Genomic DNA, 57671 nt, shown 5'->3' with positions numbered 1-57671 from the left:
CAACCTCTCGGCCTTCGGCCTGCTGACCGTGGACGTCAAGAACGACTACGTCCAGACGCAGGTCAGCCTGCACGACAAGCTCGACATCGAGGGCACCGGCCGTCTCTACGAGAAGCTCACCGAACAGGCCGCCGAGGCGCTCAGCGGTGAAGGCTTCCCCGTCGAGACCCATCAGTTCCAGCGCACGGCTGACCTGCGCTACTTCGGCCAGGCATTCGAGGTCCGCGTCGCGGTCGACGACGGTCCCTTCGATGCGGCGGCCGCGGCGGCCGTCGCGGAGCGCTTCCATGACGAGCACCGCGCGCTCTACGGTTACGACTTCCGGGGCAACGACGAGCAGCAGGTCGAGTGGGTCAACCTGCGCGTCTCGGGCATCGGCCCGATCGAGCGTCCGCAGGTCCGTGCCGAGGAGGTCGTCGAGAACCCGGCTATCGCCGAGGCCTCGCGCCGCCCGGTGTGCTTCGATCCCGAGGCCGGCTCGGTGGACACTCCTGTCTACTGGCGCCCCGATCTGACCCCGGGCACCGAGCTCGTCGGTCCGGCCATCATCGAGGAGTTCGGCTCCACGGTGCCCCTGCACCCGGGCTTCACCGCTCGCATCGACGCCTACCGCAACATCATCGTGACTCGTGAAGGAGCCGACTCGTGACGACGACCCCAGAGACCACCTCGCGCCGCGCGCCGACGCAGTTCCCCTTCGAGTCGCTGACCGCCGATGCCGGCGCGAGCGCCGACCCGGTGCTCGTCGAGATCGTCCAGGGCAGCCTCGCCTCGGTCGAGATGGAGGTCGAGACCGCCATCGGCCGCACCTCCCGCTCGCCGATGATCCGCGACGCGCACGACTTCCGCGCGGGCATCCACGACCGCAAGATGCGCAAGCTGACCGGCCGCTCGTACAGCGCCCTCGTGCACCCCGTCGCGCGGGACTTCCCGCTCGAGGAGATGGTGCCCGGGGACGTCTTCTTCCACAACGACGTCTACGAGTCCGAGGGGGGCATCGGCCACCTCCCGGACCTCTGCGTCACCGTCCCGGTCTTCCACGCCAACCCCGAGACCGGCAAGCCCGAGGTCGTCGCCTTCGTGCAGGCATTCGGCCACCACGACGACATCGGCGGTGCCGTGCCGGGCTCGATGCCCAGCAATGCCACCTCGGTGTACGAGGAGGGCCTGGCGGTCCCGCCGATCAAGCTCTGGGATGCCGGCGTGCCGGTGCGCTCGGCGCTGCGCATCATGACCCGCAACTCGCGGACCCCCGAGGCTCTCGCGGCCGACCTGGACGCCGAGTGCTCCGCCTGCCTGATGGGTGCCCAGCGCCTGGGCGAGCTCTTCGACCGCTACGGCCGTGACTCGGTCGAGGCCGCCTTCGATGCGATCATCGACAACTCCACGCGCACCTACCGCCGTGAGATCCTGTCGAAGATCCCCGTGGGCACCTGGGTCTGGGAGGACTACGCCGAGCACGACGGCGTCGAGGAGCCGAAGCTGCACACGCAGCGGATCACCCTCACCCGCACGCCAGCCGACGATCCCGAGGGCGAGCGACTGATCCTCGACTTCGCCGGCACGTCGCCGCAGGCCAAGGGGCCGATCAACCACTGTGGCGACTACTCCGACGGCGTCTTCCTCAAGAAGTGGCTCGCGCCGATCCTGCGCAACCTGGCGGACACGCCCGAGCGCATGGCCGAGCTGGACGTCAACGAGGGCATCGTGCCGCTCATCGAGATGCGGTTCCCGCCCAAGGGCACGCTGCTGACACCGGAGTTTCCGGCTCCCACGAATGCCCGCACCTTCGTCATCCTGCGTCTGCTGGGCGTGCTCGCCGGTGTCATCGCCAAGGCGGTCGACGGCCGTATGCCCGCCGACCAGGAGACGATCCGGTACACCGGGGTCTACGGCGAGGACATGGAGGGCCGCTCGTACCTCATGCGCGAGGTGCTCGGCGGCGGCGCGGGAGGCCGTTACTACGCCGATGGCGAGGACACGATCCACGTCGTGCCGGACTCGCGGAACCTCCCGACCGAGTTCACCGAGTCGCGTTTCCCGTTCATCGTGGAGAGCCTCGGCCTGGCCAAGGACTCGGGCGGTGCGGGCGAGTTCCGCGGCGGTCTCGGCTACGAGAAGCGCATCCGGATGCTCAAGGACGCCAACTTCATGTCGATCGCCGACCGCTCGATCCTCGCCTGCTGGGGCGTCAAGGGCGGCAAGGCCGGCGCGCCGTTCCGTGTCGTCGTCAACCCGGGCACGCCGGAGGAGCGCGAGATCGACGCGCTCGCGGATGCCGAGCCCATCAAGGCCGGTGAGACGATCTGCATCCAGACCACCGGTGGCGGCGGCTGGGGAGATCCTCTGGATCGCGACCCGGAACTGGTGGCTCGCGATGTCCGCTGGGACAAGGTCTCGGAGCGTTCGGCGTTCGAGGACTACGGCGTCGTGCTGACCGGCGCGGTGGAGAGCGATGACCTCGCGGTCGACGCCGAGGCCACCAAGGCGGAGCGGGAGAATCGTCGTGCGGCGCGCGGCGAGGAGCCCTTCTTCGACCGCGGACCGGGCTACGCCCGACTGAGCGGTGGCGCGACCGTCGCCGACGTCGACTGGGTCTGATCCCACCAACCCGTTGAGTGTGACGTTCGGACGCCGAATCCGCTGGATCGAACGTCCAAACGTCACACTCAACGGGTTTTGAGGTGAAGGGGAAATGACATGACAGAACGAGGCGAGCGGATCGCGATCGTGGGGGGCCGGGGCAAGACCGGCCGTGCGGTCGCGGCGGCACTCGGTGCCGAGGGTGTCGAGACCGTGCCGGTGGGTCGCGCCGAGTTGACGGATCCCGTGGCGGCTTTGCGGGGGAGCGATGCGGTCTATCTCATCGCGCCGAATCTCCACCCCGATGAGCCGTCCTTCGTCGCGGACATCCTGGAGGCGACGGCGACGGCGGGTGTGACGCGGCTGGGCTACCACTCGGTGTGCGCCCCCTATGTCCCCTCGATGCCGCATCACCTCGCGAAGGCGGCCAGCGAGGATCTGGTCCGGCGCAGCGGTCTGGAGTGGACGATCCTCGAGCCCTGCGCCTATGTCGACAACTTCCTGCCCGGTTTGCGCAACGCCTCGCCTCGTCTCGAGGTGCCCTATGACGTGGACCGGCCCTTCGGCCTCGTCGGGCTGGAGGACGTGGGTGCGGTCGCAGCGCATGTGCTGCTCGACCCCTCCCACATCGGGGCAACCTATGAGGTCGGCGGCCGGAGCCTGGTGACGGTCCGCGACGTGGCGGCTGCCGCCCGGCGGGTCCTCGGCACGGAGGTCGAACTGGCTGTCACCTCGCCGGACGAGTGGGCTGCCGGGCCCGGGGCGTCCCTCGACCCGCGTGAGCGCGACTGGCTGCATGCGATGTTCAGCTACTACGAGCACCATGGACTGCCGTGCGGGTCGGCGACCGTCCCGGCGGTCCTCGGCCGTCCCGCGCACGACCTTGACACGCTCCTGCGCCACGCCCTCCTCTGAGTCTCACCCCGGGAAAACCAGGGCTTCCCACACTCCTCAATTAATACTATTATAGTATTCAGGAGGAGATCATCATGCCAACCACCACCAACGGGACGCTCGGCGGGCTACGTGTGCTCGACGCCACGCAGATGCTCGCCGGCCCCATCGCCGCGATGCGGCTCGGAGACCTGGGCGCCGACGTCATCAAGATCGAGCCACCCGCCACCGGGGAGTTCAACCGCACCCATGGCTACGCCGGGGTCGAGATGGAGGGTCAGCGAACCACCTTCCTCGGCCTCAACCGGAACAAGCGCAGCCTCGCCATCGACCTGAAGTCCGACGAGGGACGCGAGCTCTTCTACGGTCTCGTCGCCACGGCCGATGTCTTCATCCAGAACTTCCGCGTCGGCGCGGTCGAGCGCCTCCGCATCGACTACGAGACGCTTCGGGCCATCAATCCCCGTCTCGTCTACGCCTCGATCAGCGGCTATGGCCCCGACGGCCCCGGTGCGGGCCGGCCGGGCCAGGACCTCGTATTGCAGGGCTATTCCGGCTCCATGTGGTTCGTCGGCGCGGACGACGACCCTCCCGTACCTGGCGGGATCCCCGCCATCGACGCGATGACCGGCTATCAGACGGCCATCGGTGTCCTCGCCGCCCTGCGCGGCAGGGACTTCAGCGGCGAGGGGCAGCACGTCGAGGTCGACATGCTGTCGGTGGTGATGGACGCGCAGGTCCAGGAGCTCGTCACCTATCTGAACACCGGGGCCGTGCCGCGTCGCGGTCGCGAGCCCTCGGCCCACGCATGGATCGGCGCGCCCTATGGCGTCTACCGCACGCGCGACGGCTGGCTCACGCTCGCCATGTGCCCGATCGACGTGCTCGGCACGGCGCTGGACTGCCCTGAGCTCCAGCGTTACACCCGCCACGAGGACGCCCAGGAGCACGCCGACGAGATCTTCGCGACCATCCGGCCGCTCTTCGCCGCCAAGACGACCGACGAGTGGATCACCCACCTCGACACCTTCAACATCTGGAGCGGCCCCGTCAATGACTACCCGGCCCTGGAGAAGGACCCCCAGGTGGTGGCGCGCGGCCTGATCACCGAGATGGACCATCCCACCCTCGGCCCGGTGCGCACGGTCGCGCCACCCATCAACCTGTCCAGGGACCCCGCGTCGATCCGCACCGCGCCGCCGCTGCTCGGTGCCGACACCCGCGAGATCCTCACCGAGATCGGCACATCCGATACCGACATCGATCGCCTGGCCGCCGCCGGCGTCGTCCGCATCGAGGAGACCAACGCATGAACACCGCATCCGGCGCCTTCATCGCCTACGAGGTCGCCGACCACATCGCCACCATCACCCTGAACCGTCCCGACAAGCTCAACGCGATGTCGGTCGCGATGGACCGGAGGCTCAACGAGCTCGTCTACGAGATCAACAACGACGACGAGGTCCGCGTCGTGATCCTCACCGGCGCCGGCGATCGGGCGTTCTGCGTCGGCAGCGACATCGGCGATCTCGAGGGGTACGGAACCAGCTGGCAGTACCGTAATCGCTTCGACCGCAACCTCGACTACGCCATCGGCGTGTGGAAGATCCGCAAGCCCGTCATCACCGCCGCGCACGGCTACTGCATCGGCGGTGGCCTGGAGATGTTCTGCGCTTCGGACATCCGTTACGCCACCCGTGACGCCAGCTTCGGGGCGGGGGAGATCCGGTGGGGCTGGCACGGCGGATCGGGCGCGACCCAGTTCCTGACCCGGGTCGTCGGGCCGGGCCACGCCAGCGAGATCCTCATGACCGGGCGGCGCTTCGCCGCCGACCGCGCCGAGCGGATGGGCCTCGCCAACGAGCTCTTCGACACCAGGGAGGAGGCGCTCGCCGCCGCCCGCGACACCGCCGTCGAGATCGCGGCCAAGTCGCCCATCCCGATCGAGGCGGTCAAGAAGCTCGTCCGCGTCGCGCAGAGCGCCAGCATCGAGGTCGGCCTGGCCTACGAGAACGACCTGTTCACGTACGAGATGCGCAGTGAGGATGCCGCCGAGGGTCGCGCCGCCTTCGCCGAGAAGCGGGATCCGGTGTTCCGTGGCCGATGACATCGAAGGGCTCGCCCGCGCGGCGAGCCGTACGCTTCCCGCCCTCGCCTACGAGGCATGGCACTTCGGTGACTCGATCGCCTTCGAGGCGATGCTGGCCGCGGCCGATCGCCTCGACGAGCCCCAACTGCGCGGATTCGTCCACGGCTTCGTCCGCGCCTGGGACGCTCGTCGCGAGGGTTACCGGGAGACCGATTGCACCGCTCCGGGACTGGCCATGTGCGAGTTGTCGATGCGCACCGGCGACGAGAGGCTCCTCGGTGCCGCGACCGGCCTGGCCGAGCGCCTGACGGCACGGGCGAGGGTCGACGGGGTCTTCGCCACCTGGGAGCAGTCGCCCCTGCGGCGGCCCTATGGTCCTTCGCCGCTGCCGGAGGAGCAGGAGGGGCTGCTCGAGGCGCCGGGTCGCGGCGTCTTCGTCGACTGCCTGCACTTCGATCCGCCGTTCTTCGCGGCGTTGTCGCGGGCCAGCGGCGATCGTGGCTGGGCCGATCTCGCGGTCGAGCAGGCCGAGGGCTATGTCCGGCTGCTCCAGAATCCCGCGACAGATCTGTTCGACCACTTCTTCCTCGAGCGGACGGGGCAGACCTATGCTCCCGGCTGGGGCCGTGGCCAGGGATGGGCCCTCCTCGGCCTGCTCGATGTGATCGAACAGCTCGGGGACTCCGCGACCGGCGTGCTGCGGGACGCCTCCCGGCGGCTCGTGCTTGCCATGGTGCGGCGGCAGCAGCCCGACGGCAGCTGGCATGCCGTGGCGGGCGACCCGCGTTCCGGCAGCGAGTCGTCGACGGCAGCCTTCATGGCGGTCGGATTCCGCCGTGCTCGCGACCTGGGTATCGTCACCGCCGACCAGGTCGATCCCGCCATCCGGAGCGCCCGCGAGGCGACGATCCGTGGCACCAGCGCTGAAGGCGTGCTGGACGATGTCACGGCGGCCGTGTGGGCCTGCACGCTGCTCGCCCACTATTACTCGGTGCCGAAGGCGCCCCTGACCCCCTGGGGCCAGGGATCGATGGTCCTGGCACTGCTCGACGCCCTCGCGGAGACGGACCGCTAAGGCCGACTTCTGGCCACTTGTGGCCCGTTTGCCATGTCGGAAACGGGCCACAAGTGGCCACATCTCGGCCGGAGGCCTGCTCGGTCAGGAGGTGGCGCTCGCCACGGCCGTCTCCCGGTCGATCCGGTCCCCGGTCCGCGGATCGAACCAGCTGGCCGTCGACAGATCGAACTCGACCCCGATCCGGTCGCCCACCGACACCGGCAGCTCCGCGGGCGCCTTGGCGAAGTGCGTGGTGCGCAGGGACTCGGCGCTCAGCAGGGCGTCCTGCGTGACGTCGTGGAAACGGAAGCCGACGACGGTCTCGCCACCGAGTCGTTCCACGGCCGAGACCTGGGCGGCGAGCCCTCTCTCCTGCGACGGATCCACCGTGATCTTCTCCGGGCGCACCCCGAGGTGGTACGTACCGTCGGTCAAGGTCGCACCCGTCGTGACGGTCGGCTGATCGTTCTCGTCGAGCCGCACGCGCCCGTCCTGCACCGTGACGGGAACGAGGTTCATGGCCGGCGAGCCGATGAACCTCGCCACGAACTCGTTGGCGGGACGCTCGTAGATCTCGGCCGGCGTCCCGATCTGCTGGACCTCTCCCCGATCGAGCACCACGATGCGCGTGGCCATCGTCATCGCCTCGACCTGATCGTGCGTGACGTAGACGAAGGTCTTGCCGACCCTCTGGTACAGCGCGGTGATCTCGCTGCGCATCTGGGTGCGCAGCTTGGCGTCGAGATTGGACAGCGGCTCGTCGAGCAGATAGACGGACGGCTCGCGGACCAGCGCGCGTGCGACCGCGACGCGCTGTCGCTGGCCGCCGGAGAGTGCCTTGGGCCGGCGCTCCAGATAGTCCGTGAGCTCCAGCATCTCGGCGACCTGCGCCACCTTCTCGGCCACCTCGGGCATCCCCGCGAGGCGCCGCCGCATCACCATGTTGACCAGTGGGATGTGATACCAGCCCTTGAACCGGTCCATGATCAACGGGAAGGCGATGTTCTCCCGCACCGTCATGTGCGGATACAGCGCATAGGACTGGAAAACGAAGGCGATATTGCGCTCGCGTGGCTCCAGATCGTTCACGCGCTCGTCGTCGAAGGTCAGCTCACCGGAGGTGATGTCGGTCAGGCCGGCGATCATGCGCAGCATGGTCGACTTGCCGCACCCGGACGGGCCGAGCAGCACCAGGAACTCGTTGTCGCCGATCTCGGCATCGAACTCGCCGATGACGGTGTTGGAGCCGAAGGCCTTGTGCACCTTGTCGAAACGGATACGAGGCATGGGTCAACCCTTCACTGCGCCGGCGGTGAGCCCGCTGACGATCTGACGTTGGACGATGAGGAAGAACACGATGGCGGGCAATGTGAACAGGAAGGCCGCGGTCATGACGCTCGACAGCGGCGTCGAATACTGTCCGACGAAGGACGCGAGCCCCACGGACGCCGGCCATTTCTCGGAGTCGGCGATGAATGTGTTCGCGAAGAGGAACTCATTCCAGCCGTCGAAGAAGTTGATGACGGCGGCCGCCGCGATGCTGGGCACGATGAGCGGCAGCACGATCATCGTGAGCTGTCCCCAGCGTGGACAGCCGTCGACACGCGCCGACTCCTCGATCTTGAAGGGGATCGCGTCGATCGCGTTCTTGAGGATGAAGACCGCGACGGGCATCGTGAACGCCACATTGGCCAGGACGAGTCCGTGCAGCTCGTTGAGCAGCCCCAGCGTGCTGAACAGCGCGAAGAGCGGCACGACGAGCAGGGCCTCGGGCAGCATCTGGGTCGCGAAGAGGAAGAAGGCCGAGACGCCCTTGCCATAGAACTTGAACCGGCTCAGCGCGTAGGCGGCGAGCACGGCGAGCGCCAGGCTCAGCAGAGTGGTGCCGAAGGCGATGACGGCCGAGTTGCCCAGCCAGCGAAGGATCGGCACGTCCGACAGCACCGAGGGGATGTCGGCGATCCGGCCCACCGTCGGCCACCAGGACTGTCCTGTGCGATACAGCTCGCTGTCGGTGGACAACGCCGTGTTGATCATCCAATAGATCGGGAAGGCCGCGAAGACGACCAGGACCGCGAGCGATGTGAAGGAGAACGCCCGCCCCACGATGCGTGCCATCATGCCGCCGCCTCCTTTCGTGATTCCCGCCGCTCGACGCCGAAGAACACCAGCGTCACCAGGATGGACAGGACGAGTCCCAGCACGCCGATGGTCGCCGCGACACCGAGGTCCTGGTCGCTGAACGCGCGGCGGTAGATATTGATGACCAGGGTGTTGGTGCGCTCGACTGGGCCGCCGCCGGTCAGCAGATAGATGATCTCGAACCGGCGGATCGACCAGATGGTCATCAGGAGAGCGACGATTCGCAGCGTGGGGGCCAGGTGCGGCAGGACGATCGCCCGGAAGGTGCTCATCGGTCCGGCGCCGTCGATCTTGGCGGCCTCGTAGAGCTCCTCGGGCACCGACTGGAGGGCGGCCAGCATGACGAGCATGACGAAGGGGAAGACCTTCCACACCGTTGCCAGCACGACCGAGAACATGCCCCACTGGGGATCGGTGAGCCATCCGGTCTGCCCGATGCCCAGCACTCCGAGGGAGTTGTTGAGGACGCCCCCGGACTGGTTGTAGATCCACACGTAGACGAGAGCGACGGCCACGGTGGGCATCGCATAAGGGAAGGTCATCACGGCCCGGATCCCGGCTCGGCCGCGGAACGGTCGGTTGATGAAGACGGCGGCGGCGGTGCCGAGGAGCACAGCGAAGACGACGGTCGCGGCGGTGTAGATCAGAGTCGCCAGGAGCGAGTTCCAGAATTGCCCGCTCGACATCAGGTTCGTGTAGTTCTCCGCACCGACGAAGTCACCTCCCGCGGGGTTCACCAGCTTGGTGTCGGTCAGGCTGAGCTGGATCCCTCGGAACAGGGGGAAGAGCAGCAGCACCACCAGATAGCCGACCGCCGGAGCGATCAACAGATAGGCCGTGAACGAGTTGCGCCACCGTCGTCGGCGGCGCGGCGCTGTATCCGGCGCCGTGGCGTGGGACCTGGAGACCGTCGTCACCATAGGTCGCTCCTTCGTGAGTGCCGGGGGTGCCTCCGGTGAGAGGCACCCCCGTGATGGTCGTGAGACGTCAGTTCGATGACGCGTCTTGCTGTGCCTGCTCGAGCGCATCAGCCGGGTCGGCGCCCTGCGTGATGACCTTCTCGACTGCCTGCATCACGGACTGCATGATCGTCTTCGTATCGGTCTCGAAGCCCTCGATGAGCGTGCTCTTGGTCTCCGGGTTGACGTCGATGAAGGTCTGGGCCCACGGATGCTCCTGCGAGAACTCGTCGGTCAGCGGCACATCGGTCGCCAGCGAGCTCGCACCCAGCGGGGGGCGGATGGCCTCCTGCCCCTCCTCGCTGACGAACCAGCGCACGAAGTCCTTCGCGAGCGCTTTGACATCGCTGTTGGCGTTCACCGCCAGGACGATCTTCTGGTGCTGGCCCGGTTCGTCGAACGGCAGCGGCCCCGAGACGATGTCGGTGCCCGTGATCGCGCCGTCGCTCGTGAACGACAGCGCGGCGCCGCTGTTGTCGATGATGAACCCGAGCTGGTTCTCCTTGAACTTCGTGCGGAATGTCGATGCGTCGTCGCCCACCGGCACGATGCCCGAGTCGATGACCTGCTGGTACTGCTCGACACCCGCGACGTTCTCCGGGGAGTCGATCGTCAGTTCCTCACCGTCCGACCAGGATCCGCCGTTGCCATAGGGCCAAGCGTTGAAATCGAGATACCACCCGTCGAACTCGCCCATCTGATGACGGATCCCCAGTCCGGCGGCCCCCGTCTGCTGCACGGCCTCGCCGGCGTCGATCAGCTCGTCCACCGTCGTCGGCAGCTCGTCGATGCCCGCCTGCTCCATGACGTTCTTGTTGCCCAGTAGGGCATACGCGACCTGTTCCCAGGTGACCCCGAGCTGCTCGCCGTCGACGACGAGGTCGTCATTGGTGCTGTTGAGGTCGGCGTCCTCGATGACGTCATCGAGTGGCTCGAGCAGTCCCGCCTCGGCCAGCGTCGCGAACTGCGCGTCCTGGATGACGAAGACGTCCGGTCCGCCACCGGCGCCCAGCTCGGTGTTGAGCTTGTCGGCGTACTGGGCGAACGGCGTCTCGGAGCGCTCCATGGTCACCGCGTCGTTCTCGGTGGCATAGCCGCTGACCGCCTCCCAGAGGTCGTCGCCGCGACCCGGCTCCAGGAACTGGTAGTTGGCGATGGTGAGCGTGCCGCCCTCGTCGACATCGGGACCCTCGTCCTCGGAGCCGCCTGAGGAGCAGGCGCTCAGCAGCAGAGCACCGATGGCGAGGGGGGTCGCGGTGACGGCGAGGCGCCGGCCGCGTCGCAGGTTGAACATGGCGGATCTCCTTGTTGCGTTATGTGCAATGCCAATCCATAAAGAACTGTGATGGCGCGCCGTGACCGAAGGTGTGGTGGCATCTCGCCGAGACATCCACCTACCCACGTGACGTACGCCACTGGTATCTTGGCAGCGTGATCTGAAAGATGCAAGAGTATTGCATCGTATGCAACGAGCGAGGGGACCTATGGCTGAGCGGATCGATGCGTTCTGCGTGGGCGAGACCATGGTGATGGTGACGCCCGCCGACGGTTCCGGGCTCCGTCCTGGTGCGGCGTGCCTCCTACACGGGGGCGGTGCCGAGTCCAATGTCGCGGCACACCTAGCGGTGCTCGGGCACCATGCCGCCTGGGCTGGGGCCCTGGGTGTCGATCCGCTCGGCGACCTCATCGTCGACGAGCTGGTCTCGGCCGGGGTGGACACCTCCGACGTGATCCGCGATCCGGCACACCGCACCGGTGTGTACTTCAAGGACCCCTCGCCGCAGGGCACGACGGTGTACTACTACCGAGACGCCAGCGCGGCCGCGGCGATGTCGGGTCAGACGGTCCTGGCGTGGTCGGAACGCCGGCCGCGGATCGTGCATGTCAGTGGCATCACCGCGGCGCTGTCGCCCGGTTGTCTGGAGTTGCTGCACCGCATCGTCGTCGACCGGATCTTCGGCACGGCGCTCGTCAGCTTCGATGTGAACTTCCGGCCCAGTCTCTGGCCCGACCGCCAGGAGGCCGCAGCTCGTCTCCACGAGCTCGCCCGTGCGAGCGATGTCGTGTTCGTCGGGCGAGACGAGGCCGAGGTGCTCTGGCGGACCGGGACCGCCGAGGAGGTCCGGGCGCTGCTGCCCGATGTACCCGATCTCGTCGTCAAGGACGGTGGGAGCACCGTCGTCGAGTTCTCCGGGGGGCAGGTGACCAGCAGCCGAGCGCCCCGCGTCGAGGTCGTCGAGCCGGTCGGTGCCGGGGATGCCTTCGCCGCTGGCTGGCTCGCGGGCGTCCTCCGGGGGCTCGACCCGGTCCGTCGCCTGCGACTCGGTCATCTCGTCGCCTCACGGGTGCTCAGCTCACCGAGCGATGCCGCCGTGCTGCCGGGGGAGTCCGAGATCGCCGACATGATCGAGGCCGATCCTGCACAATGGCCGATGCCGTCGCCAACTCCCACGAGGTAGACCCGTGTCTCAGACCGTCAGCCGTGCGATCACGATCATGAAGTTCATCGCCCCCGAGCCCCGGTCGCTGGGCGAGGTCGCCCAACGACTCGATGTGCACAAGAGCACGGCGTTGCGCCTCCTGCAGACCCTCGAGCACGGCGGATTCGCCCGGCAGCTCTCCGACGGCCGCTACACCGTCGGCTTCGCCATCATCCCCCTGGCTCAGCATGCCCTCGACCAGATCGACGTCCGGAGCATCGCCCATACGCATCTGCAGCGCCTGGCGGCACAGGAGGGGCACACGGTGCACCTCGCTCAGCTCATCGGCGACGAGATCATCTACGTCGACAAGGTCGAGGGCTCGGGAACCGTCGCGATGGGGTCGCGGATCGGCCTGCCCGCCGAGGGCCACACGGCGGGCGTCGCGAAGGTGATCCTGGCGCATCTGGACGACCTGACGCTCGAGAAGGTCATCGGTCAGCTGAGCTTTCGCCGCTACACCTCGTCCACCATCGTCACGCCCGGCGCCTTCCAGCACGAGCTCGAGAGGATACGGCGGCGGGGCTGGGCGGAGGACGACGGCGAGAAGGAGGACTACATCAACTGTGTGGCGCTCCCGGTGCCCGACGCCTCAGGGCAGGTCCGTCTCGGTATGTCGGTCACCGCATTGCGCGTCAAGGCCCCGCTGGCGGAGTTGAGGGAGCGTATCCCGGAGTTCCGCCGGGTCGCCGCGGCGATATCCCGCGATCTCGGATGGAAAGGAGACGACCATGTCGTCCGTCGATGAGTTCTTCAGCCATCACCTCGACCGTTATCCGGTGATGGCGATCTTCCGCGGGCGGCCACCCGCGGAGACGCTCGACCTCTGCCGCGCCGCGTGGTCGACGGGCGTCGACCTGATCGAGGTCCCGGTGCAGGGCCCCGAAGCGCGGGAGAGCTTCCGTGCCGCGGTGCGGCTGGGAGCATCCGAGGGCAAGCATGTCGGCGCTGGGACCGTGCTGAGCGTCGAACAGCTCGAGGCCGTGTCCGCCGACGGCGCCGCGTTCACGGTCGCGCCCGGGTTCGACGCCGAGGTCGTCTCCCGGGCGAGGGAGCTCGGCGTTCCCCATCTGCCCGGGGTCGCGACCGCGACGGAGATCGACCGGGCCCTGCGTGCCGGCTGCCGGTGGCTCAAGGCGTTTCCCGCGGCGCAGCTCGGAGTCGGCTGGGCCGGGGCGCAGGGCGGGCCGTTCCCCGATGCGGCCTTCGTCGCCACCGGCGGCATCGACGCCGAGAACGCCGCCGATTTCCTCACCGCCGGCTACCGCGCCGTGGCGGTCGGGTCGGCGTTCACCAGCACATCGGGCATCGAGCGGCTGTCGGCCGCCCTATCGAAATGGAGTCGTCTGTGAAGATCGAACGCATCGAGACCTTTCTCGTCCCGCCTCGCTGGCTCTTCGTCCGCGTCGAGACCGACACGGGGATCGTCGGATGGGGTGAGCCGGTCATCGAAGGGCAGGCGGAGATCGTCCGTACAGCCGTCGAGGTGCTCTCCGAGCGGCTCATCGGCGCGGATCCCCGACGGATCGAGGACCTCTGGCAGGTCATGATGAAGTCGGGCTTCTACCGGGGAGGACCGATCCTCTCCAGCGCGGTCGCGGGAATCGACCAGGCCCTGTGGGACATCGCGGGCAAATCCCTGGGCGTCCCCGTGCATCAGCTCCTCGGCGGTCATGTGCGAGACCGGATACGGGTCTACGGATGGGTCGGCGGCGACGAGCCCGACCAGGTGGCGGACAACATCCGCGAGCAGGTCGACGCGGGCCTCACCGCCGTGAAGATGAATGCCAGCGGGCGGATGCCGCGTGTGGCGACCGTGAAGGAGATCGACGGCGTCGTCGAGCGGGTCGCGGCGGCACGGGAGGTGTTGGGCGACGAACGCGATGTCGCCGTCGACTTCCACGGCCGGTTCACTCTCGCCAACAGCCGGCGGGTGGCGCCGCTGCTCGAACAGTTCCGGCCGTTCTTCCTCGAGGAGCCGGTGGTGCCGGAGAACTCGCATGTGATCGGATCCCTCACGGCAGCGACGTCCACGCCCGTCGCGACCGGCGAGCGGCTGTTCTCGCGACAGGAGTTCCTCCCGGTCTTCCAGGCCGGGATCGCGGTCGCCCAGCCGGACCTCTCACATGCGGGAGGCATCACCGAGGTGCGCAAGATCGCGTCCCTCGCGGAGGTCTTCGATGTCCAGCTCGCGCCCCACTGCCCGCTCGGTCCGCTCGCGCTGGCGTCATGCCTGCAGGTGGGCTTCGCGACGCCCAACTACCTGATCCAGGAGCAGAGCATCGGCATCCACTACAACCAGGGTGCGGAGGTATTGGACTATGTGCTCGACACCGCGCCGCTGCGATTCATCGACGGGCATATCGAACGCCTCACCGGGCCGGGGCTCGGCGTCGAGATCGACGAGGCGGCGGTACGGGCGGCCGATCGCACCGGACATGCGTGGCGTTCGCCCGCCTGGCGCTACCCCGACGGCGCCCTCGCCGAATGGTGAGGTGCGGGCCGATGCTCGGCCTAGACTGAGCAGATGGCCTCTCGTATCGCCCGTGGACTCCACGGCCAGGTCCTCAACGTCGTCGGCGAGCGCATCGTGGACGGGACATGGGCACCCGGCACGGTGATCGAGGTCGATGCGCTGGAGGCCGAGTTCGAGGTCTCCCGCACCACGGTCCGCGAGGTCCTGAAATCGTTGACGGACAAAGGGCTGGTCGATGCCAGGCCCCGGCTCGGCACCTATGTCCTGGATCACGCCCACTGGAACTACCTCGATCCCGATGTCATGGCCTGGCGTGCTCGCGAGCCGCTCGACGCGTCCTTCGTCAGGAGTCTCAACGAGGTCCGCGCGGTCCTCGAACCCGGGGCGGCGCGACTCGCGGCAGCGGCGCGCTCGGAGCAAGACGTCGTCACCCTGCGCGAGGCGTTCGCCGAGCTGGAACGGTCGGCCGAGGGCGACCCAGCGCATATCGCCGAGGTCGACGTGAGGCTTCACCGCGCGATCCTCGCGGCGACCCACAACGAGCTGCTGTTCCAGTTCGAGGTGGTGCTGGAGCCGGCGCTGCGCAGTCGCAACCGTGCGGCACTATGGCACGTGCACGACCTCACCTTCGTGAGCCTGCATCGCGCGGTCGTCGAGGCCATCGTGGCCGGGGACGGCGCCCGGGCCGAGCAGGCGATGAGCGCGCTGCTGACCGAAGCCGCGGAGGATATCGGCCAGGTCCTCGATCCCTTGAGCTGAGCGCGCCGGCGGGACCGGGCGCGGGAGGTCTGGCGCTGGCGTTGGGCGGCGGGGGCTCCCCGGGGTGAGACGCCGCTCACCCCCTCTTGTCACTCCTTGCCCGAATCTGGCGAAATGATCGGACTTTGTTGACCATGCATGCCAATGGGATGCTCCCCTAGCCTCATTGCATGCGCATCGTGATCGCCCTCGGGGGCAATGCCATGACGTCCAGCGACGGCAGTGCCCGTCCTGAGGATCAGCGTGACGCGATCCGTCTGGCCGCCCGTCCCATCGCCGATCTGGTGGCCGCCGGACACGAGGTCCTCCTCACCCACGGCAACGGACCCCAGGTCGGCAACCTGCTGACCAAGAACGAGCTCACCGCCTCGCAGGTGCCGCCGGTGCCGCTCGACTGGTGCGGTGCCCAGACCCAGGCGACCATCGGCATGCTCATGCTCAACGCACTCGATGCCGAGCTGGCCGAGCGCGGTGTGGACCGCCGCTGCGCCGCCGTCGTCTCGCGCACCCTCGTCGACATCGACGATCCGCGCTTCGCCCACCCCACCAAGCCGATCGGCCGCTACCTCACCGCCGAGGACGCCCAGCCCCTCATCGAGTCCGGCCAAGAGTTCGTCGAGGTGCCTGGACGAGGCTGGCGCCGGGTCGTCGCGTCCCCCGCGCCCGTGCGCTGCCTCGACGGGGCCACCGCCGAGACTCTGATGGAGGCCGGCTATGTCGTCGTGTGCTCCGGCGGCGGTGGCATCCCCACCGTCCAGGACCGCAACGGCAATTACCGCGGCGTCGACGCGGTCATCGACAAGGATCTCACCGCCTCGCTCATCGCCCAGGAGCTCAAGGCCGACCTGCTGATCATCGCCACCGATGTGGACGCGGTCGTCGCCGACTGGGGCACCGACTACGCCAAGCCGGTCGGAGAGGTCACCGCGGTCGAGATGCGCTCGATCGCCGCGGACCAGGATTTCGCCGCCGGGTCGATGGGCCCCAAGGTCGAGGCCGTCACGGCATTCGCCGAGAGCGGTACCGGAACCGGCGTCATCACATCGCTGGCGCGCATCGGCGCGGCGGCCGAAGGTCAGATCGGAACGCGGGTCGTCCCGGTCTGATGAACCACAACCCCCAGTAAGACCCACCCCTCAGGAAAGGAAGCGCCATATGCCCTCAGCAATCGAGGTTCGCAAGGTCCCGATCCACTCTGTCGCCGACGCCAGCGAGCTCGCCAAGCTCATCGACGACGGCATCATGGAGGCCGACCGCGTCATCGCCATCATCGGCAAGACCGAGGGCAATGGCGGGGTCAACGACTACACCCGCATCATCGCCGACCGGGCCTTCCGCGAGGTCATCGCGGAGAAGGGTTCGCGGCCGATGGAAGAGGTCCGCCAGATCCCCATCGTGTGGTCCGGCGGCACCGACGGTGTCATCAGCCCCCACGCCACGGTCTTCGCGACCCTCCCCGAGGACAAGGCTCCCAAGACCGATGAGCCGCGCCTCAGCGTCGGCTTCGCGATGAGTGAGCAGCTGCTGCCCGAGGAGATCGGCCGCACGCCGATGATCGAGAAGGTCGCCGACGCCGTCAAGGTCGCCATGGAGCGTGCCGGCATCACCGATCCGGCCGATGTCCACTACGTCCAGACCAAGACGCCGCTGCTCACCATCCACACCATCCGCGACGCCAAGAGCCGCGGCAAGACGGTCTGGACCGAGCACACGCACGAGTCGATGGACCTGTCGAATGGCGTCACCGCCCTCGGCATCGCCGTCGCACTCGGCGAGATCGACATGCCCACCGATGAGGATGTCATGCACAACCGCGAGCTGTACTCGGCCGTCGCCTCGTGCTCCTCGGGTGTCGAGCTCGACCAGGCGCAGGTCGTCGTGGTCGGCAACGCCCGCGGCGTCGGTGGCCGCTACCGCATCGGCCACTCGGTCATGGAGGATGCGCTCGATCAGGACGGCATCTGGAATGCCATCCGCGATGCCGGCCTCGAGCTTCCCGAGCGTCCGCACCACACCGACCTCGACGGTCGTCTGGTCAACGTGTTCCTCAAGTGCGAGGCGAGCCAGGACGGCGAGGTTCGGGGACGTCGCAACGCCATGCTCGACGACTCCGATGTGCACTGGCACCGTCAGATCAAGGCGGCCGTGGGTGGCGTGACCGCCGCGGTCACCGGTGATCCGGCGGTCTTCGTTTCCGTCTCGGCCGCGCATCAGGGCCCCGAGGGCGGCGGCCCCGTCGCCGCGATCGTCGACATGGGCGACCAGTGACGAACGAGCAGGACACCGCGGTCCAGGGCCCGCTGGCGGGGACTCTGGTCCTCGACATGACGCGGGCCCTGGCCGGGCCGCATGCGGCCATGATGCTGGGCGACCTCGGCGCACGCGTCATCAAGATCGAGACCCCCACCGGCGACGACAGTCGCGGGTGGGGGCCTCCCTTCCTCGGGGAGGGCGAGGAGCGCGAGTCGACGTATTTCATGTCGGCGAACCGCAACAAGGAGTCGATCACCCTCAATCTGAAGACCGATGAGGACAAGGAGATCCTTCGTCGGCTAGTCAAGCGCGCCGATGTGCTCATGGAGAACTTCCGGGTGGGCGTGCTCGATCGATTGGGTTTCAGCGTCGAGGAGCTGCACCGGCTCAACCCGGGTCTGGTGATCCTCTCGATCACCGGCTTCGGCCACGACGGTCCGGAGGCGAGCCGCGCGGGCTACGACCAGATCGCGCAGGGTGAGGCCGGTCTGATGAGCATCACGGGCAGTGAGGAGCCGACCAAGGTTGGTGTCCCGATCGCCGATCTGCTCGCGGGCATGAACGGTGCGTACGGCACGGTCGCGGCGCTCTACGAGCGTGAGCGCACCGGACGCGGCCGGGTCGTCCGCACCTCGCTCATCGCGAGTGTCGTGGGCGTGCACGCCTTCCAGGGCACGCGCTGGACGGTCGCGGGGGAGGTCCCGGGCCTCTCCGGCGCGCACCACCCGTCGATCGCCCCGTACGGCCTCTTCCACACGCAGACGGCACCCATCCAGCTGTCCTGCGGTTCGGAGTCGCTGTGGACGGCCTTCGCGGCAGCGCTCGACCTCGACGCGAACGATCCGCGGTTCGCCACCAACGGCGACCGCGTCGCTCATCGGGACGAGCTGATCGCGATCATCGAGGAGAAGTTCGCGACGGCGCCGGCCGAGCACTGGCTGGAGCTGCTGTCCGCGGCGGGTCTCCCGTCCGGCAAGGTGCGCACCATCGATGAGGTCTACGAGTGGGAGCAGGCCCGCTCGCAGGGCCTCGTCATCGAGGTCGACCACGCCACCAAGGGACGGCTGACACTACCCGGACCGGTCATCCGCCTGGACGACCAGCCGTACGCGGGTTCGCGTGAGACGAATATCGCGCCGCCCACGCTCGGGCAGCACAACGAGTCGGTCCGTCGCTGGCTGGACGAGACCGAGGAGTGACCCGAACTCCGGCGGTCGAGTCGTGCCCTCACCTACTCGACCGCCGGGGTGCCGACCCCGCACTGTCCGCTCGTGATGCTCCGGGCTGGCGCGTGGTGGGAGAATGGAGGGTGATGGGAGACGTCACCGGACTGCTGCTGGCCGCCGGCGCCGGGCGGCGCATGGGCGGTCCCAAGGCGCTGCTGCGCCGCGAGGACGGCACACCCTGGGTCGTGGCGGCGCGTCAGAGCCTCCTCGACGGCGGCCTCGATGATGTCGTCGTCGTGCTCGGCGCGGCGGCCGATGAAGCGCACGCCCTGCTGGGCGACGTACGCACGGTGGTAGCCGAAGACTGGGAGCGGGGCATGGGCGCCTCGCTCGAGGCCGGCCTCCGCGCACTCGCGACCGATTCCGCTCAGCTCGCCCTCGTCCACCTCGTCGATCTGCCCGATGTCGGCGCCGACGTGGTGCACCGCATCCTCTCGTACGCCGACGGCCCCGGCACGCTGGTCCGAGCCGTGTTCGCCGGGGCTCCCGGCCACCCCGTGCTGATCGGTCGCGACCACTGGCCGGCGATCGCCGCCGGCGCTGACGGAGAGGGCGCCCGGGCGTACCTGGCCGCCCACGACGCGGTAACGGTCGAATGCGGCGATCTCGCCAGCGGAACCGACCGCGACCGGCCCCAGGACCTCGATCCCAGGAGGGACATATGACCCACGTCGACAGCGCGCAGGCATTCGCGGACCGGCTCGGCTCGGTCGGCTACATCGCGGACGAGGGACTGGCCACCGTCGGCTATCTGGCCCTGAGGATGCAGCGGCCGTTGCTGCTGGAGGGCGAGCCTGGCACCGGGAAGACTGCGCTCGCGGGGGCGCTTGCCGAGTCATTCGGCCTCCCCCTCATCCGGCTGCAGTGCTATGAGGGCATCGACTCCCGACAGGCGCTGTACGACTGGGACTTCCCGCGGCAGATCCTGCACTTGCGGGCGCTCGAGGCGGCGGATGCCGCCGATGACGTCCGAGCCGTCGAGGACTCCCTCTACGAGGAGCGCTTCCTGCTGCCGCGACCGGTGGTGCGGGCCCTGCGCGAGGCCCCCGCGGTGCTGCTGATCGATGAGATCGACCGAGCCGATGATGAGTTCGAGGCCCTGCTGCTCGAGGTGCTGTCGACCTATCAGGTATCCATCCCCGAGCTCGGCACCATCTCCGCGAGCGAGCCTCCGATCGTGGTCCTGACCTCCAATCGCACCCGTGAACTACATGACGCGCTCAAGCGGCGCTGTCTCTATCACTGGCTCGACCATCCGGACCTCGAGCAGGAGATCGCCATCGTGCGGACCCGTCTGCCGGAGGCCGGTGAGGTGCTCGCCGAGCGGATGGTCGAGCTCGTGCAGAAGCTGCGCGCCGACGGCGGCCTGGTCCGTCCACCCGGTGTGGCCGAGACCCTCGACTGGGTCCGCGCGATCCAGGCCCTCGGTCTGCGGGAGCCGGAGCTCGGAGCGCTGGCGGCGACCGTGGGCGCCGTCTGCAAGCAGCGCGAGGATGCCGGGCGTGTCCAGTCCCTCGTCCGGGCGGCATTCGGCGATGACTAGCCTGCTGCACGATCCCGCCCCCGATGCGCCGGTCGCCGAGCTCATCGGGTTCGTGCATGCGCTGCGGTCGGCGGGGGTCGGCGCCTGGGCCGCGGAGGACTTCCTCGCCGCCACCGCGCTGCTCGATCTCGGCCGCTCGGATGATGTCTACTGGGCGGGACGGGCGACGCTGTGCGGATCGCCCGGGGACGTCCCCCTCTATGACGAGGTGTTCGGCTCCTGGTTCCGTGTCCCGGCACCGGGGGCGGGCCATGCCCCGCCCTTCGAGCTCACGGCCTCGCGTCCGCGCTCGCGCACCGGCGTGGATGCCGGGGATCGGAGCCAGGAGGATGAAGAGCTGGCTCCTGCGGCGGCCTCGGCGGCCGAGCGGCTGGCCCACCGCGACATCGCCGAGCTGGACGCGGCCGAGTCGCAAGAGGTCGCGGCGGCCTTCACCGCGTTACGGGCGCGGCCTCCGATGCGTACCACGCGGCGCCACCGGCCGTCGCGTCGCGGCGATATCGACATGGGTCGCAGCGCACGCGAGCAGCTGCGCCATGGTGGCGAGCCCGCGCTGCTGCGCTACCACGAGCGGGCCCCCAGGCCGCGCCGCGTGGTCTGGCTCATCGACGTCTCCGGCTCGATGAAGGTCTACGCCGACAGCTACCTGCGCCTCGCGCATCGTGGTTTCGCGGCCGCCCCTCGCACGACGGAGGTCTTCACCTTCGGCACGCGATTGACGCGGGTGACCCCCGCCTTCGCCCATCCGGATGCGGAGACCGCGTTGCGCACGGCCGGCGAGATCGTGCCGGATTGGTCGGGCGGTACCCGGCTGGGCGAGATGATGTACGCCTTCTGCGACCGCTGGGGCCAGCGGGGGCCGGCACGTGGAGCGGTCGTCGTGGTCTGCAGCGACGGCTGGGAGCGCGGGGATCCGGCGCTGCTCGGCGAGCAGATGGCTCGGCTCCGGCGGATCGCCCATCGCATCGTGTGGGTCAACCCGCACCGCGAGAAGCCGGACTACGCCCCGGTGCAGTCGGGCATCGTGAGTGTCCTGCCGTCGATCGACGAGCTCATCGGCGGGCATTCCTTCGCGACCTTGGCACACGTGCTCGACATGGTGGCGGAACAGTGAGCGGCAGACGGTGGGGGATGAAGGGAGGAACGGACGATGCGTGATGTGCTGGAGCCATTGATCGACGCTTGGGAGAGCGGCGACCGGATCGGGCTTGGGACGGTGATCGGAACGCAACGGTCCGCGCCCCGCCCCCCGGGTGCCGCGATGCTGGTGCTGGGAGACGGGTCGGTCGTCGGCTCGGTGTCGGGCGGCTGTGTCGAGGGTGACGTGTACGAGCTCGCTCAGCGGGTCGTCGCCGAGGACGCCCCGGAGCTGCGGCGCTACGGCTACTCCGATGACGAGGCCTTCGCCGTCGGATTGACCTGCGGCGGCATCGTCGATGTCTTCGTCGAGCCGGTCGACCGGGAGACCTTCCCCGAACTCGGCGTCGTCGCCGAGGACGTGCGGACCGGTCGCCCGGTCGCGGTGGCCACGGTCATCGAGCATCCCGATGCCTCCTGGGTCGGGCGGCACCTCGTGCTGCGCACCGATGAGGTGCTGGGCGGGCTGGGCTCGCAGCGCGCCGATCATGCGGTCGCGGACGATGCGCGTGGCCTGCTGGCGGTCGGACGCTCGCAAGTGCTGGAGTTCGGGCCCGATGGCGAACGGATGGACACGGGGATGAAGGTCTTCGTCAACGCCTTCCAGCCGCGGCCGCGGATGATCGTCTTCGGGGCGATCGACTATGCCGCGGCGGTGGCTCGGCAGGCCGATCTGCTCGGCTATCGGGTCACGGTCTGCGATGCACGGCCGGTGTTCGCCACACCCGAGAGGTTCCCGGCGGCCGACGAGGTCGTGGTGTCCTGGCCGCACCGGTATCTCGGGCAGGAGGTAGAGGCCGGACGCATCGACCAGCGCACGGTCATCTGCGTGCTGACCCACGATCCCAAGTTCGATGTCCCGGTACTGGACCTGGCACTGCGGCTGGAGGGAGATCAGCGGCCCTTCTACATCGGGGCGATGGGCTCACGGCGCACGCACGACGAACGGCTCGAGAGATTGCGGGAGGCGGGTCTCGATGAAGAGCGGCTGCGCCGCCTGCACAGTCCGATCGGCCTGGATCTGCGTGGTCGGACTCCCGAGGAGACCGCGGTGGCGGTCGCGGCGGAGCTGGTGGCCTTGCGGTGGGGCGGCACCGGTCGCCCCCTCCACGAGACCGACACCGCCATCCACGCGGACTGAGCCCGGCCCGAGGTGCGCTGACCCTCGTCTTCCCCGGTCGGATTGCACCACTCGGCGGACCGGGTAGGTGGACGAGGATGTGGCCGGGTTGGAAAGCGGTGTGTGGTAAACGATGAAGTGACGGATAGTTGTTGACAGCGCACCGCGATGCCTTCACGCCGGATCGCGGTGAGTGATCAACCAGCGAGCACGAGGACGAGTGGTTGACCACTCACCGCCCCAGGTCAGCGGGTGAGCTGACGCAGCTGAGCCGCGATCTCGGCGGCCATCGCGCGGGCGAAATCCTCGGCCGGCTCGCCGGGCACCTCGGCGACGAGCGCCTGCACCGTCCCCTCGGCGAGGAGATGGGCCGAGGACACCTTCTGCTGCTCGGCCATCTGCGGAGCATGGTCGATATCGCGGTGGACGATCGCGCTCGCACCCTCGGGCGGGAGCGGCGACAGCCAGGCGTTCTCGGCCGCGATGGTGATATCAGCCGGCAGCATCGCGAGAGCGCCACCCCCGCAGCCCTGACCGAGGATCACGCTCACGGTCGGCACCTTCAGCGAGGACTGCATCGCGATACAGCGGGCGATTTCGCCGGCGATCGCCCCCTCCTCGGCTTCTTTCGACAGCGCCGCGCCCGGCGTATCGATCACCGAGACCAACGGAAGACCGAGCTGTTCGGCCAGGGACATGCCGCGGCGCGCCTCGCGCAGCGCCGCCGGCCCCATCGGATGCTCCTTGGTCTGCCGCTTGCGGTCCTGCCCGATGACGACGCACGGCACCCCGTCGAGGCGCGTGAGCGCCAGCATCATCGCCGAGTCGCGCTGTCCGTCCTGCGTGCCGCGCAGGGGCACGATGATGTCGCTGCCGTAGCGGATCAGCTCGCGCACCCCGGCGCGATCCGGCTGGCGGGTGATCTGGATCGACTCCCAGGCCGATCGCTCGCCGACCACGGGGGCGGTTCGCCGCTCCTGCGTGGACTCGACGGGACCGTCGGTGAGCAGCGCGAGGGTCTGATCGAGGATCGCGCTGAGATCCTCGTGCGGCACGACCGCATCGATGATGCCGTGTTCGGCGAGGTTCTCACTGGTCTGCACGCCGGACGGGAAGGGCTCGCCGTAGAGCGCCTCGTAGACCTTCGGTCCGAGGAATCCGAGCAGCGCGCCGGGCTCGCCCACGGTCATGTGCGCGAGCGATCCCCATGAGGCGAACACGCCGCCCGTGGTCGGGTGACGCAGGTGGGCGAGGTAGGGGAGACCGGCGGCACGATGGTCGCCGATCGCGCGGGAGATCTCGATCATGTGCACGAAGGCCGTGGTGCCCTCCTGCATGCGGGTGCCGCCCGAACAGGTGGATGCGACGAGGGGGAGGCCCTCCGCGGTCGCCCGGCGGACAGCCGCCGTGATGCGTCGCGCGGCGGCGACGCCGATCGATCCGGCAAGGAAGCCGAACTCATTGGCGATGACGGCGATCGGGCGCCCGTGGACCGTGGCGCGGCCGGTGATCACCGACTCGTCGGTTCCCGCCCGTTCGGCGGCCCGCTCAAGGGTGGCGCGATACTCGGCGTCCACACCGGTCAGGTCGACGGGCTCGTCCCAGGAGGTGAAGGAACCCTCGTCCAGGACGAGGTCGAGCAGGTCGTACACCGGCATGATGGTGGGCTTGCGCTCGCTCATGACGGTACGTTACCGAGGATTTCAGGGTGATCTGGCCGAGAAGCGCGTCTGAGCACGATTTGGTCAGAAATCGCTTGGAAGTCAAGGGAGAAATGTCACGACTCGACCTGGACGCCAGCGGATATCGGCGATGGATTCCGGCCTGCGGATCCTGCTCCCACCTGGGGCGGTGAGTAGGCGTCCGTTCGTGGTCGCCGCCGGTGCGCTGGCGTCCGTTCGGGCCTGCGGAATGGACGCTACCTCACCGCCCCTCGCGACGTGGTTGATGGCTCACCGCCCCTCGGTGCGTGGCGAGCACACGGGTCCCGAGGGCGAAAGCACGACGCGGAGGGACGGTCGATACCGTCCCTCCGCGTCGTGGTGCGGGTAGTGCTCAGCGGCGCGAGCGGGTCCTCTCGGCGAGCGCCGACAGCGCTGCCGGGAAGATATTCGCCGGAGGCGTCACCAGGCCGGCGCCGACCTGACCGACCCCGGCCACGCGCCCGGCCATGCCGGTGTTGATCTGCGGAAGGATGCCGGTCCGGCAGACCCGCGAGACGTCGATGCCGGTCGGTGTGCCCATGAAGTCGAGCACCGGGATCGACCAGCGCGGGTTCTCGCCGATCGTGATCTCACGCATGCGGCGCGAGGTCGCCAGCGCATCGGGCACCGAGCCGCCCACGAAACGGACGATCGCCGGCGCCGTCGCCATCGCGAAGCCGCCGATGCCGGCCGTCTCCGTGATCGCCGAGTCGCCGATATCGGGGTTGGCATCGTCCGGCCCGTAGTCGCCCAGGTAGAGGCCCTCGGCGACCTGCGCCGGACCAGTGAACCACTGGTCACCGGTGCCGGCGGTCTGGATGCCGAACTCCGTGCCGTTGCGCGCCATCGCGACCACCATCGTCGAGCCGTCGATGCCCCGCGCCGCATCCAGGGCGAGCTTGCAGGCGGGCATCGCGATATTGAGGAAGAAGTGGTCGTTGCCGCCGACGAAGGAGAACACCTCGGCGATGTCCTTGGCATCGGCACCGGACTGCGCGAGCGCGGGGGCGATATCGCGCAGCAGCATCAGCGTCCCGGCGCGGTTGCGGTTGTGCGCCTCATCGCCCATCTGCAGCATCTGCGTGAGGATCCCGGTCGCGTCGATCGGACCGGTCGCCCGGACCGCCTGGCCGAGCAGCGGGCCGAGGACATCGGACATCCAGCGCAGCCGCTGCAGAACCTCGGGGGAGTAGGCGCCGTAGCGCAACACCTTGCCGAGGCCCTCATTGAGCGTGCAGTACGTGCGGCGACCGTCGGTCTGGTCCTCCAGCACCCACATCCACATCGACGGCGACACGACGCCGGCCATCGGCCCGACCGCGCTGCGGTGGTGGCAGGGCTCCAGGGAGACCGAGTCGCCGGACTCGAAGAGCGCGATCGCGTCCTCCGGATCGTCGACGAGGCCCTCGAGTGCCGCCGCGCCCTGCAGGGCACCGCGCATCGGGCCGGAGGCGTTCTCCCACTTCAGCGGCGGTCCCGCGTGCAGGAACTGGCCGCGTTCGAGGCCGAGCAGCTCGCTGGCCGGCGCCACGTCGACGACCATCGCCTGGGTCGAGGTCATCGCCTCGACCGCGCGGCGGTTGGCGTCGAGGCGCAGCGGATCGGTGGCGACCGCGGCCAGATCGTCCTCAGTGCCGTCCATCGGGGGGCGCCAGTCGACGCGGTTCACGGCGACGGCCTGGGCGTCGAGCGCGTCGGCGAAGAGGCCGACGCCGCTCGTGACGACTCCGTCGGAGGGTCGGTGGGTGCTCGTCATCGTGCGGCTCCGATCAGCGAAAGGGCCCGGCGGGTCGCCTGGGCATTGGACAAGAACACTTCGGCGCCGGCCGCGGCGAGGGCCTCGGCCTGGCGACCGGTCTGCTGGGGGTCGTCCTGGGTGCCGACACAGGCGACGACCACGGCCAGCTCGCGGCCGGCCGCCTTCGCGGTCTCGACCGCTGACGAGATCGCCGGCGCCAGTGAACCGGCCGGATCGTCCTCGGCGCCATGTCCGAGCACCACATCGAGCAACACGACGGAGGCATCGCCGTCACGAGCGGTGCGCGCCAGGTCCTCCAGACGGAGGGTCGGGTCGATCATCGGATGGGCGCGACCCGCCGTCATGCCGTCATCGCCGAAGTCGATCATGACGGTGCCGTCGGCGCGCCGATCGGCTCCGAGCTCCAGTCGCGGCTCCAGCGGGATATTGCTGTAGACGTCTCCGACAGCCTCAGCGGCGATGAGCATCGCCTCGTCGCAGAGCGTGCCGCCGACGAAGAGGCCGCGCAGGCGTCCTCCGTCGACCTGTGCCGTCTCACCGTGATGGGGCCATTCGGGCACGGGGCGGCCGAGGGTCTCCAGCACGGCCTCGGCTGCGCTGGTCAGGTCCGGCTGGCCGGAGCCGAGGAGCGCGAACTGGACGGGTGTCGTCAGCGTCGCGGCGTACTCGCGCAGTTCCTCGGCGACCTTCGCCGCCGGAGGCTTGGAGACGACGACGATCAGCTCGGTCGAGGCGTCCTCGTCGAGACGGCGCATGGCCTCGCGGGTGGACAGCGCGGAGACGGCCTCGCTGAGGTCGCGGCCCCCGACGCCGAGTGCCGCGCTGATGCCGACGCCTGCGTGGTCGAGCAGGCACAACAGCTGCTGGCAGCCGGTGCCCGAGGCAGCGACGATGCCGACGGGTCCGGGGCGCACGGCATTCGCGAAGCCGAGTCCGATACCGTCGATGACCGCCGTGCCGCAGTCCGGGCCCATGACGAGCAGGCCGCGTTCGGTGGCCAGCTGCTTGAGGGCGATCTCGTGCTCGATCGGGACATTGTCGCTGAAGATCATGACGTCGCGACCCGCGTCGAGGGCGTCGGCCGCCTCGACCGCGGCGGAGGCGCCGGGCACCGACACGAGGGCCAGGCCGGCGTCGGTCCGGTCGAAGGCCGACAAGGTGGTGCGCGGGGGCTCGATCTCGCTGGACGCGCCATCATCGCCTCGCCGCGAGGCGCGGGTGAGGGCCGCGTCGACTGCCTCCAAGGCGGCCGGCAGTGAGCTCTCGTCGTTGAGCCGCACCGCCACGATCATGTCGTTCGGTGTGGACTCGGGCAGCGTGAAGCCCATCTGAGCGATGACATCGCGGTTCAGGTCGGTAGCCATCGCGACCTGGGCCGCGGTGACACCCTCGACGGCGGCGACATCCTTGCTCACTTGCAGCAAGGCCACCGAGTCGGCATACGCGCCGCGGCGTAGCTCGACGTGCTCGAAGCCGGTCGTGGTCATGGGCAACTCCTCGTGACGTGTGGGGCAGAATCGTGTGATTCGGTGGCCGATTTCGACCATCGGTCGGAAGCAGCGGGCGTGGCGGTGGAGAGGTGCTCCAGGGCCAGGGTCAGGCCGAGGACGAGGCCGGCACCGGAGGTGTGACCGATGCGCAGCATGGTCGCGGCGGCGTCGGCGGGCTCGACCCGCGATGGTGCCGACCGCAGGGATGCGAGCAACCGCGCGAACTCGGGGATGACGAAGCCCTCGAGGGCGCAGCGGATGAGGGTCGCGGACAACGAGGTGGTGCGGGTGAGCAGCGGGGCGTCGATGGCCCTCCGCATCGGACTCTCCTCCAGGCGCCTGGCGGCGGCCATCGTGGCGACCCAGCCGCAGAGGACATCGTCACCGAGAGGGGTCAGGCCGCTGCCCAGCCCCACGAGGGCCAGGGGGGCCGCGGGGTCGGCGGCGCGCAAACCGGCGAGTGCATCGGAGGGCAGCTCGGCCGCGATGGGGATGGGCACCACGTCGCCGAGACGCTCGCGTGCCGATCCCGCCGAGGCGGGATCGAGGGCCGGCACGTGCTGGTCGACCGTACGGCTGATGCGGACCTCGCCGCCGGCGAAGACCAGCCGTCCGTCGCCCACCGTGACCGCCGATCCCTCGCCGGTGAGCGCCTGCAGCGAGGGGAGCGTGGTCTGGGCCGCACAGGGCACGCGTACTCCCGCGACACCGACGACCGCGAGGACATCTGTGCCGTCGTCGAGATAGACGGCGTGGCCCCCGCGGTGGACGATCTCGGCCGGACGACTCGGGCGGGCGATCCGCTCGCGGACCCACGTGGTGGCCGCGGCGGCCACCGAGCTCCGCTCGCTCATGCCGCCACCGCCTGGATGAGGAGCAGGGTAGGCGGGCGGCGGCATGAGGTGATCCTCATCGTTCGCTCGCTCCGCTCGCTCATGGATCTCCCAGGGTAGAAATGAGGCGTCTTTCGGACCCTAGTCGGTGCTGTTACGCTGAGCCGATGTCAGAAGTTGCCAAGGATCAGCCCAGAGCTACCCAGACTTTGATGAAACATGCCTATCGCGTCCCCCTGCGTGAGGTGCTCAAGGTGGATGCACTCGCTGGAACGACGGTCCTAGCGGGCAGCCGCGGGCTGGATCGCGTGGTCACGCGCCTCAACGTCATGGAGGTGCCCGACATCGTCGAATGGGTGCGACCGCACGCCCTCCTGGTCACGAGCGGCTACCCGCTGGTCGACCTCGACGCGCACGATGACGAACGGCACTCGCGCTTCGTCGACCTGGTACGCCGACTCGACGAGCTGGACGTCGCCGCTCTCGGCATCAAGGTCGGGCGTTTCCTGACCGATGTGCCCGACGAGGTCTTGGAGTTCGCTGACAAGCGGGGCTTCCCGATCCTGGGGTTGGCGCCGCACGCGGCCTTCGACGACCTGCTGGAGGAGGTGCACGTCCGCCTCACTGATGTCCAGGCGGATGTCCTGCACCGCACCGATGCCCTGCACGCCGCCCTGGAGGGCCTTGTGCTCGAAGGGGCGGGACTGCAGGATGTCGCGAGCAGGATCGCCGACGTGCTCGGCATCGGCGTCCTCATCACCTCGATCGACGGGCGCGAGAAGGTCGGGGCCATCGATGACCGGATGCGCCAGGCTCTGCACGATGCCGAGCTCTTCGATCCCACCGGGCGATTCCGGGTGGAGCGCCCGCGCCTCCAGCCGATGGATCTCGGCGACGGACAGGTGCTCGTGCAGCCGATCGTGGCGGGGAGCAGCGATCTGGCGCGTCTCGTGGCCTATCACCCCACCCGCAAGATCGCCCAGGACGATCTCAATGCCCTCCAGCGTGCCTCGACGGTCGCCGCGCTGCTGGTGACGCAGCAGCAGGCACTGAACGCGGTCGAGAGCAAGTACCGGGGTGACTTCCTGCGCGATGTGCTGGCCGGGCGCGCCGGGGATGTCGAGCATGTGCTCGACCATGCCTCGACCCTCGGCTGGCGGATCGACTTCCCGGCGATCGTGGTGACCGCCGAGCTCGACCCGCCGCTCGATGCGTCCGAGCGTCCGCCGGCCCGGGTGCGCCGATCCTGGCAGGAGCGGTTCTTCGCCGCCTGGGAGCAGGTGCTCGGCGGTTATGTGCCGATGGCGCCCACCGCGGACTTCTCCGAGGAGGTGGTGACCATCGTCCCGGCTCCGGAGAGCCTGCGCGACGACCCGGAGGCCGCGGTCGCGGCGCTGCGGGAGCTGGTCGCGCGGCTGGTGCGCGCGGTCGCGGGGGATCGCGGCGGTGGACGACGGCCCTTCTCGGTCGGCACGAGTCGTCTCGTGCACGGTGTCGAAGGGTTCCCCGATGCCTATCAGCAGGCGCGACGGGCGACGGAGGTCGGCCGACGCTTCACCGGAGGCAGCAGCACCTTCCACTTCGACGACCTCGGCGTGCACCGGCTGATCGGCCTGATCCCGGACCGCAGCGAGTTGACCGGTTTCGCGCAGGATGTGCTCGGCGAACTCAATGACGAGACCCCGGACGCCGAGGAGCTCCGCGAGACCTTGCGCGTGCTGTTGGAGAACAATCTCAACGTGGCCGAGGCCTCGCGCGTGCAGTTCGTGCACTACAACACGATGCGCTACCGGATCGGCAAGCTCGAGCAGATCCTCGGGCCCTTCACGGGGGACGCGAATCTACGGCTGAACCTGGCGGTCGCGCTGCAGGTACGTGAGATCAAGCGCTGAACACCCACGAGCAGGGACAGCCCGGTGATTCGGCCCGGTGTCGCAGGCGTTACCGCCAGATGACATCGCCGGTCGGTAACACGATGCGGCGCGAGAAGGGGACAATCAAGTGACAGTGATCGGGGCGATTGTTCGGCACATGTCGCTCATGAGGTCCTGTGATGCAGCGCACTAGGATCGCTCAATCGGGGCTTCACCGGGTGGTATCGACGGGTGTGAGGAGAACACATGTCGGGCATGTTCAGTTGGAAGGTCGTCTACGACGGCAAAACGCCGCCGCCGGGCAAGGCGGTCGGGCCACATGAGCGGATGAGCTGGGGCCGCACCGCGGGTATCGGCGTCCAGCACGTCGTCGCCATGTTCGGCGCGACCTTCGTCTTCCCGGTCGTCATGGGGCTCGACCCGAACCTCGCGATCCTCTTCTCGGGCATCTGCACGATGCTCTTCCTGGTCATCGTCAAGAACTGGGTGCCGAGCTATCTCGGAACCTCCGCGGCCTTCGTGGGCGCGGTCGCCGCGATCCGCGGCCAGGGCGGCGACTCGGCCGATGTCACCGGCGCGATCATGGTCGCCGGTCTGGTGCTGTTGGCCGTCGGCATCGGCGTGCACTTCGCCGGCCCGGGCATGCTCAAGAGGGTGCTGCCGCCCGCCGTCACCGGCGCGGTGGTCATGCTCATCGGCTTCAACCTCGCTCCCGTCGTGGCGGGCATCTACTGGCCCGAGGATCAGTGGGTCGCGCTCGCGACCGCTGCCTTCCTCATGCTGGGCGCGGTCCTGCTGCCCGGCTTCTGGGCGCGCATCGCCGTCTTCCTGAGCCTGGTCTTCGGCTTCCTGCTGTCGTGGGTCCTCGATATGACCGCGGGACCGGTCACGTCGGGTGTCAGCGGTGAGACCGCCGACCGCGTCGACTTCAGCGGCATCGGCGATGCCGCCTGGTTCGGCCTGCCGAGCGGCACCCTGGCCGACGGCGTCTCCGCAGTGCACGGGCCCAGCTTCTCGCTGACATTCACGCTGCTCGTCCTCCCGGGCGTCATCGCCCTCATCGCCGAGAACACCGGTCACGTCCGCGGCATCGCCGACATGACCGGACACGACCTGGACCCCTACATGGGCCGCGCCCTTGGTGCGGACGGCCTCGCCACCGCGCTGGCGAGCTCCTTCGGCGGGTCACCGACCACGACGTATGCCGAGAACATGGGCGTTATGTCCGCGACGCGGATCTACTCGACGGCGGCCTACTGGTTCGCCGCGGCCTTCGCGATCATCCTCGGCCTGTGCCCCAAGTTCGGTGTGATCATCAACGCCATCCCTGGCGGCGTGCTGGGCGGCGTGACGGTCGTCCTGTACGGCATGATCGGTCTCATCGGCGCCAAGATCTGGGTGGACAACGGAGTCAACTTCGGCAACCCGGTCAACATGGTGCCGTTGGCCGCCGGTCTGGTGGCCGGTATCGGTGACGTGACTTTGAATATCACCGACGATTTCCAGCTCAGCGGTATCGCCTTCGGCACCCTGCTGCTGGTGATCATGTACCACCTGGTCAAGGGCAAGGAAAAGGCCCTCGAGAACAGCGACGACGACAAGACGGATCCGACGTTCACGTGAAACCTGCCGCATTCACCTTCCAGCGACCCACCGAGCTCTCCGAGGCCCTCGCGGCGTATGCCGCGAACCCCGGGGCGAAGATCCTCGCGGGAGGACAGAGCCTCATCCCGTTGATGTCGATGCGGCTGACCACCGTGTCCGAGCTCATCGACATCAACGGCATCGGGGAACTCTCCTTCATCGAGGCGAGCGAGGCGGGGGTGCGCTTCGGCGCCCTCGCCCGCCACGCCGAGCTCCACGCGCACGAGGAGGCGCGCCGAGTCCAGCCCATGCTGCACGCGGCGCTCAGCCACGTCGCACACGCCACCATCCGCAATCGCGGAACCACCGTGGGCTCGATCGTCCATGCCGATGCCTCGGGTGAGATGCCGGTCGTCCTCACCCTGCTCGGTGGCACCCTCACGGTGGCGTCGACGGAGGGACGGCGCGAGATCGCCGCGGACGATCTCTTCATCGGTCCCCTCGAGACGGCGCTCGAGAGCGGCGAGATCGCGGTCGAGGCCTTCGTCCCCGCGCTCCCGGCGCGGCACGGCATCGCCTTCGACGAGATCGCCCGCCGCCACGGGGACTACGCCCTCTGCGGTCTCGGCGTGGTCCTCGGCCTCACCGAGGACGGGGGGATCGAGAGCGTCCGCGCCGGATACATCTCGGTCACCGAGACGCCGATCGTCGTCGACCTCACCGAGTGCTTCCCCGACGGCATCGATGCCTCATCGCTGGTCGCCGCCGGTGAGAAGGCGCTCGAACAGCTCGAGCCCGAGGGCGACATCCATGCCAGCGCGGAGTACCGGGCGCAACTCGCCCGGACGCTCACGGCACGCGTGATCACCGCGGCGCACGCCGATGCGAAGGCCCGACTCTTCCAGGAGGTGACCGCATGACCATGTCCCCCACCACCGCCGAACCCGTAGAGACGATCCGCCTGCGGGTGAACGGTGTCACGCACGAGGCCCAGGTGCCGCCGCGCCGGCTCCTCAGCGATGCCCTCCGCCACGACCTCGGCCTCACCGGCACACACGTCGGCTGCGAGCACGGGGTCTGCGGCGCCTGCACGATCCTCGTCGACGGTCAGCCGATGCGTTCGTGCCTGATGTTCGCCGTCTCCGCGCAGGACTACGAGCTCACCACCGTCGAGGGACTCACCCGCCCCGATGGCTCGCTCGGCCCGGTCCAGCAGGCCTTCAAGGACTGTCACGGCCTGCAGTGCGGATTCTGCACGCCCGGCTTCATCACCACGATCACCGCCGGCATCGCCGAGAACCCCGATCCGGACCGCGCCGAGGCCCGCGACATGATCTCGGGCAATCTGTGTCGCTGCACCGGTTACCAGAATATCGTCGCCTCGGTGCTCCGCGCCGCGGAGATCCAGCGCGAGGACGCCCAGAACGGGGACGGGGAGGAGCAGGGCCGATGACCACCAAGATGATGGGCGAGCCGGTCGCCCGCGTCGAGGACGATCGGCTCGTCACCGGCCGGGGCCGCTACGCCGATGACCTCGCCCCCGAGGCCCTGGAGATGGCGGTGCTGCGCAGCCCGCATGCCCACGCGCGCATCGTCTCCATCGATGTCGACGCGGTGCTCGATGTCGCCGGCGTGCACGCCGTCTACACCTACGAGGACCTCGAGGGTGCGCTGGCCGAGCCGCTGCCGCTGCTCATCCCGCACCCCAATCTGACCCACGGCCGTACGCAGTACGCGCTCGCCAAGGACGAGGTCAACTACGTCGGGGAGGCGATCGCGATCGTCATCGCCGACAACCGCTATCTCGCCGAGGACGCCGTCGGCCTGATCGAGGTGCAGTACGAGTTCCTGCCCCCGGTCGTCGGCATCGACGCCGCGCGTGCCGCTGAGAATCTCGTGCACGACGATGTGCCGGGCAATGTGGCCGCCACGATGGAGCAGTCCTTCGGCGACCCCGAGGCCGATATCGGCGGCGCCCCGCACCGGCTGACCTTCGACCTCGAGATCGAGCGCAGCGCCTGCATGCCGATGGAGGGACGCGGCACCGTCGCACGCTGGGATCCCGATCTGAAGCGCATGAGCGTCTGGTCGTCGACGCAGACGTCCACCGGCGTCCGTGCCGCGGTGGCCACCAAGCTCGGACTGGATCTGAGCCAGGTCGATGTCATCACGCCCGATGTGGGCGGTGGCTTCGGAGTCAAGATCGTGCATCCGTGGCCCGAAGAAGTCCTGGTGCCCATGGCCGCCAAGGTCCTCGGACGTCCGGTCAAGTTCACCGAGGACCGTCGGGAGCACTTCATCTCCTCGGCCCATGAGCGCGGTCAGCAGCAGCACATCGATGTCGGTTTCGATGACGATGGACGCATCCTCGGGCTGTCGGTGCAGTTCTGGCACGACAACGGCGCCTACACGCCCTACGGCCTGATCGTGCCGATCATCACCTCGACCCAGCTGATCGGCCCCTACAAGCTCCCCAGCTACCGCGTGGTGTTCCAGAGCCTGTACACCAATACGGTCATCGTGACGCCGTACCGCGGTGCCGGACGTCCGCAGGGCGTCTTCGCGATGGAGCGGACGATGGACGCCATCGCCGCCTACCTCGGCAAGGACCGCACCGAGGTGCGCGAGGTCAACTTCATTCAGCCCGATGAGTTCCCCTACGCCCACGGCGAGCTATCCTTCCAGGACGGTCGGCCGCTCATCTACGACTCGGGCAACTATCCCGAGATGATGCGCAAGGCCAAAGCCCTCGTCGACTGGGACGAGTTCGAGAAGGTGCGCGATGAAGCACGTGCCGAGGGCCGTAAGGTCGGCATCGGTATCGCCTGTTACGTCGAAGGCACCGGCGTCGGCCCCTATGAGGGCGGCCACGTGCAGATCGAGACGAGCGGCAAGGTCAAGGTCTCGACCGGCCTCACGACGCAGGGCCAGGGACATGAGACCGCGTTCGCGCAGATCGTGGCCGATGAGCTCGGCGTGCGCTTCGAGGACATCCAGGTCGTCACCGGGGACACGCGGCGCTCGCCGTACTCGGTGGGCACGTTCGCATCGCGCGCCGCCGTCATGAGCGGATCGGCTGTCGCCTTGGCGGCCCGTGCGGCGAAGGCCAAGGCCCTGCGCCTCGCGGCCGATGCCCTGGAGGTCGACGTCGACGACCTCGAGATCGTCGACGGCATCGTGCGGGTCAAGGGCGCGCCGGCGAGCCAGATCGCCCTCGGCACGCTCGCGGTGCTCTCGAATCCGTTGCGCTATGCCTTCGACGAGGCGTCCCGTGCGGCCACCCAGTTCGCGGTCGGCGATCCTACCAAGCCACCGGTCGCCGAGGACGACGAGCCGGGTCTGGAGGGCAAGGACTACTACTCGCCGATGCGCTCGACCTTCGCCAGCGGCATCCACATCGTGATCGTCGAGACCGACCCGGAGACCGCGGAGGTCTCGATCCTCAAGTACGCGGTCGTCCACGACTGTGGCACGCTCATCAACCCGCGGATCGTCGAGGGGCAGGTGCACGGTGGAGTGGCACAGGGTGTCGGCGGTGCGCTCTATGAGCGCATGGCTTATGACGAGACCGGCCAGCTGCAGAATGCCTCATTCATGGACTTCCTCATGCCCTATGTGACGGAGGTCCCCGAGAGCATCGAGATCGACCATCTCGAGACACCGTCGCCGCTGAATCCGCTGGGACTCAAAGGCGCGGGTGAGGCCGGGGTCATCCCGGGGGCAGCCGCGTTCGCGTCCGCCATCGAGGATGCAGAGAATTTCACGATCACCTCGATGCCGATCTCGCCTTCGGAGCTGTATGCCCTGCGGCTCTCGAAGGCCACTGACACAGCGACCGAAAGGACGAACACATGAAGGTAGCGGGAACCGCCACGCTGGACGCAGGAGTCGAGAAGGTGTGGGACGCCCTGCTCTCGCCCGAGGTGCTCGTCCGCACGATCCCCGGGTGCGAGCGTCTGGAGGAGACCGGTGAGAACAGTTACTCCGCGGTGATCACGGCGGGTGTGGCCTCCATCAAGGGCACGTACAAGGGAGCCGTCCAGCTCTCGGATCTCAAGCCGCACGAATCGCTGCGTATGCACGCCGAGGGCTCGGGCGCGCCCGGCACCATCTCGGTCGATGTCGACGTGCGCTTCGAGCCGGCCGAGGACGGCAAGACGCAGATCAGCTACGAGGCGGATGCGATCGTCGGCGGCATGATCGGCGGCGTGGGTCAGCGGATGCTCACCTCGGTCAGCAAGCGGATGGCCAAGGAGTTCTTCGGATCGGTCAACAAGGTGCTGGCCGGTGAGCCGGTCGGCGCTGCTGCTGCCGCTCCGGAGGCCGCCGCCACGGCCGAGAGCCAGCCTGCCGCCGCGACGACCACCGCCGCACAGCCGGTGGCCGCGGGACTTGTGACGGCGGCTCCGGCGGCGAGCCCGGATGCCTTCCTCAAGGGTGTCGTGACCGGTGCCGCGATCGCCCTCCTGGGCGTCGCGGTGGGCGCGATCGCTGCCCGCCGCCGCTGACGGATTCACCCGCCTCGGGAGTCCGGCTGCGGTCGGCACTCCCCTCATCCCGCGAGTGGTGCATATTCGCCCTCGGAACGCCGTTTCCGGGGCGGATGTGCACCACTCGCGGACGGATTTGCACCACTCGCGGAGAGCTGGGCTCCTGCGGGGAGGTGTCCCCACACTCGCGGGCCTCATCGAGGACGCGGATCGAAGGAGACGAGATGACGAGCGCTGAGATCGACCACTACTCGACCGCGCGGGAGATGCGCGATGCGGTACGCGCCAAGCGGATCTCCGCCCGTGAGCTGCTCGACCTGCACCTCGAGCGCATCGATGCCACGAATGACACGATCAATGCCATCGTGAGCCTCGACCCCGAGCGTGCCCGCGAGGAGGCCGCCCGCGCCGACGAGCAGCTCGCGCGCGGCGAGGACGTCGGTCCCCTGCACGGCCTGCCCTTCGCCTTCAAGGACACCCATGCGGTCGGTGGATGGCGGAGCACCTCAGGCTCGGTGCTGCGTGCCGATCACATCCCGGAGCACGACGAGCTCGTCGTCGAGCGCGTGCGGAAGGCTGGAGCCGTCACGGTCGGCAAGACCAATGTCCCCGAGTGGGCGGCCGGATCGCATACCTTCAACCCGATCTTCGGCACCACCGTGAATCCCTACGATCCGACCCGGTCGGCCGGCGGGTCGAGCGGAGGCTCGGCCGCGGCCCTCGCGAGCGGCATGGTGCCGCTGGCCGATGGCAGCGACATGGGCGGATCGTTGCGCAATCCCGCCTCCTTCTGCAATGTCGTCGGTCTGCGCCCGTCCTTCGCTCGCGTGCCGCAGTGGCCGACCGGCAATGCCTGGGAGACCACCTCGGTGCAGGGCCCGATGGCCCGCAATGTTGACGATCTCGCCCTGCTGCTCTCGGTGCAGGCCGGGCCCGATGGCCGCTCGCCGGTGGGCCAGGAGACTCCCGGGTCGGCCTTCGAGAAGGTCCAGCGGATCGGGCTCGCCGGTCTGAAGGTCGCCGTCTCGGTGGACCTCGACGGTGCCTTCGAGGTCGACCATCAGGTGCGCGAGGTCGTGGAGGCGCAGGCCCGTGCGCTCTCGGATGCCGGTGCCCAAGTCCTTGAGCGCGCTCCCTCGCTCAGCGAGGCCGAGGACACCTTCCGGACGCTGCGCGCCTGGCACTTCCAGGCCAGCTACGGGGCGATGCTCGCCGAGCATCCCGACAGCTTCAAGGCCTCGCTCGCCGATAACATCCGCCTCGGTGCCGACCTTACTGGTGCCGATGTCGCCCGGGCCTATCATCAGCGCACCGAGCTCTCCCTGCGGATGCGCGAGTTCTTCACGGAGGTCGACGTGCTCGTCATGCCGGTCAGCCAGGTGCCGCCGTTCAGCGCGGATCAGGAGTACCCCGCCGAGATCAACGGACAGGCGCAGCAGACCTATCTGGACTGGATGCGGTCGGCGTACTTCATCACGGTCACCGGGTGTCCGGGGTTATCGATCCCGGCAGGCTTCACCCGTGAGGGATGGCCGGTCGGCATCCAGCTGGTCACCGCCCCGAATACCGAGCGACGTCTGTTGGAGATCGGGCGCGCGGTGGAGGAGATGACCGGCGCCTCGGCACGCCGCCCTTCCCTCGGCTGACTCCACTCAGAGGGCGGTGAGTAGGCGTCCTCCTGCTTGTGCCAGCGGCGGCGGGCCAATCCCTTCGTCCTGCGTGGGGCATCTGGAATAGCTGGCCCGGGTGGCCACGGCTCGATCAGCGGTCGATCACTATGCCCCGCCTGTCCCCCGGGTCCTCCGGTCCTCCGGCGAGGTTAACGGTCAGGCGTCGGCCCAGCCACACCGGCGGTCAGGAGCGCGCCCGACCAGACGGAGTTTTCAGGTGCCCTCACAGCGCTTGGTCAGCTAAGGAACCATGGATGAAGATCTCATGTCCGCCGTCGCCGGGCAGGCGGACGTCGTGATGGACGTATCGGTTCACCGCCGCGGATAGTAGGGTGAACGGCAACTTCTACACGCCTCTTGTGAGAACCAATAGATTGCCGGGGGTCATCATTGGTATGAAAGCTTCTGCGATACTTCGGCTTGAGGGTGTTTCGTAATGAAGCGCCTCGCTGCCGGCATGATAGTCGGCCTAGTCTTGTGGCTGTCACCCGCGGCTCTAGCAGTTTCTTTAGCCACTCCCTCTAGCTTCTGCTTCGAGAATCACGCGTTCTCATCCCTGTTCATTCCTAACAGGGATGGATACACGCAAAATATGATCGGCGACTTTTCACTGCGGGCGAACTATCTGACTCAGAGGGTGACCTGTGAGTGGGTCGCCTACCCTGACTACGCCGAAAAATTCAATGCCCCGAGTGGATCTTTCGAGCTCTCGCCGGGACCAGTGCCCTATGTCGGGGCGGCTGTTACCTTCAGTTGCGTCCTTGCTGCTCTGGTGCGGTGGAAACGCCACACCAGAGCAGCAAGTCAGTAGCACCAGTCAGCCTGCTCCGCAAGCGTACTCCTCGGGCGCGGTCATGGATGCGCTGTAATAGTAGTGACACCCGGGTGCCGTAAATTCCCGCGACCTGTTCGCGATGAGCGAACCCTGAGTGAACCCGTTGGGAGGTTCACGCAGGACGTTGAGGCCGACGCAACCGGTGTGCACTGCACAGTATCTTCGCAATCGTTTGATACTAGCTGGTATCCCGACGCAACCTTATTTGACTATTGCAATCCACGAGGCATGTAGACGGTAGTAATGAAACCCCGAGACTCTGAATGTCCCGGCAACAATAGCGGAGCATCTTGCGGATAGGCGATACCAACGCCGGTTGATTTGCGATCGCAGGGATCAGAATGCAGATTATGGTCCAGGTAGGCACCATAGACATCGGGCACCAGTGTCTGGTCTAGCGTAGCTATCGACCAAGCAAGGAAGTTCCCGTTCAAATCTATCGAGAAATTGGGGTTCGATCCGCTCCAGAAAAAGTTCTCATTCGAATCATATAAACACAGTGGTCGTTGCCAGATGCCACCAGGGTTCAAATCCGGATCGTTATTCGAGTAAGTGTTGAGCTCCGCTTCCAAGACCCAATCGTCCGGGAAGTCTTCAGGCCGCCTCTCAGCGGTCGAATTCCACTGAAGCCACATGGTTACTGAGTGCGCAGTCTCAGGCTCTCCATTCTCATCTACAAAACCGTTTCTGGCGACCACCTCCGAGCTCGGAGGAGCCCAACCCTCTGGGTCACTCGCAAGCCGGGCGATGTTCCCCCGCCGGCGGGTTGGCGTTCGTCTCTCGAGCCAGAACGTCACGTGTACGCTCCCAGAGATCTCCGCGAGAGATAGTGGCCTTCGGTTCATACGGCTCGAAGTCAGCTGATTTTTTGACGACGGCTTGGTCCGCAGCGCTTCGTTTGGCCACACGGTCGTCATCGCGTACGAGAGCATGCGTGATTGCTGGAAGATAGCCGTGGTCCGCCAAGACCGACTCCCTGACGAGGCTCATTTCCTCCCCGGGGCCGAAGACCTCGCCGTATACGCCGGGCCCGGCATATCTGAAGCCAACCACGGTCCCCGCGGAACTTAGCGTCGAGGCGTCGTCCCAACTGATCTGGTGCGGCAACTCGATACTCTCGTAGCCGGGGCCAGCCGTGACCTCCGTTTGTTGTGGATTCGAGGTGGCGGTGGAGACTCCCTGAGAGGTGAGGAGTAAAGCCAGCGCGGCGCTGACGGCAATCAGTGGTTTTTCAAGATTCCCCCTTGGTTAAAGTTGATCATCGCATCCGGTAATACGGACGTCGATGCCCGCTTGATGTTGGGCTAGTCCCGCTGCGCCCTCATCTGAGCGAGATATCATCGTGCAAGCCGCTTCTGCGCGGTGAAGGTCAGCAGCTACTACGACGCCCAGCAGAACGTACGGACTCGCCTCCCGGTGTCACCGGGAAATCCAACACGGCGACCTCTCAGACCTCGATCGGCGGGCTTGACGTCTGAGCCTTCCGCGAATGGCCGGCAGCTCACCGCCGGGAACGGTAGAGGAGGCTACGTCACCGCTCCTTTCCGTGGGTGAGGGGTGCGGGTGGCAGGAATGCGATGCGAGTGCCCGGGGTTGATCATCGATATGAGCGCTGCCCTGTTCGAGCCCATCACCGTCCGATCTGTCACCGCCCGCAATCGCATCTGGCTGGCGCCGATGTGTCAGTACTCGTGCTTCGCGCGCGACGGCGTGCCGACCGACTGGCATCTGGTCCATCTCGGCTCGCACGCGATCGGGGGTTTCGGTCTCCTCATCAGCGAGGCCACCGCCGTGGTGCCGGAGGGCCGCATCAGCCCTGAGGACACCGGACTCTGGAACGGCGAGCAGACAGCCGCATGGAGCCGGATCGTCGACTTCGTTCACCAGCAGGGAGCAGCGATCGGCATTCAGCTCGCGCACGCTGGGCGGAAGGCCTCCACCTACGCCCCGTTCGCCGACGAGAGCGGTACGGTTCCACCTGAGTCCGGCGGCTGGCAGACGGTGGCTCCCTCGGCGAGCGCCTACCCGGGACTCGCGGCGCCCCGCGCGCTGACCCACGACGAGGTCGCCGCCCTTCCAGCATCGTTCGCCGCCGCTGCGACGCGCGCCGATGCGGCTGGTTTCGATCTGATCGAGATCCATGCCGCCCACGGCTATCTGCTGCACCAGTTCCTGTCGCCGCTGTCCAACCAGCGCGAGGACGAGTACGGCGGTGACTTCGGCGGGCGCACGCGTCTCGTGCGGGAGGTCGTGACGGCCGTGCGTGAGGTGTGGCCGGAGGACAAGCCGTTGGCGATCCGCTTCTCGGGAACGGACTGGCTCGAGGGCGGATGGACGATCGAGGAGACGGCGCGGTTGTCGGCCGAACTGCGCGAGCTGGGCGTCGACATCGTCGACGTGTCGTCCGGAGCGCTGCTCCCGGCGGACATCCCGGTCGGGCCGGGCTATCAGGTGCCTCTCGCTCAGGAGGTGCGCCGCGTCTCGGGGCTCGTGACCGGGGCCGTGGGCCTGATCACCGAACCGGGGCAGGCCGAGAAGATCATCGAGGGCGGCGAGGCGGATCTCGTGCTGCTGGCCCGAGCGGCGCTCCGCGATCCTGCGTGGCCGCTGCGCGCGGCGCACGAGCTCGGCGTCAGTCGCGAGGACGCGCCCTACGCCCCGCAGTACGAGCGCGGCGCCTGGCGCTGAAGAACCCGTTGAGTGTGACGTTTGGACGGCTGATTCGCTCGGATCGCCGTCCAAACGTCCCACTCAACGGGTTGGGGGTCTCAGCGCTGGAGATCACCGGCATCGGAGCCCAGCGTCACCTTGACATCCTCCTGCTCGCCGTCGCGCTGGATGGTCAGCGTGACCTCGTCGCCGGGCTGGTAACTGCGGACCGTGGCGATGAGGGCCTGGTTGGTCGCGACCGGATGACCGTTGACCGCGGTGACGATATCGCCCTCGCGCAGACCCGCCTCGTCACCGGGGCCACCGGACTCCACCTCGGCCACACGCGCGCCGATGCCGGTGATCTGGTCGTCACCCGTCGCGCTCTGCACCGTGATGCCGATCCGAGCGTGCTCGACCGTCTTGCCGTCGAGGATCTGCGCGCTGACATTGCGCGCGAGATCACTCGGGATCGCGAAGCCGAGTCCGATCGAGCCGCCTTCCACGCCGCCGGAGGAACGGATCGCCGAGTTGATGCCGATCACGCGGCCCTCGAGGTCGACCAGGGGACCACCGGAGTTGCCCGGGTTGATCGCGGCATCGGTCTGGATCGCGGGGAAGGTCGTGAGCGTGTCCGAGCTGCTGCTCTGGTCGCCGGGGGAGACGGGTCGGTTCAGCGCGGAGACGATGCCCTGCGTGACGGTGGACTCGAGGCCGAAGGGCGAGCCGATCGCGACGACCTCCTGGCCGACCCGCACCTCGGAGGAGTTCCCGAACTGGGCGGCCTCCAGGCCTGAGACGTCCTCGGCCTGAATGACCGCGATGTCGGTGGCCGGATCGGTGCCGATGATGGTCGCGCGCGCATTGGTGCCGTCATCGAAGCCCACCGTGAGCGTGCCCCCGTCCGCGGCTGCTTCGACGACGTGGTTGTTCGTCATGATCTTGCCATCGGAGCTGATGATGACCCCCGAGCCGGAGCCGCCTTCGCCGCCACCGGAGAAGTTGATCTGCACGACGGACGGCATGATCTTCTGGGCGACCTGCTCGACGGTGCCTGCCGGCAGGTCCGAGGAGGCCGGGGCGTCGATCGAGGTGCCGGTGCTCGTCGAGGTCGAGCTGCCGCCATCGGAGACCTGATTGCCGAGGACCCCGCCGGTGAAGCCGGCGATGAGCGCCAGTGCGACGACGCCGATCGCCGCCGCGATGGGCCGGCCCCGCCGCGGACGTCCCGCGGGCGGGACCTGACCGGAGTCCGGGGGAGTCGGGCCGTGGGGCGGAGGAGGCGTCGCCAGCACCGAGGTGTGCTCGGCGGACCCGTGGCCGGGGGCGGCGGAAGGGCCGGGCGCACCCGTGGCGCCAGCGCGTGAGGCGCTCGGATCGGAGCCGGAGGGTCCCGTATCGGCGGGCCCCGCGGCGGTCTGCTCCGAACCGGGGCGAGGGACCCCCGGCCCGGGTGCCGACGGGTGGGGTGCGTGTGCTTCGCGGGTCTCGTCGGGAGTCGGGGTGGGCGAGCCGGAGGCCGGACCCATCGGGATCGGGCCCCGCTCCTCGGTGAGGTCCTCACCGGCCCCGCCGGCCGGCGGATGCGGATGACGCTGCGCGGGCGGCGTGTACGGACGCTCGGCGAAGGGATCGTGCGAATCGGTCATGTCAAGACATTCTCTCGCATTGCTGAGACGGTGATGAAAGGTCGGTGTGAGCGGGCGAAGACCTCCACTGTGTCAGGACCGGCCGGACGGCGCGAGCGGGAGATGCAGCGTGAAGGTCGATCCGGCGCCGAGGGTCGAGGCCACTTCGACGCGCCCGCCGTGTCGCTCTGCCGCCCGCTGGACGATCGACAGCCCGAGTCCCGAGCCGGGCAGCGCGCGGGCTGCCTTCGACCGGTAGAAGCGCTGGAAGACGTGCGGCAGATCCTCCTCGGCGATCCCGGGACCTTCGTCGCGGATGGAGAGGACGCCGTCGGTCAGGCGGACCGTGATGGTGCCGTCACGGGGACTCCATTTCGCCGCATTGTCGAGGAGATTGGTGACGGCGCGTTCGAGGGACTGGCTCTCCCCGACCACCTGGGAGCCGTCGAGCGCGACATCCCAGGTGACGCTCGGAGCGCGCAGCCGGACACGGGCCAGAGACTGCTCCACGATGTCGTCGAGGGCGAGTGGCTCGGGGTCGCGGTGCAGGGGTTCGTCGCGGGCGAGCTCCACGAGATCGCCGATCAGCGAGGTGAGCTCGTCGAGCTGAGCACGCACATCATCCATCAGCTCGCGCTGCGCCTCGGCGTCGAGCCGGCGATCAGGGTCGCTGGTGACCTGGCGCAGCAGCTCGATATTGGTGCGCAGGCTGGTGAGCGGGGTGCGAAGCTCATGGCCGGCGTCGGCGATGAGCTGTCGTTCTCGGGTCTGCGATTCGCCGAGGGCCCGAAGCATCGTATTGAACGAACGGGTCAGCCGAGCGAGCTCGTCGTTGCGGGTGCCCCACACGTCGATGGGCTCCATCTCGCCGGTCGAGGCGATGCGCTCGGTGGCGGCGGTGAGACGCCGCACCGGTCGCAGGCCGTTGCTCGCGACCGCCCAGCCGGCCATCGCGGACATCGCGACGCCCGCAGCGCTCGCCAGCACCAGCACCACCGCGAGCCGGTCGAGGGCGCGCTGCGTGGACTCCATCGACTGGGCGAGGACGAAGGCCTGCCCCGGCTGGGTCTGGATCGAGACGATGCGGAACGGCTCACCGCCGGCGTCCACGGTGCGCGCGGACTGCGACCGGGTGCCGAGCGCGACCTCCTGCTCGGGGATGCCATACGGCACGCTGCTGACCTTCTGGGTGAGCAGATCCCCGCCGTTCACGAAGACCACGCGGATGCCCATCGCATTGAGCATCTGCTGCACCGACCCGGCATTGGTGGAGTTGAGCGAAGAAGCGGTGACCCCGGCGTCGACGGCGTCATTGGCCCGCTTGACGAGGGTCTGGTCCACCGAGCCGATGAACTCCGAGCGCACGGTGACGTAGAAGACCGCGCTGACCACCGACAGGACCAGCGCCACGGCCACGGTCGTCAGGATGGTGACGCGTGCCGCCAGTGAAATACGCGAGGTGACGGGGCTGAGGGCATCGTGCAGCCAGTCGAGGAAGCGGTCGACGATCCCCTTCGGCCGGTCGGTTTCCCCGCCGACCTCCTTCACGGAGCCGCCACCCTGAGGGTGGTGGCTCACGGTGGCGTCTCCCGCAGCACATAGCCGACACCGCGGACGGTGTGCAGCAGACGGTCCTCTCCCTCGGCCTCGAGCTTGCGCCGGACATAGCCGACGTAGACCTCCAAGGAGTTGGCGCTGGTGGGGAAGTCGAATCCCCACACCTCCTCCAGGATGAACGAGCGTTCCAGGACCCGCTTGGGGCGCTGCATGAACAGTTCGAGCAAGGCGAACTCGGTGCGCGTCAGGGAGATGTGGCGCCCGCTGCGGACGACCTCGCGGGTATTGGGGTCGAGGCTGAGGTCGGCGAAGTGCAGGACCGGCTCGTCCTCGTCCTGGGTGCCGGCGGGGCGGACGGACCGCCGTAGCAGCGCCCGCAGGCGGGCGAGGAGCTCCTCCAGCGCGAAGGGCTTGGTGAGATAGTCGTCGGCGCCCGCGTCGAGACCGTCGACACGATCCGTGACGGCGTCGCGGGCGGTGAGCACGAGGATCGGCACGTCGTTGCCGGCCGAGCGGAGCGCCCGGGTCGCCTCCAGGCCGTCGAGGCGCGGCATCATCACGTCCATGATGATCGCATCGGGCTGGACCTGGGGGACGCGGGCGAGGGCCTCGGCGCCGTCGGCGGCGAGATCAACCGTGTAGCCGTTGAACTCCAGGGACCGTCGCAGGGAGTCACGGACGGCGCGATCGTCGTCCACCACCAGGATGCGCATGCTCCCAGTGTGCCGTGAACGCCTGAGATCCGTCTGAAGGAGCACGGTGGGCCGCCGCCGTGGCCGAGGTCCGGAGGGGGTTGCTCTCCCGCCCTCATCGATTCGCTTCTTGCCGGTATCGGCCCCGGAGCGGAGGGGAAAGCTCCGGTCTCCGGGGTCGTGTCATCAGAAAGTTACGCGGCAGGTCTTGCGCAGCCGGGGGTGAGAGGCCTTATGGTTACTACCAATTTGGTCCCTACCATTTCTGAGGAACGTCATGCGATCTCTACAACGGAGGCTCACCGCCACCATCGCCGCTGCTCCGGTTGCAGTCGTTCTCGCCGCCTGTGGGGGCAGCGGCGACGATGACACCACCACCCTGTCGCTCTCCCACTGGGGCGGTATCTGGGAAGAAGGCGTGACCGCCATCGAACCCGGCCTCAGCGAGGCCACGGGCATCACTATCCGGGGTGCGGCCGATGGACAGAACGGCTTGACCAAGATCCAACAGTTGCCGACCGCCTACGATGCGGCTCTTCTCACCGCCGACAAGGCGGCTGTCGGGCTGCAGGACGGAACCTTGCAGCCGATCGACACCAGCCGCATCGAGAACCTGGACGCCATCCCCGACGCCGTGCTCGACGGCCTCATGGTCGACGGTGAGCTTGCGGCGGTGCCGATCAGCTACGGCGCACAGGGCATCCTCTACCGCGAGGATCTCCTAGGTAAGAAGCTCACATCGTGGGCCGATCTGTGGGACCCGGATCTGGAGAACAATCTCGCGATCGGCGCTCTGCCCAGCGTGGCGGGCGTCTTCGTCCTCCAGGCCGGTGGCGAGGCATTCGGCGAGGGCCCCGAGGATCTGGAGGCTGGCTGGGAGGCGATGGAGCGACTCAGGCCCAATATCCAGTATCAGTACACGCTGTCATCGGATCCGCTGAGCAAGCTGGCCGATGGGAGCCTGCTGGCCACCGTCACGTTCGCCGACCTCGGCGTCGATCTCGCCGACTCGGGTGTCACCACGCTGATCCCCGAGGAGGGCACGAATTGGAGCGTCCAGCCGGTGGGGATCCCTGCCGAGGCCGAGAATGTCGATGCGGCCTACGACTTCATCAATTACATGCTGAGTGACGAGGCGCAGTCGGCATGGGTGGAGGCGACCCACGTCGCTCCGGCCAGCCAGGTCGCCGAGCTGCCTACGGAGATCAGCGACCAGTTGCTCGAGACCGACGACGTCGCCGCGCGGCTGTGGCCCATCGACTGGCTTCAGATCGGCACCGAGATCCAGGACTGGACAGTCCGCTGGCAGGAGCTCTTCTCGTGACATCTGCCACCCCACGCGTCGCGGGCCGGGTCCGTCGGGGCCCGACCCGCGTCGGGAGCACCACCTCCGTCAGCTGGGCTCTGCCAGCGGCACTCTTGGCGCCGATGGCCCTCTTCGTCCTCGGCTTGTTCGTCCTGCCGTTCGTCATGGTGGTCACGACGGCGTTCACCGATGCCGCGACCGACAGCTGGTCGCTCACGAACTTCCAGGAGTTCTTCAGCCGCTCCGTCGGCTGGACCGCACTCCGCAACACCCTGATCATCGGTGTCGGCACCACGGTCGTCGCGGCTGCCGTCGCTGTCCCCTATGCGTATGGGATGGTCCGTCATCCGCGGTGGCGGGCACTCTTCATCGCGGTGCTCTTCGCGCCGCTGCTCATCAACGGCGTGGTCCGCGTCTTCGGCTACCAGCTGCTGGCGCGATTCGTGGATCGAGTCTGGCCGTGGGGAGACCTGCCGTTGCTGTACTCGCTGACGGGCGTCGTGATCTCACTGGTGGTCTTCATGTTCCCTCAGATGACGGTCGCCGTCTTCGCGAGCCTGGATCGCATGGACCGTCGACTGGTCGACGCGGCGCAGACCCTTGGTGCCGGCAACTGGCAGGTCTTCCGGACCGTGGTCCTACCGGCGGCACGTCCGGGGATCGTGGCCGGGTCGATCATCACCTTCGGCGCGTCGGCCGGCTCCTACCTGGCGCCGGCGATGGTCGGCGGCGGCCGCGTCCCCGCCATGCCGACGCTGATCTACGGGTCGGTGAGCGGGGCCGGGAGTTGGAACTTCGGTGCCGCTGTGGCGGTGGTGCTGATGGCCATCATCCTTCCGCTGATGATCTTGTCGCTCGCGCAATCGACCCGGAGGTCTGTCCCATGAGTCGTCGCGTGCCCTATGCCAACCTGCTCATCGCGATCGTGCTGCTGGCTCCGCTCGCGGCGGTCATCGCGACCTCGCTCAATGCCGGCAACTATGCGGTGTTCCCGCCCAAGGGGTTCTCGCTCGATTGGTTCTCCGAAGCCCTGGGCAACACCAGGTTCCTCGATGCGCTTCGTCTGAGCTTCGTCGTCGCGGTGGCCAGCACGGTGATCTCGATCGTCGTCGGCTTCCTCGCCGCGTATGCGATGACGCGCTACGAGTACCGCGGACAACGGCTCTCTCAGATCACTGCCCTCGGTCCGCTGACCGTGCCCGAGATCGTCGTCGGCCTCAGCGTGTTCGTCTTCGTCGCGTTGCGGTTGCAGCAGGCGCCGAGTATTCCCGCCCTCGTCCTGGGCCACTGTGTCGTCGGCATCCCCATCGGCCTGCAGGTCATCGTGGCCACGATGGCGTCACAGGATGTCGCCCTCGAGCAGGCGGCCGAGACCTTGGGCGCATCGAGTTGGCGGGTCTTCCGCACCATCACCTTGCCCTTGGCGACACCGGGCCTCATCGGGGCATCGCTGCTGGTCTTCATCTTCTCGTTCGACAACATCAGCATCTCGCTGTTCCTCATGCCGCCGGGCGAGTCGACCCTTCCCGTCGTGATGTACCAGTACCTGGACTTCAGGCCCGATCCCTCGATCGCCGCGATGTCGACGCTGCTGGTCGCCCTCGGTCTGATCGTCTTCTTCGTCCTGCACCGCATCGGTGCGCTGAAACACCTGACCGGCAGCGGCCTGCGCTGACCTCTGGAGACACCTATGAGCACTTCATTCGTCCACCTGCGTGGACTGACCACCGAGTACGGCAACGGGGCGGGCATTCGGGACATCGACCTCGAGATCCGCCGCGGAGAGATGCTGGTCCTCCTCGGCCCCAGCGGCTGCGGCAAGACCACGCTGCTGCGGACCATCGCGGGCCTCGCCGCGCCCGACTCCGGCACCGTCATGGTCGACGGTGACGACATCACGTCGCTTAAGGCGGCTCAGCGGGACATGGGCATGGTCTTCCAGACCTGGGCGCTCTTCCCGCACCTCACCGTCGCGCAGAACGTCGCCTACGGCCTGAAGACCCGCCGCCAGGCCAAGAGCGAGATCACCAAAGCGATCGGCGAGGCGCTCGAGCTGGTCCAGCTGGCGCATCTCGCCGACCGCAAGCCCGGCCAGCTCAGCGGCGGCCAGCAGCAGCGCGTGGCACTCGCTCGCGCGATCGTGATCAATCCGCGCGTGCTGCTCCTCGACGAGCCGTTGTCGGCGCTCGATCGGCGCATCCGCATGGAGCTGCGGTCGGATCTGCGCCGACTACAACAGGAGCTCGGTGTCACGGGCGTTTACGTCACCCACGATCACGGCGAGGCGTTAGCGCTCGGCGACCGGGTCGCCGTGATGAACGAGGGACGCATCGTGGAGATCGCCGCGCCTCGTGAGCTGTTCGTCCGTCCCCGGCACCGATTCACGGCGCACTTCCTCGATGCCGGCACCATCGTGGATGTCGACGGAAGCGAGCCGGGCGGAGCATTGCACACCCCGCTGGGCAGCATCGCGCCGCTCGCGTCGGCGGGCGAGATAGCAGCGATCTGCATTCCGGCCGATGCGATCGCCCTCGAGGTCGACGGGCCTGGCATCCCGGGCACCGTCGTAGACCTCGACTACGAACAGTCGAGCCTCACGGTATCGGTCCAACTGAGCGGCAGCGGCATCCTCGTCAAGAGCGCGCAACCGTTGTCACGCGAGCTGTACTCCGGCCAGCCGATCCACGTCGTCGCCGATCTCGAACGCGCCGTTCCCCTCGCCAGCTGAAAGAAGAGACCCATGAACGACCTCCTCCTGCGCAACGCCCTCGTCCACGACCCGTTCACGTCCACGTCGCGCGAGACCCATGTCGTGATCGACGCCGGCATGATCGTCAGCCTCGATGCCTCCGATACGACCCCCGCCCGCCACGTACTGGACGTCGAGGGAGCGCACGTCCTCCCCGGCCTCATCGACCTGCACACGCACTATTACCGATGGTCCACGCCGCTGGGATACGATCCGCGGCGTTACAGCTTCCGGGACGGTGTGACGACCATCGTGGACGCCGGGAGCGCGGGCGCATTGACCTTGCCCGGGCTCGTGCAGACCGCGCGAGGCATCGGCCGGGGAAATCTCTTCGCCTTCGTCAACCTCTCCACGATCGGGATCATCCACAACGAGGTGGGTGAGCTTCACGATCTGCGGACCGCCGATGTCGACCTGCTCGCGGAGGCCGTCGAGAAGCACCGTGACTTCGTCGTCGGCATCAAGCTGCGCCTCTCCCGGTGGGTCAACGGCGAGGACCCGGACAACGCACGCGAGGCGCTGCAGCGCGCTCTCGCGGCCGGTGACCGGACCGGCGTCCCGCTCATGGTGCACGTCTTCGATCCGAGCCTCGCGCTCATCGAGATCCTCGATGCCCTGCGGCCGGGCGACATCGTCACACACGTGTTCTCCCGGTCGCGCGAGTCCGTGGTGGCGAGCCAGGAGAACTGGGACGCGCTGCTCCGCGCCCGAGCCCGCGGGGTGGTGCTCGACGTGGGCTGCGGGCGTGGGGGGCTCGACTTCAGCGTCGGTCGCGAGGCCATCGCTCGTGGCCTGTACCCCGATACGATCTCCAGCGATCTCACCGAGGTCACGGCCGACGGACCCGTGTTCGGGCTCACCGCGACGATGTCGAAGATGCTGGCGATCGGCATGCCCTTCGAGGAGGTCCTGCGCGCGGTGACCGCCAACCCGGCTGCGGTCCTTCGACGGCCGGAGCTCGCCGAGCTGCGCGAGGGCGCTGTGGCCAATCTAGCGGTCCTGGCGGTGGAGCGAGGCTCCTACGAGTTCGAACAGCTGCAGTTCCTCGAACAGGTCGTCGAGACCGTGACCCACGATCAGTCGGTCCGCGCCCTCGCCACGGTCCTCGAAGGTCGCGTGGTCGTCGGCGACGCGCGGCTTTCAGCGCAGGAGGTCTGATGTCCGTCTCCCCGCTCACGGTGCTGAGCGCCGATGACGTCCGGGAATCGGGAGTGCTCGGGCCGGCCGTCGCCGTCGACCTGATGCGTCGGACCTTGGCCGCGAAACGGGCAGGCAGTGCTTTCGACAGCCCGTTGTCGACCTTGGCCGTGGGTGAACCGGGGCATCGATTCGTCGCTCACCCGGCATCCCTTGAGGACATCGTCGGGGTCAAGTGGATCGGCGCCAACCCGGAGAATCTCCGCCATGGTCGGCCGCGGGCATCGGCCTCGGTTCTGCTGAGCGACCGCCAGGACGGTCGCTCGCGCGCGGTCGTCGAGGCGACCTCCATCAGTACAGTCCGCACCGCGGCGGTCGGCGCTCTGGCGATCGAGTCGCTGGTGCCGACGTCCGCTCCGGTCTCCCTCGGGGTGGTGGGGGCGGGTGTATCGGCACAGGCGCTCGTGGAGACCGTGATCGCCCTGCACCCCACCCTGGTCGAGACCGTGGCGGTCTTCGACGTGGATGAGAAGGCTGCCGACCGTCTGGTCCAGACGCTTCGCGGTCACGGCGTGGGCGCGAACGTCGCCGCGTCGGTCGAGCGGGCGGTCGTCTCCCACGAGATCGTGGTGCTGGCGACGAGCGATGCGGTGACCCCCTACGTCACACCGGAGATGGTGGTGGGGGTCCGCCTCGTGATCGGGATATCGCTCAATGATCTGACGGAGGCCGCGGTTCGAACGAGCGAACGCTGGGTGACCACGGATCGACAGCTTCTGTCCTATGATCTGTCTTCGACAGCACGCGCCGTCAGGGCGGGAGCGGTGTCGGCGGATCGGATCGAGCTTCTCGAGGATCTGATCCCCGATTCTCCTCCTGGCCACCGGCCGGAGCGAGAACGGATCGTCTTCGACTTGTGGGGGCTGGGAATGTTCGACGTCGCGTTGGCCGCGGCAGCATGGCGGCGACAGGAGCGTGATCATGGCCGATGATGACGCTTCGTCCTCCCGCGAGCAGACTCCCCAGATCTCGACGCCGAGCACGGCGGACCTGTCTCACATCGCCGCGTCCCCACGCCCCGGGCGGGGTGCCGGCTCAGCGACCCAGGCGGCTCACATGGAGCTCACCGGGCTACTGGCGGCACTCATCAACTCCGGCGAGCTGGCCCCGGGGGTCCGACTCCCGGCGGAGCGCGACATGTGCAAGCAGTTCGGTGTCAGCCGGACCACGGTCCGGCATGTGCTCGACCGGCTCGAGCGACAGAATCTGATCACGAGGCACGTCGGCCGCGGCACCTTCGTGGCCGAGCCGAAGACGGTCCACACCATGTCGATGCCCGAGAGCATGGTGACATCGGCGGAAGAGGCGTCGACGTATCGGGAGGTCTACCGTGACATGCACGTCCCGAACGACCGGATGCGTGAGCTGATGACGGTGGACGAGGACGAAGAGGTCTCCCGGACCGCACGCGTCCGGTTCGTCGGCGGGCGTTCGGTGTCGGTCGAGGTGGTGCATCTGCCGACAGCCGTCGGTGGCGCCGTGGACGACGAGCTGCTGGCCACGGGTCCGCTGGGTGTTGCGCTCGCCGCGGCAGGAGTCGAGGTAGCGCGAGCCCGTCAGCGCTACGACCCGGTGTTGTCCGCACCGTGGGAGTCCGACCTGCTTGACGTCCCGCCTGGCACTCCGCTGATGCTGGTGACGCGGCGTAGCTGGGATCATGAGGACCGGGTGGTGGAGTACACCCTGGAGTACCACCGGGCTGACCGTAACAGCTTCCTCATCGAGGTCACGGCCTTATAGGGTCCGGGGCGCTCAGCGGGCGACGCGGACCTCGACACCCGCGGCATCGAGCGCGGCTCCCAGATCGCCGCCGGGCTCGACATCGGTGACGAGCCCGGCGAGCTGATCGAGGTTCGCGACATGCACGGGGGCCACCACTCGGTGCTTCGATCCATCGGCCAGCACCCATGAGCGCGCGGAGAGCGCCAGCATCCGCTGGCGGAGCCGGGCCTCCTCGTAGTGGAAGTCGGTCAGGCCGTCCACGGCGTCGACGCCGCCGGATCCGAGGAAGGCGATATCAGGCCGGAAGTCGCCGAGGAACTGGTCGGCCCGGCCTCCGGAGACCGCCAGATCGCCCGGCCGCACCCGCCCGCCGAGGACGACGACCTCGCAGGAGAGGCGCTCGCAGGCGAGGGTGGCGGCGGGCAGCGAGCCGGTCAACAGCAGACCCTGGAAGGAGGGAGCCATGGCGGCGACGACCTGGAGCGCCGTCGTGCCGACATCGATGATGATGGTGGCGTCGTCGGCGATCAGCTCGGCGGCGGCCCGGCCGATCCGGGCCTTCTCATCGCGGCCGCTGGCACTGCGCTCGCCATAGCTGCCCTCTGCCCGGGGATGGTGACCGGCCGCGACCGCGCCACCGCGCACCCGGACCAGCGTGCCCCGCGACTCGAGCGCGGCGAGGTCGCGCCGCACGGTCTCGATGGAGACCCCCAGGACGTCGACGAGGTCCACGGTGCGCACGAACTCCCGGGCCGCGAGCTGCTGCTCGATGATGCCCCACCGCTCGGCGGGGATGGCCAGTTGCGTCACCGTGGACCTCCTCGAATCGTCCGGTCGATGAGGCTCCGCTAGCGGACGAGCGTAACGAGGATGGCTCGACTCGACCGTCCGCGGAACCTGTCCAGAACCCTAGTGCTCCTTGGGCTCGGCATCGAGCACGGCATCGATCGACTCCATGTCGGGCATCGTGAGCCCGGAGACGCCCTTGCGGGCGAGCAGAACCGCGAAGTAGACGGCGCCGATCAGCACCATCACACCGACATATGCCCAGGACTTGGCGAAGGATGCATCGCGGAAGATCAGCAGCTCCCACACCAGCCAGACGACCGCGACCACCAGCACCGGGACCTCCCAACGCCCGAGGCTGAACCCACGGGTCGGCGGCAGCTCCTTGCGCTTGACGATGTACAGCGCCACGGTCGACGCGTAGATGATCGCCGGCAGCAGCGTGGCCGCGGAGAAGAGCGCGAACAGGGCGTCGGTGGAGAAGGCGAACACCGCGAGCACGGTCTGCCCGACCGCGAACATCATGAAGGTCGCGTTCATGGGGGTGCCGCGCGAGCGCGAGATGCGGTGGAATGCCTGCCAGCCTGGGAACCGTTCGTCCCGCGACATCGCCCAGATGAGCCGCGAGCCGCTCAGCGTGATGACCAGGCCGCAGGAGAAGATCGAGATGACCACCAGTACCAGCAGCGCCTTGCCGAGGAACGAGCCCAGCACGCCCTGGATGATATCGGCGATCGGCGTCGCGGATCCGGCGAGCGCGACGGGGTCTCCCGCCAGGCCGGTCACCGCGATGAGGAAGAGGAAGCCGATGATGCCGAGGGTCAGGACCGCCCGGTACATCGCCCTCGGGACGACATTCGCGGGATCGCGGGTCTCCTCGGCCAGATTCGCGGCCGATTCGAAGCCGACGATCGTGAAAGCCCCGAGGAGGAAGCCCATCGCCCACGGTCCGGCCTCGGTGAGCCCGCCGAGCGAGAAGTAGCCCTCGGCGGGCACATCGCCGCGGCTGAACAGGGTGCTCCACTCGAACTGGCCGGTGGTGAAGCCCACGGCGAAGAGCAGGACGACCAGGCCGATCATGCCGATCAGCTGGATGGTGACCGCACCATTGTTGACCCGCTGCGTCGCCCGCGTGGACATCGAGACGAGGGCGGCCTGCAGGGTGATGACGACGGCGGTGATGATCCAGGCATTGGCCTGCGTGCCCACATAGCCGAACAGCACCGGCAGGATCGTCGAGGCGATCGTGTAGTCCACGGCCACCACGACCACGCCGAGGAAGGTGAACGAGATCCACCCCATGATCCAGCCCAGCACAGGATTGGCCAGGCGCGAGACCCATTGATAGGCGTAGCCGGTGACCGGGACCCGTGCGGCCAGCGCGCCGAAGATCAGCGCCACGGCGAGCTGGCCGATGACCACGATCGGCCACGTCCAGATGCCCATCGGCCCGGAGGTCGCGAGGACCGATCCGTAGGCCGTGAAGATGCCCGTCGCGATCGACACGAAGCCGAAGGCCACGGCGAACAGTGTGAAGGGACTCAGATCCTTGGCGAGCGTCTGCTCATAGTGTCCGGCGGGCGCATCCGTCCCGAGGTGGTCATTGCTCATCGGTGTTCCTTGTCTTGCGAGAGGTGGAGGCGGACGTCGCCGCCGGTCGGGGCGATGCCGTTCAGGACGTCCCAGGGGATCCTGAAGACCCGGCCCGGGGATGCCGGCCAGGGAAGACGGCGGCGGGTGACGACGCTGTCACCCTGTGTGACCGTCACGTGCGGGAAGCGCACGAGATCGTCGACCCAGGTCTCGATGCGTCCGCGGGCGGGGACGCCCGCGGATAGGTCGATCAAGCCCGGGGATACCCAGCGGAAGGACGCGTCGCCGAGCAGCCGCAGGCCACCCGCGGCGGCTGTCGTCCCACCGAGATAGCGCAGCACGGCATCCGCGACGTGCGTGCCGCCGAGGGCCGCGATGTCCGCCGTGTCGACCGGATGCACGACATTGCCCGCGGCGAAGACGCCCTCACGGCGGGTACGGCCGGCCGCATCGACCAGCGGCCCCTTGGTATCGGGTGCCAGCTCGATGCCCGCCGAGCGCACGAGCTCGTGGTCGGGGATCCAGTCCCCGGTGAAGACCACCGTGTCGCAGTCGAGCACGCGCCGGTCGCCGGTCGCCAGGTCCTCGACCTCGACCCCCTCGACGCGTCGCCGGCCCAGGACACGCGTGACGCGGTGTCCCGTCACCAGAGCGGGTCGGAACAGGAGCCGCCCACCCAGGTTGAACACGCCGTAGGACTCGGGACGGTCGTAGCGCGTGACCATCGCTGCGGGCGTGCACCCGGCCTCCTTGAGGGTCATCGCGGCCGACCACGAGACGAGCTCGCCTCCGACGATGACGGCTTGCTTGCCGACGCTGCCGTGATGCAGATGGACGCGGTTCTGCAGCTCACCGGTGGTGTAGACGCCCGCCGGACGCGACCCGGGGATCATCCGCGCGGGTCGTGGGCGCTCGCGCGCACCGGTCGCGACGATGATGGCGTCGGCGGACACGATCTCACGGCCCCGAGGGCTCGTCAGATAGAGCGATCGCTCATCACGCCAGGAGGTAGCCATCGTGCCGGTGAGGATCTCCGCACCGGTCTCGGTCGCCTCGGACACCAGCCGGCGCGCGTATGTGGGACCGCTGATGAACCGGCGACGGTCGCGGATGCCGTAGCCCAAATGGTCAGAATGCCGGGGGATGCCTCCGGCCTCGCGCTCTCGCTCCAGCACGAGGACGCGACCGACACCCTGACGGCGCAGCGCTGTGGCGGCGCTCAGCCCAGAGGGACCACCGCCGATGACCACGACATCGGCACGGTATTCGCCGCTCATCGGACCATCTCCTCGATCGTGGCGTCCACGGCCGCGCCGCAGTAGAAGCCCTGGCAGCGCCCGTTCGTGGCCCGCGTGCGGCGGCTGACGCCGGAACGGTCCACCGCCGGCACCGTCGCGCAGAGCGCGTCGCGGATCTCCCCGAAGCTCACCCGCTCGCAGAAGCACACCAGCTCGCCATAGGCCGGATCGCGGCGGATGACCTCGTCTCGCTCGTAGGGCCGGGGCCGTGCCTCGCCGATATTCGGCATCCGCGGGGGCTCAGCGAGGGAGGCGCGCTGATGCAGCTCGACACCGGCGTCGGTGAGCAGGCCCTCGATGTGCTCGGCGATGGCCATCGAGGCTGTGAGGCCGGTCGACCGGATACCACCGACCAGCAGATAGCGCTGCGAGGGATCGGGCTCGATCAGATAGTCACCGTGATCGATCGCGGCCCGTAGACCGGCGTAGGCGGTCGTGACCTCCTCCTCGAAGAGTGCCGGCATGAGCCGCTCGCCCTTCTCGTGCAGGAAGGCGAAGCCGTTCTCGGAGGTGCCGGTGGCCGTCTTGTCGTGCAGATCCTCGGCAGTGGGGCCGAGCATGACATTGCCGTACACAGTGGGACTCACCAGCACGCCCTTGCCGAGCTTGCTCGGGACGGGCAGGACGATCTTGTCGACCAGCGGTCGGGCGAGCTTGTCGAAGACGAGCAGTTCGCCGCGTCGCGGCGTGACGGTGAAGCGGTCGAAGCCGAGGGCACGATCGAGCACATCTGCGCCGAGCCCCGCGGCGTTGATGAGCCAGCGGGTCGTGACGTCACCGCGGCTGGTGTGCACGACCGTGGACTCGTCACCGACGGTGACGCCGGTGACCTCGCGTCCGAGCAGCAGCGCGGCCCCGTTGTCGACGGCCTCGGTGGCGTAGGCGATCGACGGTGTCCAGGGGCAGATGATCGTCTCACCCGGCACCGTCAGGCCACCGAGGGCACCGGGACCCAGATGCGGCAGGGCCGCGTAGACGGCGGTGGCGTCGATGATCTCGCAGGCGTCGTAGCCGTTCTGCTCCGCCTTCTCGCGCAGCGCGGGCAGATTCTCGAGCTCCTCGTCGGTCCAGGCGACGAGGAGGGCACCGGTGCGTTCCATCGGAATGCCCGTCCGCTCGGCGTAGTCACCCAGCAGCGCATAGCCGCGGCTGACCAGCCGGGACTCGAGGGTCCCGGGCTTGGCATCGAAGCCGGTGTGCAGGATGGCGGTGTTCGCCTTGCTCGTGCCCTCGCCGACATCGTGGGCCGCGTCGACGATCGCGATGTCCAGCTCATAACGGCTCAGCGCGCGGGCGATAGCCGTGCCGACGACGCCGGCGCCGACGATGGTGACGTCATACCCACTCATGCCGCCACCGCCTGAAGAAGAAGCACCATAGGCTGATGGCGGCATGAGGTGAGCCCCATGGTTCGCTCGCTGCGCTCGCTCATGCCGCCACCGCCTGAAGAAGAAGCACCATAGGCTGATGGCGGCATGAGGTGAGCCCCATGGTTCGCTCGCTGCGCTCGCTCACGAGACGTCCTTTCCCGTGAGGTC

The 57671-nt window shown here is 68.3% G+C and carries 48 protein-coding genes (1 of these 48 running past the window's edge); 33 read left to right on the top strand and 15 right to left on the bottom strand.

Annotated features, from left to right (window positions below; translation table 11 throughout):
* The 6 genes from BHE97_RS04570 to BHE97_RS04545 form a co-directional block, all read left to right on the top strand.
* Window positions 1–649, top strand: partial view of a hydantoinase/oxoprolinase family protein gene (locus BHE97_RS04570; RefSeq protein ID WP_236757519.1) — the end only. 1436 nt of this gene lie to the left of the window's left edge; only the last 649 of its 2085 coding nucleotides appear in the window; its start codon lies beyond the left edge, outside the window; it ends in the stop codon at window positions 647–649.
* The gene (locus tag BHE97_RS04565) at window positions 646–2601 is read left to right on the top strand and encodes a hydantoinase B/oxoprolinase family protein (RefSeq protein WP_087622843.1); all 1956 of its coding nucleotides are present in this window, start codon (window positions 646–648) and stop codon (window positions 2599–2601) included. Before BHE97_RS04570 ends, BHE97_RS04565 begins: the two co-directional genes overlap by 4 nt.
* A gap of 99 nt (window positions 2602–2700) precedes the next feature.
* Window positions 2701–3498: an NmrA family NAD(P)-binding protein gene (locus tag BHE97_RS04560; protein ID WP_087622842.1), complete on the top strand. Its 798-nt coding sequence runs from the start codon at window positions 2701–2703 to the stop codon at window positions 3496–3498.
* A gap of 74 nt (window positions 3499–3572) precedes the next feature.
* A complete protein-coding gene (locus tag BHE97_RS04555) occupies window positions 3573–4790 on the top strand; it encodes a CaiB/BaiF CoA-transferase family protein (protein ID WP_087622841.1) in 1218 nt (405 codons plus the stop codon).
* Window positions 4787–5584, top strand: coding sequence for an enoyl-CoA hydratase/isomerase family protein (locus tag BHE97_RS04550; RefSeq protein ID WP_087622840.1), 798 nt, complete (start codon window positions 4787–4789; stop codon window positions 5582–5584). Before BHE97_RS04555 ends, BHE97_RS04550 begins: the two co-directional genes overlap by 4 nt.
* Window positions 5574–6641, top strand: coding sequence for a glycoside hydrolase family 88 protein (locus BHE97_RS04545; RefSeq protein WP_170931256.1), 1068 nt, complete (start codon window positions 5574–5576; stop codon window positions 6639–6641). The genes BHE97_RS04550 and BHE97_RS04545 overlap by 11 nt, the downstream gene beginning before the upstream one ends.
* Window positions 6642–6725: 84 nt before the next feature.
* Here BHE97_RS04545 and BHE97_RS04540 read toward each other — a convergent pair whose 3' ends face one another.
* The 4 genes from BHE97_RS04540 to BHE97_RS04525 form a co-directional block, all read right to left on the bottom strand.
* On the bottom strand, window positions 6726–7910 hold the full coding sequence (locus BHE97_RS04540; protein ID WP_087622838.1) for an ABC transporter ATP-binding protein: 1185 nt from the start codon (window positions 7908–7910) through the stop codon (window positions 6726–6728).
* 3 nt (window positions 7911–7913) lie between these two features.
* On the bottom strand, window positions 7914–8744 hold the full coding sequence (locus tag BHE97_RS04535; RefSeq protein ID WP_087622837.1) for a carbohydrate ABC transporter permease: 831 nt from the start codon (window positions 8742–8744) through the stop codon (window positions 7914–7916).
* On the bottom strand, window positions 8741–9685 hold the full coding sequence (locus tag BHE97_RS04530; RefSeq protein ID WP_087622836.1) for a sugar ABC transporter permease: 945 nt from the start codon (window positions 9683–9685) through the stop codon (window positions 8741–8743). Before BHE97_RS04530 ends, BHE97_RS04535 begins: the two co-directional genes overlap by 4 nt.
* Window positions 9686–9752: 67 nt before the next feature.
* Window positions 9753–11018 (bottom strand): extracellular solute-binding protein, encoded by a 1266-nt coding sequence (locus tag BHE97_RS04525; RefSeq protein ID WP_170931255.1) that lies wholly within the window; start codon window positions 11016–11018, stop codon window positions 9753–9755.
* 190 nt (window positions 11019–11208) lie between these two features.
* On the opposite strand from BHE97_RS04525, the gene BHE97_RS04520 reads away from it, so the two are divergent.
* The 12 genes from BHE97_RS04520 (at window position 11209) to BHE97_RS04465 (ending at window position 22739) form a co-directional block, all read left to right on the top strand.
* Window positions 11209–12183 carry a sugar kinase gene (locus BHE97_RS04520; protein ID WP_087622853.1) on the top strand — a complete coding sequence of 325 codons (975 nt, stop codon included), beginning with the start codon at window positions 11209–11211 and terminating at the stop codon, window positions 12181–12183.
* A 4-nt stretch (window positions 12184–12187) separates the two neighbouring features.
* Window positions 12188–12952 carry an IclR family transcriptional regulator gene (locus tag BHE97_RS04515; RefSeq protein ID WP_087622834.1) on the top strand — a complete coding sequence of 255 codons (765 nt, stop codon included), beginning with the start codon at window positions 12188–12190 and terminating at the stop codon, window positions 12950–12952.
* Window positions 12936–13556 (top strand): bifunctional 4-hydroxy-2-oxoglutarate aldolase/2-dehydro-3-deoxy-phosphogluconate aldolase, encoded by a 621-nt coding sequence (locus BHE97_RS04510; protein WP_087622833.1) that lies wholly within the window; start codon window positions 12936–12938, stop codon window positions 13554–13556. The genes BHE97_RS04515 and BHE97_RS04510 overlap by 17 nt, the downstream gene beginning before the upstream one ends.
* Window positions 13553–14698, top strand: a complete 1146-nt coding sequence (gene dgoD / locus BHE97_RS04505; protein ID WP_087622832.1) for a galactonate dehydratase — start codon at window positions 13553–13555, stop codon at window positions 14696–14698. The genes BHE97_RS04510 and dgoD overlap by 4 nt, the downstream gene beginning before the upstream one ends.
* Window positions 14699–14731: 33 nt before the next feature.
* Window positions 14732–15439: a FadR/GntR family transcriptional regulator gene (locus BHE97_RS04500; RefSeq protein ID WP_087622831.1), complete on the top strand. Its 708-nt coding sequence runs from the start codon at window positions 14732–14734 to the stop codon at window positions 15437–15439.
* Window positions 15440–15609: 170 nt separating this feature from the next.
* On the top strand, window positions 15610–16545 hold the full coding sequence (gene arcC / locus BHE97_RS04495) for a carbamate kinase (RefSeq protein ID WP_087622830.1): 936 nt from the start codon (window positions 15610–15612) through the stop codon (window positions 16543–16545).
* A 49-nt stretch (window positions 16546–16594) separates the two neighbouring features.
* A complete protein-coding gene (locus tag BHE97_RS04490; protein ID WP_087622829.1) occupies window positions 16595–17707 on the top strand; it encodes a ring-opening amidohydrolase in 1113 nt (370 codons plus the stop codon).
* Window positions 17704–18891 (top strand): CoA transferase, encoded by a 1188-nt coding sequence (locus BHE97_RS04485; RefSeq protein WP_201791309.1) that lies wholly within the window; start codon window positions 17704–17706, stop codon window positions 18889–18891. Before BHE97_RS04490 ends, BHE97_RS04485 begins: the two co-directional genes overlap by 4 nt.
* Before the next feature lie 113 nt (window positions 18892–19004).
* Complete coding sequence (locus tag BHE97_RS04480; RefSeq protein ID WP_087622828.1) at window positions 19005–19583, top strand: nucleotidyltransferase family protein; 579 nt, start codon at window positions 19005–19007, stop codon at window positions 19581–19583.
* Window positions 19580–20461 carry a MoxR family ATPase gene (locus BHE97_RS04475; protein ID WP_170931254.1) on the top strand — a complete coding sequence of 294 codons (882 nt, stop codon included), beginning with the start codon at window positions 19580–19582 and terminating at the stop codon, window positions 20459–20461. Before BHE97_RS04480 ends, BHE97_RS04475 begins: the two co-directional genes overlap by 4 nt.
* Window positions 20421–21575 carry a VWA domain-containing protein gene (locus tag BHE97_RS04470; protein ID WP_236757518.1) on the top strand — a complete coding sequence of 385 codons (1155 nt, stop codon included), beginning with the start codon at window positions 20421–20423 and terminating at the stop codon, window positions 21573–21575. The genes BHE97_RS04475 and BHE97_RS04470 overlap by 41 nt, the downstream gene beginning before the upstream one ends.
* Before the next feature lie 36 nt (window positions 21576–21611).
* Window positions 21612–22739 carry an XdhC/CoxI family protein gene (locus tag BHE97_RS04465; RefSeq protein WP_087622826.1) on the top strand — a complete coding sequence of 376 codons (1128 nt, stop codon included), beginning with the start codon at window positions 21612–21614 and terminating at the stop codon, window positions 22737–22739.
* 224 nt (window positions 22740–22963) lie between these two features.
* On the opposite strand, the gene BHE97_RS04460 is transcribed toward BHE97_RS04465, so the two are convergent.
* The 4 genes from BHE97_RS04460 to BHE97_RS04445 form a co-directional block, all read right to left on the bottom strand.
* Window positions 22964–24400 (bottom strand): acetyl-CoA carboxylase carboxyltransferase subunit alpha/beta, encoded by a 1437-nt coding sequence (locus BHE97_RS04460; protein ID WP_236757517.1) that lies wholly within the window; start codon window positions 24398–24400, stop codon window positions 22964–22966.
* A 373-nt stretch (window positions 24401–24773) separates the two neighbouring features.
* Window positions 24774–26177 (bottom strand): DUF1116 domain-containing protein, encoded by a 1404-nt coding sequence (locus tag BHE97_RS04455; RefSeq protein WP_087622825.1) that lies wholly within the window; start codon window positions 26175–26177, stop codon window positions 24774–24776.
* The gene (locus tag BHE97_RS04450; protein WP_087622824.1) at window positions 26174–27667 is read right to left on the bottom strand and encodes an FdrA family protein; all 1494 of its coding nucleotides are present in this window, start codon (window positions 27665–27667) and stop codon (window positions 26174–26176) included. The genes BHE97_RS04455 and BHE97_RS04450 overlap by 4 nt, the downstream gene beginning before the upstream one ends.
* Complete coding sequence (locus tag BHE97_RS04445; protein WP_087622823.1) at window positions 27664–28524, bottom strand: DUF2877 domain-containing protein; 861 nt, start codon at window positions 28522–28524, stop codon at window positions 27664–27666. The genes BHE97_RS04450 and BHE97_RS04445 overlap by 4 nt, the downstream gene beginning before the upstream one ends.
* Window positions 28525–28715: 191 nt before the next feature.
* Here BHE97_RS04445 and BHE97_RS04440 point away from each other — a divergent pair, with 191 nt between their 5' ends.
* From BHE97_RS04440 to BHE97_RS04405, 8 genes are all read left to right on the top strand, one after another.
* Window positions 28716–30395 carry a PucR family transcriptional regulator gene (locus BHE97_RS04440; RefSeq protein ID WP_087622822.1) on the top strand — a complete coding sequence of 560 codons (1680 nt, stop codon included), beginning with the start codon at window positions 28716–28718 and terminating at the stop codon, window positions 30393–30395.
* Window positions 30396–30623: 228 nt separating this feature from the next.
* Window positions 30624–32000: a solute carrier family 23 protein gene (locus BHE97_RS04435; protein ID WP_236757516.1), complete on the top strand. Its 1377-nt coding sequence runs from the start codon at window positions 30624–30626 to the stop codon at window positions 31998–32000.
* A complete protein-coding gene (locus BHE97_RS04430) occupies window positions 31997–32881 on the top strand; it encodes a xanthine dehydrogenase family protein subunit M (RefSeq protein ID WP_087622821.1) in 885 nt (294 codons plus the stop codon). The genes BHE97_RS04435 and BHE97_RS04430 overlap by 4 nt, the downstream gene beginning before the upstream one ends.
* On the top strand, window positions 32878–33414 hold the full coding sequence (locus BHE97_RS04425; protein ID WP_272896892.1) for a (2Fe-2S)-binding protein: 537 nt from the start codon (window positions 32878–32880) through the stop codon (window positions 33412–33414). The genes BHE97_RS04430 and BHE97_RS04425 overlap by 4 nt, the downstream gene beginning before the upstream one ends.
* Window positions 33411–35816: an aerobic carbon-monoxide dehydrogenase large subunit gene (cutA, locus tag BHE97_RS04420; RefSeq protein ID WP_087622820.1), complete on the top strand. Its 2406-nt coding sequence runs from the start codon at window positions 33411–33413 to the stop codon at window positions 35814–35816. The genes BHE97_RS04425 and cutA overlap by 4 nt, the downstream gene beginning before the upstream one ends.
* Window positions 35813–36469 carry a carbon monoxide dehydrogenase subunit G gene (locus BHE97_RS04415; protein WP_087622819.1) on the top strand — a complete coding sequence of 219 codons (657 nt, stop codon included), beginning with the start codon at window positions 35813–35815 and terminating at the stop codon, window positions 36467–36469. The genes cutA and BHE97_RS04415 overlap by 4 nt, the downstream gene beginning before the upstream one ends.
* Window positions 36470–36675: 206 nt before the next feature.
* Window positions 36676–38097: an amidase family protein gene (locus BHE97_RS04410; protein ID WP_087622818.1), complete on the top strand. Its 1422-nt coding sequence runs from the start codon at window positions 36676–36678 to the stop codon at window positions 38095–38097.
* Between the two features lie 2464 nt (window positions 38098–40561).
* A complete protein-coding gene (locus BHE97_RS04405; protein ID WP_087622817.1) occupies window positions 40562–41644 on the top strand; it encodes an NADH:flavin oxidoreductase/NADH oxidase in 1083 nt (360 codons plus the stop codon).
* An 80-nt stretch (window positions 41645–41724) separates the two neighbouring features.
* On the opposite strand, the gene BHE97_RS04400 is transcribed toward BHE97_RS04405, so the two are convergent.
* The 3 genes from BHE97_RS04400 to BHE97_RS04390 form a co-directional block, all read right to left on the bottom strand.
* Window positions 41725–43254: a trypsin-like peptidase domain-containing protein gene (locus BHE97_RS04400; protein WP_087622816.1), complete on the bottom strand. Its 1530-nt coding sequence runs from the start codon at window positions 43252–43254 to the stop codon at window positions 41725–41727.
* A 72-nt stretch (window positions 43255–43326) separates the two neighbouring features.
* The gene (locus BHE97_RS04395) at window positions 43327–44811 is read right to left on the bottom strand and encodes a HAMP domain-containing sensor histidine kinase (protein WP_236757515.1); all 1485 of its coding nucleotides are present in this window, start codon (window positions 44809–44811) and stop codon (window positions 43327–43329) included.
* Window positions 44808–45503 carry a response regulator transcription factor gene (locus tag BHE97_RS04390; RefSeq protein WP_087622815.1) on the bottom strand — a complete coding sequence of 232 codons (696 nt, stop codon included), beginning with the start codon at window positions 45501–45503 and terminating at the stop codon, window positions 44808–44810. The genes BHE97_RS04395 and BHE97_RS04390 overlap by 4 nt, the downstream gene beginning before the upstream one ends.
* 256 nt (window positions 45504–45759) lie before the next feature.
* Between BHE97_RS04390 and BHE97_RS04385 the strand changes: the two genes are divergently transcribed.
* The 7 genes from BHE97_RS04385 to BHE97_RS04355 are packed head-to-tail and all read left to right on the top strand — an operon-like array spanning window position 45760 to window position 52474.
* Window positions 45760–46806: an extracellular solute-binding protein gene (locus BHE97_RS04385; protein WP_087622814.1), complete on the top strand. Its 1047-nt coding sequence runs from the start codon at window positions 45760–45762 to the stop codon at window positions 46804–46806.
* The gene (locus BHE97_RS04380; RefSeq protein WP_170931253.1) at window positions 46803–47675 is read left to right on the top strand and encodes an ABC transporter permease; all 873 of its coding nucleotides are present in this window, start codon (window positions 46803–46805) and stop codon (window positions 47673–47675) included. Before BHE97_RS04385 ends, BHE97_RS04380 begins: the two co-directional genes overlap by 4 nt.
* Window positions 47672–48463, top strand: a complete 792-nt coding sequence (locus BHE97_RS04375; RefSeq protein ID WP_087622812.1) for an ABC transporter permease — start codon at window positions 47672–47674, stop codon at window positions 48461–48463. The genes BHE97_RS04380 and BHE97_RS04375 overlap by 4 nt, the downstream gene beginning before the upstream one ends.
* A 15-nt stretch (window positions 48464–48478) precedes the next feature.
* Window positions 48479–49516: an ABC transporter ATP-binding protein gene (locus BHE97_RS04370; RefSeq protein ID WP_087622811.1), complete on the top strand. Its 1038-nt coding sequence runs from the start codon at window positions 48479–48481 to the stop codon at window positions 49514–49516.
* Between the two features lie 12 nt (window positions 49517–49528).
* Window positions 49529–50695 carry an amidohydrolase/deacetylase family metallohydrolase gene (locus BHE97_RS04365; protein ID WP_087622810.1) on the top strand — a complete coding sequence of 389 codons (1167 nt, stop codon included), beginning with the start codon at window positions 49529–49531 and terminating at the stop codon, window positions 50693–50695.
* Complete coding sequence (locus BHE97_RS04360; protein WP_087622809.1) at window positions 50695–51666, top strand: hypothetical protein; 972 nt, start codon at window positions 50695–50697, stop codon at window positions 51664–51666. The genes BHE97_RS04365 and BHE97_RS04360 overlap by 1 nt, the downstream gene beginning before the upstream one ends.
* Window positions 51656–52474, top strand: coding sequence for a GntR family transcriptional regulator (locus BHE97_RS04355; RefSeq protein ID WP_087622808.1), 819 nt, complete (start codon window positions 51656–51658; stop codon window positions 52472–52474). Before BHE97_RS04360 ends, BHE97_RS04355 begins: the two co-directional genes overlap by 11 nt.
* A 12-nt stretch (window positions 52475–52486) precedes the next feature.
* Here the strand turns inward: BHE97_RS04355 and BHE97_RS04350 are convergent, their stop codons facing one another.
* The 4 genes from BHE97_RS04350 to BHE97_RS04335 all read right to left on the bottom strand — a co-directional run bounded on the left by BHE97_RS04350 (window position 52487) and on the right by BHE97_RS04335 (window position 57482).
* The gene (locus BHE97_RS04350) at window positions 52487–53266 is read right to left on the bottom strand and encodes a DeoR/GlpR family DNA-binding transcription regulator (RefSeq protein ID WP_087622807.1); all 780 of its coding nucleotides are present in this window, start codon (window positions 53264–53266) and stop codon (window positions 52487–52489) included.
* A 99-nt stretch (window positions 53267–53365) separates the two neighbouring features.
* Window positions 53366–54853 (bottom strand): amino acid permease, encoded by a 1488-nt coding sequence (locus tag BHE97_RS04345; protein WP_087622806.1) that lies wholly within the window; start codon window positions 54851–54853, stop codon window positions 53366–53368.
* Complete coding sequence (locus BHE97_RS04340) at window positions 54850–56112, bottom strand: FAD-dependent oxidoreductase (RefSeq protein ID WP_087622805.1); 1263 nt, start codon at window positions 56110–56112, stop codon at window positions 54850–54852. The genes BHE97_RS04345 and BHE97_RS04340 overlap by 4 nt, the downstream gene beginning before the upstream one ends.
* Window positions 56109–57482, bottom strand: coding sequence for an NAD(P)/FAD-dependent oxidoreductase (locus BHE97_RS04335; protein WP_087622804.1), 1374 nt, complete (start codon window positions 57480–57482; stop codon window positions 56109–56111). The genes BHE97_RS04340 and BHE97_RS04335 overlap by 4 nt, the downstream gene beginning before the upstream one ends.
* Between the last annotated feature and the right edge of the window lie 189 nt (window positions 57483–57671).

The sequence above is a fragment of the Aeromicrobium sp. PE09-221 genome, assembly GCF_002174305.1.
Lineage (GTDB): Bacteria > Actinomycetota > Actinomycetes > Propionibacteriales > Nocardioidaceae > Aeromicrobium.
This window is presented reverse-complemented; position numbering and strand designations above follow the sequence as displayed.

Bases quoted from the DNA above. Each gene is read 5' to 3' on its own strand.
- BHE97_RS04510 (WP_087622833.1), top strand. From the start codon at position 12,936: ATGTCGTCCGTCGATGAGTTCTTCAGCCATCACCTCGACCGTTATCCG.
- BHE97_RS04355 (WP_087622808.1), top strand. From the start codon at position 51,656: ATGGCCGATGATGACGCTTCGTCCTCCCGCGAGCAGACTCCCCAGATC.
- BHE97_RS04345 (WP_087622806.1), bottom strand. From the start codon at position 54,853: ATGAGCAATGACCACCTCGGGACGGATGCGCCCGCCGGACACTATGAG.
- BHE97_RS04460 (WP_236757517.1), bottom strand. From the start codon at position 24,400: ATGAGCGAGCGCAAGCCCACCATCATGCCGGTGTACGACCTGCTCGAC.
- BHE97_RS04550 (WP_087622840.1), top strand. From the start codon at position 4,787: ATGAACACCGCATCCGGCGCCTTCATCGCCTACGAGGTCGCCGACCAC.
- BHE97_RS04530 (WP_087622836.1), bottom strand. From the start codon at position 9,685: ATGGTGACGACGGTCTCCAGGTCCCACGCCACGGCGCCGGATACAGCG.
- BHE97_RS04450 (WP_087622824.1), bottom strand. From the start codon at position 27,667: ATGACCACGACCGGCTTCGAGCACGTCGAGCTACGCCGCGGCGCGTAT.
- BHE97_RS04500 (WP_087622831.1), top strand. From the start codon at position 14,732: ATGGCCTCTCGTATCGCCCGTGGACTCCACGGCCAGGTCCTCAACGTC.
- BHE97_RS04455 (WP_087622825.1), bottom strand. From the start codon at position 26,177: ATGACGAGCACCCACCGACCCTCCGACGGAGTCGTCACGAGCGGCGTC.
- BHE97_RS04535 (WP_087622837.1), bottom strand. From the start codon at position 8,744: ATGATGGCACGCATCGTGGGGCGGGCGTTCTCCTTCACATCGCTCGCG.
- BHE97_RS04360 (WP_087622809.1), top strand. From the start codon at position 50,695: ATGTCCGTCTCCCCGCTCACGGTGCTGAGCGCCGATGACGTCCGGGAA.
- BHE97_RS04440 (WP_087622822.1), top strand. From the start codon at position 28,716: ATGAAACATGCCTATCGCGTCCCCCTGCGTGAGGTGCTCAAGGTGGAT.
- BHE97_RS04405 (WP_087622817.1), top strand. From the start codon at position 40,562: ATGAGCGCTGCCCTGTTCGAGCCCATCACCGTCCGATCTGTCACCGCC.
- BHE97_RS04410 (WP_087622818.1), top strand. From the start codon at position 36,676: ATGACGAGCGCTGAGATCGACCACTACTCGACCGCGCGGGAGATGCGC.
- BHE97_RS04525 (WP_170931255.1), bottom strand. From the start codon at position 11,018: ATGTTCAACCTGCGACGCGGCCGGCGCCTCGCCGTCACCGCGACCCCC.
- arcC (WP_087622830.1), top strand. From the start codon at position 15,610: ATGCGCATCGTGATCGCCCTCGGGGGCAATGCCATGACGTCCAGCGAC.
- BHE97_RS04365 (WP_087622810.1), top strand. From the start codon at position 49,529: ATGAACGACCTCCTCCTGCGCAACGCCCTCGTCCACGACCCGTTCACG.
- BHE97_RS04465 (WP_087622826.1), top strand. From the start codon at position 21,612: ATGCGTGATGTGCTGGAGCCATTGATCGACGCTTGGGAGAGCGGCGAC.
- BHE97_RS04490 (WP_087622829.1), top strand. From the start codon at position 16,595: ATGCCCTCAGCAATCGAGGTTCGCAAGGTCCCGATCCACTCTGTCGCC.
- BHE97_RS04540 (WP_087622838.1), bottom strand. From the start codon at position 7,910: ATGCCTCGTATCCGTTTCGACAAGGTGCACAAGGCCTTCGGCTCCAAC.
- BHE97_RS04370 (WP_087622811.1), top strand. From the start codon at position 48,479: ATGAGCACTTCATTCGTCCACCTGCGTGGACTGACCACCGAGTACGGC.
- cutA (WP_087622820.1), top strand. From the start codon at position 33,411: ATGACCACCAAGATGATGGGCGAGCCGGTCGCCCGCGTCGAGGACGAT.
- BHE97_RS04520 (WP_087622853.1), top strand. From the start codon at position 11,209: ATGGCTGAGCGGATCGATGCGTTCTGCGTGGGCGAGACCATGGTGATG.
- BHE97_RS04415 (WP_087622819.1), top strand. From the start codon at position 35,813: ATGAAGGTAGCGGGAACCGCCACGCTGGACGCAGGAGTCGAGAAGGTG.
- BHE97_RS04390 (WP_087622815.1), bottom strand. From the start codon at position 45,503: ATGCGCATCCTGGTGGTGGACGACGATCGCGCCGTCCGTGACTCCCTG.
- BHE97_RS04425 (WP_272896892.1), top strand. From the start codon at position 32,878: ATGACCATGTCCCCCACCACCGCCGAACCCGTAGAGACGATCCGCCTG.
- BHE97_RS04560 (WP_087622842.1), top strand. From the start codon at position 2,701: ATGACAGAACGAGGCGAGCGGATCGCGATCGTGGGGGGCCGGGGCAAG.
- BHE97_RS04475 (WP_170931254.1), top strand. From the start codon at position 19,580: ATGACCCACGTCGACAGCGCGCAGGCATTCGCGGACCGGCTCGGCTCG.
- BHE97_RS04385 (WP_087622814.1), top strand. From the start codon at position 45,760: ATGCGATCTCTACAACGGAGGCTCACCGCCACCATCGCCGCTGCTCCG.
- BHE97_RS04335 (WP_087622804.1), bottom strand. From the start codon at position 57,482: ATGAGTGGGTATGACGTCACCATCGTCGGCGCCGGCGTCGTCGGCACG.
- BHE97_RS04340 (WP_087622805.1), bottom strand. From the start codon at position 56,112: ATGAGCGGCGAATACCGTGCCGATGTCGTGGTCATCGGCGGTGGTCCC.
- BHE97_RS04375 (WP_087622812.1), top strand. From the start codon at position 47,672: ATGAGTCGTCGCGTGCCCTATGCCAACCTGCTCATCGCGATCGTGCTG.
- BHE97_RS04435 (WP_236757516.1), top strand. From the start codon at position 30,624: ATGTCGGGCATGTTCAGTTGGAAGGTCGTCTACGACGGCAAAACGCCG.
- BHE97_RS04555 (WP_087622841.1), top strand. From the start codon at position 3,573: ATGCCAACCACCACCAACGGGACGCTCGGCGGGCTACGTGTGCTCGAC.
- BHE97_RS04400 (WP_087622816.1), bottom strand. From the start codon at position 43,254: ATGACCGATTCGCACGATCCCTTCGCCGAGCGTCCGTACACGCCGCCC.
- BHE97_RS04445 (WP_087622823.1), bottom strand. From the start codon at position 28,524: ATGAGCGAGCGGAGCTCGGTGGCCGCCGCGGCCACCACGTGGGTCCGC.
- BHE97_RS04480 (WP_087622828.1), top strand. From the start codon at position 19,005: ATGGGAGACGTCACCGGACTGCTGCTGGCCGCCGGCGCCGGGCGGCGC.